Source organism: Mycolicibacterium rhodesiae, from assembly GCF_002086695.1.
GTDB classification, from domain to species: domain Bacteria; phylum Actinomycetota; class Actinomycetes; order Mycobacteriales; family Mycobacteriaceae; genus Mycobacterium; species Mycobacterium rhodesiae.
Window position 1 is genome coordinate 57,672 of record NZ_MVIH01000015.1, and the last position, 57,671, is coordinate 115,342.

General features: G+C 62.0%; 42 protein-coding genes and 1 pseudogene (2 of these 43 cut by a window edge). 17 read left to right on the forward strand and 26 right to left on the reverse strand.

Annotation, left to right across the window (positions count from 1 at the left end):
• Positions 1 to 489 carry the start of a glycosyltransferase family 2 protein gene (locus BST42_RS23545; RefSeq protein ID WP_207569565.1) on the reverse strand. Its footprint begins 507 nt before the window's first position, so 489 of the gene's 996 nt are visible here — the first part of the coding sequence; its start codon is at positions 487 to 489; the stop codon falls past the left edge of the window.
• A 379-nt stretch (positions 490 to 868) separates the two neighbouring features.
• On the reverse strand, positions 869 to 997 hold the full coding sequence (locus BST42_RS30355; protein WP_264048704.1) for a hypothetical protein: 129 nt from the start codon (positions 995 to 997) through the stop codon (positions 869 to 871).
• Between the two features lie 182 nt (positions 998 to 1,179).
• On the opposite strand from BST42_RS30355, the gene BST42_RS23550 reads away from it, so the two are divergent.
• Positions 1,180 to 2,628 (forward strand): glycosyltransferase family 87 protein, encoded by a 1,449-nt coding sequence (locus BST42_RS23550; RefSeq protein ID WP_083121743.1) that lies wholly within the window; start codon positions 1,180 to 1,182, stop codon positions 2,626 to 2,628.
• 208 nt (positions 2,629 to 2,836) lie between these two features.
• On the opposite strand, the pseudogene BST42_RS23555 reads toward BST42_RS23550, so the two are convergent.
• Positions 2,837 to 3,080: pseudogene (locus BST42_RS23555) on the reverse strand (IS1634 family transposase); the annotation flags it as partial.
• A gap of 468 nt (positions 3,081 to 3,548) precedes the next feature.
• Here BST42_RS23555 and BST42_RS23560 point away from each other — a divergent pair.
• On the forward strand, positions 3,549 to 5,435 hold the full coding sequence (locus tag BST42_RS23560; RefSeq protein ID WP_083121744.1) for a hypothetical protein: 1,887 nt from the start codon (positions 3,549 to 3,551) through the stop codon (positions 5,433 to 5,435).
• Positions 5,436 to 5,584: 149 nt separating this feature from the next.
• Here BST42_RS23560 and BST42_RS23565 read toward each other — a convergent pair whose 3' ends face one another.
• The 3 genes from BST42_RS23565 to rfbH are packed head-to-tail and all read right to left on the reverse strand — an operon-like array spanning position 5,585 to position 8,432.
• On the reverse strand, positions 5,585 to 6,061 hold the full coding sequence (locus BST42_RS23565; protein WP_083121745.1) for a GtrA family protein: 477 nt from the start codon (positions 6,059 to 6,061) through the stop codon (positions 5,585 to 5,587).
• Positions 6,058 to 7,074, reverse strand: coding sequence for a CDP-glucose 4,6-dehydratase (rfbG, locus tag BST42_RS23570; protein ID WP_083121746.1), 1,017 nt, complete (start codon positions 7,072 to 7,074; stop codon positions 6,058 to 6,060). The genes BST42_RS23565 and rfbG overlap by 4 nt, the downstream gene beginning before the upstream one ends.
• A 2-nt stretch (positions 7,075 to 7,076) precedes the next feature.
• Positions 7,077 to 8,432, reverse strand: coding sequence for a lipopolysaccharide biosynthesis protein RfbH (gene rfbH, locus BST42_RS23575; protein ID WP_083121784.1), 1,356 nt, complete (start codon positions 8,430 to 8,432; stop codon positions 7,077 to 7,079).
• A gap of 152 nt (positions 8,433 to 8,584) precedes the next feature.
• On the opposite strand from rfbH, the gene rfbF reads away from it, so the two are divergent.
• The 7 genes from rfbF (at position 8,585) to BST42_RS23610 (ending at position 16,561) form a co-directional block, all read left to right on the forward strand.
• Complete coding sequence (gene rfbF, locus BST42_RS23580; RefSeq protein ID WP_083121747.1) at positions 8,585 to 9,361, forward strand: glucose-1-phosphate cytidylyltransferase; 777 nt, start codon at positions 8,585 to 8,587, stop codon at positions 9,359 to 9,361.
• Positions 9,358 to 10,296, forward strand: a complete 939-nt coding sequence (locus BST42_RS23585; RefSeq protein ID WP_237159570.1) for a glycosyltransferase family 2 protein — start codon at positions 9,358 to 9,360, stop codon at positions 10,294 to 10,296. The genes rfbF and BST42_RS23585 overlap by 4 nt, the downstream gene beginning before the upstream one ends.
• A complete protein-coding gene (locus BST42_RS23590; RefSeq protein ID WP_083121749.1) occupies positions 10,293 to 11,810 on the forward strand; it encodes an N-acetylneuraminate synthase family protein in 1,518 nt (505 codons plus the stop codon). The genes BST42_RS23585 and BST42_RS23590 overlap by 4 nt, the downstream gene beginning before the upstream one ends.
• Complete coding sequence (locus BST42_RS23595) at positions 11,810 to 13,714, forward strand: thiamine pyrophosphate-binding protein (protein ID WP_083121750.1); 1,905 nt, start codon at positions 11,810 to 11,812, stop codon at positions 13,712 to 13,714. The genes BST42_RS23590 and BST42_RS23595 overlap by 1 nt, the downstream gene beginning before the upstream one ends.
• Complete coding sequence (locus BST42_RS23600) at positions 13,698 to 14,525, forward strand: HAD family hydrolase (RefSeq protein WP_083121751.1); 828 nt, start codon at positions 13,698 to 13,700, stop codon at positions 14,523 to 14,525. The genes BST42_RS23595 and BST42_RS23600 overlap by 17 nt, the downstream gene beginning before the upstream one ends.
• A 262-nt stretch (positions 14,526 to 14,787) precedes the next feature.
• A complete protein-coding gene (locus BST42_RS23605) occupies positions 14,788 to 15,441 on the forward strand; it encodes a methyltransferase domain-containing protein (protein WP_165760911.1) in 654 nt (217 codons plus the stop codon).
• Between the two features lie 169 nt (positions 15,442 to 15,610).
• Positions 15,611 to 16,561 carry an FkbM family methyltransferase gene (locus BST42_RS23610; protein WP_083121753.1) on the forward strand — a complete coding sequence of 317 codons (951 nt, stop codon included), beginning with the start codon at positions 15,611 to 15,613 and terminating at the stop codon, positions 16,559 to 16,561.
• Positions 16,562 to 16,595: 34 nt separating this feature from the next.
• Here BST42_RS23610 and BST42_RS23615 read toward each other — a convergent pair whose 3' ends face one another.
• The 7 genes from BST42_RS23615 to BST42_RS23640 form a co-directional block, all read right to left on the reverse strand.
• The gene (locus tag BST42_RS23615) at positions 16,596 to 17,555 is read right to left on the reverse strand and encodes an NAD-dependent epimerase/dehydratase family protein (RefSeq protein WP_165760912.1); all 960 of its coding nucleotides are present in this window, start codon (positions 17,553 to 17,555) and stop codon (positions 16,596 to 16,598) included.
• 719 nt (positions 17,556 to 18,274) lie between these two features.
• A complete protein-coding gene (locus BST42_RS23620; RefSeq protein WP_165760913.1) occupies positions 18,275 to 19,603 on the reverse strand; it encodes a glycosyltransferase 87 family protein in 1,329 nt (442 codons plus the stop codon).
• 89 nt (positions 19,604 to 19,692) lie between these two features.
• A complete protein-coding gene (locus tag BST42_RS23625; protein ID WP_083121755.1) occupies positions 19,693 to 20,253 on the reverse strand; it encodes a histidine phosphatase family protein in 561 nt (186 codons plus the stop codon).
• Positions 20,184 to 20,816 carry a hypothetical protein gene (locus BST42_RS29425; protein WP_133057510.1) on the reverse strand — a complete coding sequence of 211 codons (633 nt, stop codon included), beginning with the start codon at positions 20,814 to 20,816 and terminating at the stop codon, positions 20,184 to 20,186. The genes BST42_RS23625 and BST42_RS29425 overlap by 70 nt, the downstream gene beginning before the upstream one ends.
• A gap of 61 nt (positions 20,817 to 20,877) precedes the next feature.
• Complete coding sequence (locus tag BST42_RS23630; protein WP_237159571.1) at positions 20,878 to 21,732, reverse strand: ABC transporter permease; 855 nt, start codon at positions 21,730 to 21,732, stop codon at positions 20,878 to 20,880.
• A complete protein-coding gene (locus BST42_RS23635; protein ID WP_083121757.1) occupies positions 21,666 to 22,403 on the reverse strand; it encodes an ABC transporter permease in 738 nt (245 codons plus the stop codon). The genes BST42_RS23630 and BST42_RS23635 overlap by 67 nt, the downstream gene beginning before the upstream one ends.
• Complete coding sequence (locus BST42_RS23640; RefSeq protein ID WP_083121758.1) at positions 22,400 to 23,329, reverse strand: efflux ABC transporter ATPase subunit, DrrA-related; 930 nt, start codon at positions 23,327 to 23,329, stop codon at positions 22,400 to 22,402. The genes BST42_RS23635 and BST42_RS23640 overlap by 4 nt, the downstream gene beginning before the upstream one ends.
• Before the next feature lie 162 nt (positions 23,330 to 23,491).
• Here BST42_RS23640 and BST42_RS23645 point away from each other — a divergent pair, with 162 nt between their 5' ends.
• Both BST42_RS23645 and BST42_RS23650 read left to right on the forward strand, forming a co-directional pair.
• Positions 23,492 to 25,129, forward strand: a complete 1,638-nt coding sequence (locus tag BST42_RS23645; RefSeq protein ID WP_083121759.1) for a GMC oxidoreductase — start codon at positions 23,492 to 23,494, stop codon at positions 25,127 to 25,129.
• Between the two features lie 67 nt (positions 25,130 to 25,196).
• Positions 25,197 to 26,225, forward strand: a complete 1,029-nt coding sequence (locus BST42_RS23650; RefSeq protein ID WP_237159572.1) for a class I SAM-dependent methyltransferase — start codon at positions 25,197 to 25,199, stop codon at positions 26,223 to 26,225.
• Here the strand turns inward: BST42_RS23650 and BST42_RS23655 are convergent.
• The 3 genes from BST42_RS23655 to BST42_RS23665 form a co-directional block, all read right to left on the reverse strand.
• Positions 26,197 to 27,351 carry an acyltransferase family protein gene (locus BST42_RS23655; RefSeq protein WP_083121760.1) on the reverse strand — a complete coding sequence of 385 codons (1,155 nt, stop codon included), beginning with the start codon at positions 27,349 to 27,351 and terminating at the stop codon, positions 26,197 to 26,199. The genes BST42_RS23650 and BST42_RS23655 overlap by 29 nt on opposite strands.
• A gap of 22 nt (positions 27,352 to 27,373) precedes the next feature.
• A complete protein-coding gene (locus BST42_RS23660) occupies positions 27,374 to 28,372 on the reverse strand; it encodes a Gfo/Idh/MocA family protein (protein ID WP_083121761.1) in 999 nt (332 codons plus the stop codon).
• Between the two features lie 1,037 nt (positions 28,373 to 29,409).
• Entirely contained in the window at positions 29,410 to 30,408 is a 999-nt protein-coding gene (locus tag BST42_RS23665; RefSeq protein ID WP_083121762.1) for a Gfo/Idh/MocA family protein, read from the reverse strand.
• A 38-nt stretch (positions 30,409 to 30,446) separates the two neighbouring features.
• On the opposite strand from BST42_RS23665, the gene BST42_RS23670 reads away from it, so the two are divergent.
• Complete coding sequence (locus BST42_RS23670) at positions 30,447 to 31,613, forward strand: glycosyltransferase family 4 protein (RefSeq protein WP_083121763.1); 1,167 nt, start codon at positions 30,447 to 30,449, stop codon at positions 31,611 to 31,613.
• A gap of 61 nt (positions 31,614 to 31,674) precedes the next feature.
• Positions 31,675 to 33,321, forward strand: a complete 1,647-nt coding sequence (locus tag BST42_RS23675) for a GMC oxidoreductase (RefSeq protein WP_083121764.1) — start codon at positions 31,675 to 31,677, stop codon at positions 33,319 to 33,321.
• 20 nt (positions 33,322 to 33,341) lie between these two features.
• On the opposite strand, the gene BST42_RS23680 is transcribed toward BST42_RS23675, so the two are convergent.
• The 5 genes from BST42_RS23680 to BST42_RS23700 form a co-directional block, all read right to left on the reverse strand.
• Entirely contained in the window at positions 33,342 to 34,610 is a 1,269-nt protein-coding gene (locus BST42_RS23680; RefSeq protein WP_083121765.1) for a glycosyltransferase, read from the reverse strand.
• Positions 34,607 to 35,611 carry a Gfo/Idh/MocA family protein gene (locus BST42_RS23685; RefSeq protein ID WP_083121766.1) on the reverse strand — a complete coding sequence of 335 codons (1,005 nt, stop codon included), beginning with the start codon at positions 35,609 to 35,611 and terminating at the stop codon, positions 34,607 to 34,609. Before BST42_RS23685 ends, BST42_RS23680 begins: the two co-directional genes overlap by 4 nt.
• Before the next feature lie 36 nt (positions 35,612 to 35,647).
• Complete coding sequence (locus tag BST42_RS23690; RefSeq protein ID WP_083121767.1) at positions 35,648 to 36,460, reverse strand: TylF/MycF/NovP-related O-methyltransferase; 813 nt, start codon at positions 36,458 to 36,460, stop codon at positions 35,648 to 35,650.
• A gap of 111 nt (positions 36,461 to 36,571) precedes the next feature.
• The gene (locus tag BST42_RS23695) at positions 36,572 to 37,840 is read right to left on the reverse strand and encodes a glycosyltransferase (RefSeq protein ID WP_083121768.1); all 1,269 of its coding nucleotides are present in this window, start codon (positions 37,838 to 37,840) and stop codon (positions 36,572 to 36,574) included.
• 4 nt (positions 37,841 to 37,844) lie between these two features.
• Positions 37,845 to 38,792 carry a sulfotransferase family protein gene (locus BST42_RS23700; RefSeq protein ID WP_083121769.1) on the reverse strand — a complete coding sequence of 316 codons (948 nt, stop codon included), beginning with the start codon at positions 38,790 to 38,792 and terminating at the stop codon, positions 37,845 to 37,847.
• Positions 38,793 to 38,958: 166 nt separating this feature from the next.
• On the opposite strand from BST42_RS23700, the gene BST42_RS23705 reads away from it, so the two are divergent.
• The 4 genes from BST42_RS23705 (at position 38,959) to BST42_RS23720 (ending at position 47,205) form a co-directional block, all read left to right on the forward strand.
• Entirely contained in the window at positions 38,959 to 40,356 is a 1,398-nt protein-coding gene (locus tag BST42_RS23705; protein ID WP_083121770.1) for a condensation domain-containing protein, read from the forward strand.
• Between the two features lie 571 nt (positions 40,357 to 40,927).
• The gene (locus BST42_RS23710) at positions 40,928 to 41,347 is read left to right on the forward strand and encodes an MmpS family transport accessory protein (protein ID WP_083121787.1); all 420 of its coding nucleotides are present in this window, start codon (positions 40,928 to 40,930) and stop codon (positions 41,345 to 41,347) included.
• Complete coding sequence (locus tag BST42_RS23715; protein ID WP_083121771.1) at positions 41,344 to 44,268, forward strand: MMPL/RND family transporter; 2,925 nt, start codon at positions 41,344 to 41,346, stop codon at positions 44,266 to 44,268. The genes BST42_RS23710 and BST42_RS23715 overlap by 4 nt, the downstream gene beginning before the upstream one ends.
• A complete protein-coding gene (locus BST42_RS23720) occupies positions 44,269 to 47,205 on the forward strand; it encodes an MMPL/RND family transporter (protein ID WP_083121772.1) in 2,937 nt (978 codons plus the stop codon).
• Positions 47,206 to 47,209: 4 nt separating this feature from the next.
• Here the strand turns inward: BST42_RS23720 and BST42_RS23725 are convergent, their stop codons facing one another.
• The 5 genes from BST42_RS23725 to BST42_RS23745 form a co-directional block, all read right to left on the reverse strand.
• The gene (locus BST42_RS23725) at positions 47,210 to 48,652 is read right to left on the reverse strand and encodes a sugar nucleotide-binding protein (protein ID WP_083121773.1); all 1,443 of its coding nucleotides are present in this window, start codon (positions 48,650 to 48,652) and stop codon (positions 47,210 to 47,212) included.
• Positions 48,653 to 48,668: 16 nt separating this feature from the next.
• Positions 48,669 to 49,667 carry a dTDP-glucose 4,6-dehydratase gene (gene rfbB / locus BST42_RS23730; RefSeq protein ID WP_083121774.1) on the reverse strand — a complete coding sequence of 333 codons (999 nt, stop codon included), beginning with the start codon at positions 49,665 to 49,667 and terminating at the stop codon, positions 48,669 to 48,671.
• Positions 49,667 to 50,536, reverse strand: a complete 870-nt coding sequence (rfbA, locus tag BST42_RS23735) for a glucose-1-phosphate thymidylyltransferase RfbA (RefSeq protein WP_083121775.1) — start codon at positions 50,534 to 50,536, stop codon at positions 49,667 to 49,669. The genes rfbB and rfbA overlap by 1 nt, the downstream gene beginning before the upstream one ends.
• Positions 50,533 to 57,009 (reverse strand): beta-ketoacyl synthase N-terminal-like domain-containing protein, encoded by a 6,477-nt coding sequence (locus BST42_RS30360; protein ID WP_083121776.1) that lies wholly within the window; start codon positions 57,007 to 57,009, stop codon positions 50,533 to 50,535. The genes rfbA and BST42_RS30360 overlap by 4 nt, the downstream gene beginning before the upstream one ends.
• Positions 57,006 to 57,671 carry part of the coding region annotated (locus BST42_RS23745) for an SDR family NAD(P)-dependent oxidoreductase (RefSeq protein ID WP_133057511.1) on the reverse strand (this coding region is incomplete at its 5' end). 2,102 nt of the annotated region lie beyond the right edge of the window, so 666 of the 2,768 annotated nt are shown. The genes BST42_RS23745 and BST42_RS30360, both read right to left, overlap by 4 nt.

A 57,671-nucleotide genomic window follows, 5' to 3' on the forward strand; every position in this document is an offset into this window, starting at 1 on the left:
CCGGAAATCGCCCGCGTCGTGCGGGATCTCGACTTCGGTGATCCGACTCAGCGTGCGGTAAAAAACTCTGGCGGTGAGCTTCTTGAACAGACCCTCGCCCTCACGTGTACGGCGCTGGCCATACACGACGTCGGCGCCGCCATCCATCAGCGCCAACATGTCCGGCAGCAGTTCGGGCGGATCCTGCAGATCGGCGTCGATGATCAGAATCCGCTCGCCGCGACACACACTCAACCCAGCGGTGAGCGCCAATTGGTGGCCATGATTCCGCATCAACTGCACAGCCACGATGCGCGGGTCGTCTGCGGCGGCCTTGGACATCACCTCCCAGGTGGTGTCCCGGGAGCCATCGTCGACCAGCACTACCTCGCTGGATCCGCCCATCGCGTCAAGAACCGCACCGACCCTGCGCAAGAACTCCGGCAGCACCGCCTCCTCGTTGAAGCACGGTGCCACGACGGAGACCGCCGGCTGGCTAGGCATGGTCATGGCTCGACAATCTAATTCACAGCGATGTCAAATACCGGGCTTTTCGCGCCCATTGGAGTCGAGTTCAGCGAGCCGTAACACGACTGCCCGAGAATGTGTCGATTCGCAGGCCTGATCGATGAGCATGCCCTCAGCACATGAGGCAGGACGGGAAGACCCGCAATGAGCAGCTTTATCCAAAGCTGCCACACCCGATAGCAAAAACCCAGTCATCGCACGACGCGGACCAGCTTCTACAAGGACGCACCGCTCAACACCACGAGTGCGGATTTCCGCGAGGCCGAGCGGCCTAGCGGGTGTATACGGGCCGCGAAGCCGCGGGATCGTTCGGAAGGTGGACTGCCCGCCGGTCCATCCACACGTTGTCGTGGGCTTTCGACTATGCCTGCGCCACCCGTTGATTTCGTCGAATATCGGCGGCGCAGCGTGTGAGCGCGCGGCCCAGGGTAATCATCTCCCGCAGCCCGAAGGGCACCCCTTTGCTCGCCGAGTCGATCAGGGCGCCCACCTGGGGCGTCCTTTTCCGCGGTCGGGTTCGCGGTAGGTGTGATCAAAGGCCTAACTGCAAGTATTGTCACCTCATTGTCCCCTCACCGAATGGAAGCTGACGACGTTGGGTGCGTTCACATCGATGGAATCCGGACTCGGCGAGACGATTTATATGGGGCAAGTTCTAATGAAAAACTGCCGATGAGAGGGGTCCTGGCAGCGGCCGCCTCTCAAACGGAGCGCACGATCTTGCTGGGCACGGTGCTGTTGGCGTCTGCTGTATCGGCGGTGGTGGGCTACGTTCTGACGCAGTATTTCGCGGTCGACGTGCTTTCATCTCTGATGGCCGCCGTACCCGAGGATTGTTACATCCGTGGGGCGGTCAACATCGGTCGGCACTGTTTCACAGACCATGTGACGGCGTCGCTGGTCGGTATGCAACCAAACCCGTTCGACTACCAATACTCCTTGCCTCAATTGGATCGTCCGGCGACGGGGAATTATCCGGCGGCTGCCTATATCCCGCATTTGTTGTTCGCGCTTCCCGGCCGCTGGCTGGGTGTGCCGGTCATCGCGCTGGTCGGCTATCTGATTGCCCTGGCGATAGCTGTCATGTCCGCCGCTATGTGGGCAGCCCGCACCGCGCGTGGTCTGGACTGGGCGGTGATCATCGTTGCGCTGGGTGCGGCTGCCATTCCGGCGTGGGCTGCGGTCGATACGGGGAATTCGGCTGGATTCTTGGTGCCGATCGGGCTGGTCTTTCTTGTGGCATTGCGGCGGCAGCGGTGGGCACTCGTTGCGATGATGGTGATCCTGGCCACGTTGATCAAGCCGCAGTTCGTTGTCCTTGGTGTGGTGTTATTGGCAGCGCGGCAATGGAAATGGAGTGGCATCGCTTTCGGTGGCGCCGCGCTCTTCAGCATCGGCGCCTTTGCGCTGTGGCCCCGAGATTTTCCGACGACAATCGCGCAATCAATCGATAGCCTCATCGGATACGGCGACCACGGCGGGGACGGTGGCTCACAGAACGCATCGTTCAGCACTCTTTTCCAATTGATCGCAAGCTCGGTCAAATTCTTCCAGACCGGCGCAGTTCCTGACGGCTACTTTGCTGGTACGCGATCGCTGATCGCGTACGGCACGCTCGTCGTCATTGTTGCCGCCGTGCTGCTGATCGGGAGGCGTATCCCCCCGGTGATGGCAGGTGTGGTCCTGTTGCCGACGGCCGCACTTTTTCCACCGTTCACCAATATTTACTATCTGGTGTTCGTCTTGCCGATAGCAGCGATCGTCGTCCGCGACCCTGACGGGCCACCGGGCAGCGGGATATTCGATCAGTTCGCAGCCGGAGGTGATCGTCGGCGTGCGCCCGGGATTTGCGTAAGTCTGGCCGTGGCATTCAGTATCGCACTTCTGCCACTCGCCTTCATTTCCCCGGTCCAGATTCCCATCTATGCGCAGTTCGGGGCCAGGGGTATAACCGGTTACACACCGATCGTTGGGACCACTCTGGTGTTCACGGGCTTCTGGTGGCTGGTCACTTGCATCGTAATCCTCGCCTCCTACGCACGAAGAGCTGGTCAACCAACTACCGGCGTTCGCGCCTTTGATGTCGACACGTCAACCGTAAACAGCCAGCGGTCCGGCTGATACTGCAGCCGTAGATCTGAAGAATTGGTTTCGCGGCGTCAGGCCGTGGGGATTTCGGGCTCGGAATTGGTGTCGTCGTCGCCATCGTGACCAGACCGGCAGCATGGTGACGATGTGGTTGGCGATCAGCAGGATCGCTTCAAACCCGCTCGGCCCATTTACACCGTCTTCAGCACACGCTCCGTCAATAATGCGCAGCTAGCATCCCTCACCTGCTGAATTTCAACGGCAACCGATTCCAGTAAACAGAGGACGCGGGCCACCGCTCGGGTGGGAAGGTCGCGGCGGTGCCGTTGATAGCGATGGTCGCTGAGCGCAGCGGGCGTAGTTGCTTGATCGCCTTGGCGATGGCCAGGCCGTTGCGTTCCTGAATGTTGTGTGCGCCGGCGGGCGGCGAAGACGATGGTCAGGTGCGCTTCGATGGAGTCGCGGGTGCGGTGAAACTTAGACCGGATGGCGTGTTCCCAGTGAATGAGTCCACCTGACTCAGAAACGGGGACTCGTCAGCGGTACGCACCTTCCGCAGGTTCGCCACCGCCCGAAACTACCCGCTTAGCACCCCAAGCGGCGCACTAAGCCAGTCAAACTGCAGGTCAACGACTCGGCAGTCCCGAAACTCGCCGACCATGACCTAAGTCAAGCCTCAGGCCGAATTTCAGCGGCAAGCGATACCAGTAAAACAGAGCATGCGGGCCATGTGGCCTATACATTGGCCACGCCAGGAAAAGCGCACATACATACATAGAGGTTGAGGCCACAAGTATGCCAACTTCATCACCGGAATTCGAGTAGGACGTGTGCATCGTCGGTGGTTGTGGCCAAGTCTGTCTTACCCTGCGCTCATTTCGCCGGCCCGAACCACCGTCGTGGTCCGGTGTGCCCGTCGATGGGCACGGCCACGCGGCGTTGGGAGCGGGGCGATGATCACACAGGAACGCGGCTTCCGACTCGTTCTGGGTGTCCTCGCGTTCGCAGCGATGACAGCTGCTACATCGATGATCGGCTGGTACCATATTTTTACGGGATTCTTCCGCGACAATGACGACGAGGGCTATTTCCTGTTCTCCCTCAAGTCTTTTCTCGATAGCGGTTGGCACTACGACGGAACAACCGGCTACGGTCCTTTCTACTACGAGTTCTGGGGCTCAGTGCTCTCCATCTCCGGATTCGAAGTGGGGCACGACAACAGCCGCTTGATGACGTTGTTCGCCTGGGTGCTGACATGCGTCCTGTTCGGACTTTCCGCCTGGTGGATAACCCGTAGTGCCATGATCGGATTATTGACCCAATATTGTACATTTCTAGCGCTCTTCAGTCTTGCCCGCGAACCGATGCATCCTGCAGCCATCATTGCCCTTCTACTCTCAGTAATCGTGGTATTCGCCTGCTTTGTCCGCGAACACACCGCGCGGTTACCGCTCGCGCTACTCGGGGGCGCCGTGATGGCGCTGATACTTATCAAGATCAACATCGGCGTATTCGCGCTGGCAGCGGTTGCTCTCGTAGCCGTGGTGACTTATCCGGCGCTCAGGCGGATACGCTGGGTGAGGCCGTTAGGCGAATTCGGCGTTGTGGCACTCCCGCTGCTACTAATGAACTCAAAATTGAGCGAACCGTGGACGCGCCATTTCGCATTCCATATTTCTGCAGCCGCGCTTGCCGTTGTAATCACGCTGCGCGCCCGCGAAGTTGACCAGCGCGATTCTCGAGAATTATGGTGGTTGGGCGGAGGTTTCGCCTTCTGCGGGGCAGCCGTTTTCCTTGTGCTCGTGGCCGCCGGAACCACTCCATCCACAATACTCGATGGAACAATAATATTACCGCTGCGCTTTCCCAACCTGCTCTCATTCCCCCTCCTGCTGCCTAGCTGGACCTACATCCTTGACCTACTAGCCGTGGCGGGGGCGATCGGCTATTGGTACGCCACACGCAACCTTGAATCTCTTCAGGGCGTGTGGTGGATCTATCTGAGCGCTTCGCTGAGTTTCCTCATCGGCCTCGCAATGGTCACCTCGGTGTCAATGCCAATGAATAATCTCTCCCCATTGGTATTCGCCACTTTTGCTTGGGCAGCACTGGCCCGGCTCCCAAACCAGCCGCCCGCAAAAGAAAGGACTGCCTTCGTCAGATCACTACTGCCACCGATGGCGGTATTGCAGACATTGCAGGCCTTCCCCATACCATTTGTCCAATCTTATTGGGGAGGCCTGTTGCTGATTCCTGTCGGGATGCTCTGCATCGCGAATGGGATTCGCTGGGTCGCCTCAACCCGAAATCAACACGCCCCAAAGACCCATCTGGCGAGAGTCTGCGCAACCACTGCGGCCGTGGGTGTTGCCATCTTGATGGGTTTGCATGTCAGTCAAGTATTTAAATACGTTCGCGCCGCATTCGAAGGCTCGACCCCGCTCGGGCTCCGGGGCGCCGAAATGGTCCGCGACAGCCCCGATAAGGCAGCGAACGTAAAAGCAACTGTGGCCAAAATCGAGGCACAGTGCCAATCATTGGTGGGACATCCTGAAATGGCCAGCTTCTACCTCTGGACTGATCATAAGCTGCCAGCAGGCTATGATCCGACCAGTTGGTCGCTGCTATTCGACGGCGCGCCCCAGCAGAAGGCAGTTCAAGTAATGCGGTCACTCCCAGGCCTGTGTGTGCTCGAGAACAAACCGCAAATCGAATTTTTTTGGGGTCCAGACTCTATGAAACTCCCGAACGACACACTAAACCGTTATTTCAACAGTGAATTTTCAACCATCGCAGAATTTGGCGATTACACGATCAAGCAACAAAAGACCAGGAACTGACCAAGATTTGTCGTGAAGTGCCGCGTCAAGCGGGGTTTAAATATGCGAAAGCAACTGTCCTACAAGGAATAATTGGTTCTGTCAGCGTGCCGGTCAATTGACCGCGCTGACACAGGGATGCGGACAGGCCCGAAGATGACGGCAAGCATTTAGTTTTTTACGTCGCTTGCGCTGCGCCGGAACGAGAAGTATCGGTGGCCGAAATAGCTGAATAGCGTGAGGGGAACGAGGATGATGATCTCCGCCGGGATGCGAGGCACACCCAGTTCAACAAGTATAGGCAAGAGGACCAAGTTGATCGCTCCGGCCACCAAATAGACACTCCAGAAGCGCACGAGGTCACGCAGGATGTGGCCGTGCACCTGAAATACAAACCGCCGCTGCATCACAAAAGCGAACAGCACACTGAGCACGTGCGAGATGACAACGGTCACCACCGATCCTGACACCCTGCCGAATCGCTCGTCCACAAAATGCCCCACGGTTTCCGAGCACGCGACGAAGATCGCCAACCCGATAACCGTGTTGATGGCCCCGACGATGAGGAACGCTACACGCTGGTCACGGACCAGCCGCAGCAGCAGCCCGGGGAGCGGCGATTCCGGTGGCAGGTCGAATTCGCTCACGTCAGGCTCTCGAACGCCGCGATCTGTTCGCGGGTCAGCTCCAGCGGGTCGGCGCCGTCGTGCACGCGGCGGTACCAGTCGACGGTCCAGGCCAGCGCGTCGCGGAACTGCAAGCGATCGTGCCAGCCGAGTTCACGCCGTGCTTTGCCGGCGTCGAGCGCCAGCAGGCTCGCCTCGTGCGGGTGTTCGCCGGGCTGGTCGTCCCAGTGCGCGCCGCCGCCCCACATCTCGGCGGCCAGTGTGGCGACTTCGCCGACCTCGACAAAGCTCTCGCGGCCAGGGCCAAAATTCCACTCCCCCAAGCCTTTTCCAGCCAGCAGCGCGTCGGCCAGCATCAGATAGCCATTGACACAATCAAGGGCGTGCTGCCAGGGCCGCACGGCACTAGGAAACCGCAGCAGCGGCGCCTGGCCGCTGGCATAGGCGGCCATCAGGTCGGGCAGCAGACGGTCGCGACTAGCGTCCCCGCCACCGATCACATTGCCGCCGCGGGCAATGGCGGTCGGGCAGCCGGGGAAGCTGCGGATCCATGATTGGGTCAGCAGATCGGCCATAGCCTTCGACGAGCTGTATGGGTCGTCACCGCCTAGGGGGTCGGTCTCGACGTACCCGGCCTCCTGGCCGATGTTGCGGTAGACCTTGTCGGTGGTGATGACCACATGCGCCCGCACCGAAGGGGCCGCGGCGACCGCTTCAAGGACGTTGAGGGTGCCGTTGACGTTGGTCTCGTAGGTGTAGCGAGGATTGCGGTAGGACTCGCGGACCAGCGACTGCGCGGCAAAATGCACCACCACATCGGGGGTCAGCGCCGCGACCGCGGCAGCCGTCGCCCCCGGATTCCGGATGTCGACTCGCAGGTCGGCGTCGAGCAGCCCCGCGATCCCGCCTCGGGCGAACAGCCCGTCCGGCTCCGGCTCCAAGGCCAGACCCGACACGCGGTGCCCCCGGCTCAGCAGCAGCAGCGTCAGCCACGGCCCCTTGAATCCGGTATGCCCGGTGACCAGGTAGCGCACGGCTACCGCGATGCCTCGGCGAGGTATTCGCGGATGGATTCCGCCACGAAATCGAGCATCGGCCGTGTCAGTCCCGGGTAGGTGCCGACCCAGAAGGTGCGGTTCATCACGATCTCGGTATTTGCCAGGTCCCCGACGATCCGGAAGTCAACGTCACGATAGGCCGGCTGCTTGAGAAGATTGCCGGCGAACAGCTGGCGGAACCCGATCTTTCGTTCGTTGAGGAACTGCATGAACGCCGTGCGGTCGACCGGGTGTGCGGGGTCGATGGTGATCGGATAACCGAACCAGGACGGCTCCGATTTGGGCGTGGCTACCGGCAGGATCAGCCCGTCGATGCCGGTGAGTAGCGACGTCAAGTAAGCGAAATTGTCTTTGCGCGCCTGGACGAATCCGTCCAGCTTGGCCAGCTGTGAAAGGCCCAGCGCCGCCTGCATATCGGTAGCTTTGAGGTTGTATCCGATGTGGCTGTAGATGTACTTGTGGTCGTAGCCGAAGGGCAGTTCGCCCAGCTGCCATTCGAACCGCTTTTCGCAGGTGTTGTCCATACCGGGAGCGCAATAGCAGTCGCGGCCCCAATCGCGGAACGACTCGACCTGCTTGCGTACCAATGCCGACTTGACGAACACCGCCCCGCCTTCGCCTGTGGTGATGTGGTGGGCCGGGTAGAAGCTCACCGTGGCGGTATCGCCGAAGCTCCCTGTTCGCTGACCGTTGTAGGTGGAGCCCAAAGCGTCGCACGAATCCTCAACCAGCCACAGGCCGTGCTTGTCGCACAGTTCCTGCACGAGGTCGAGATCAAACGGATTGCCCAGGGTGTGGGCCATCATGATGGCCTTGGTTTTGGGACCCACTGCTTCACGGAGACGATCCGGCATTGCGTCGTAGGTGCCCAGTTCGATGTCGACGACGACAGGCCGCATCTGGTTCTGGATGATCGGGTTGACTGTGGTGGGAAACCCGGCGGCGACGGTCAGCACCTCGTCGCCGGGTTGCAGGGACCGTTTGCCGAAGCGCTTGTCGGCGCCGAGCTTGGCGCTGGTCAGGGCGCTCAACGCGCAGAGGTTGGCGCTGGACCCGCTATTGACGAAGACAGCGTCGCGTGCCCCTACATATCGGGCCAGGGAGCGCTCGAAGAGCGGGTGAAACCGGCCGGCGGTCAGCCAGCCGTCCAGAGAGGCGTCGACCAGCGCGGCAAAGTCTTGTGGATCCAGAACCTTGCCCGATACCGGCACCGGAGTTACCCCGGGTACGAAATCAGATATCGCGAGCTTGCGCTCCGCGTACCGGCGAACTGCGGCGAGGATATCCTCCCGGTCCTGCTCAAGTGCGTCTCCAGAACCGGCCCGTCGTGTAATCGGAGACTCCCCTTGTATGCCGATAAGTGATATGGACGAGGTCGTCAAAAACCCAACCAGGCGCGTCGCCGCGTTGCTAGTGTGTCACCCGCCCGGCGTCTCAGTGGCGAAACGGCCGTGGGACAGATCACTTCGAGGTGGGTCGATAGAGAATGAAAGCCGTGATGCTCGCCGGGGGGCTCGGCACGCGAATGCGTGAGGAGACTGAGTTCCGGCCCAAGCCGATGGTCGAGGTGGGCGGCCGGCCGGTGCTGTGGCACATCATGAAGATTCTGGGCCACTACGGGATCTCCGAGTTCGTAGTCTGCACAGGCTACAAAAGCGAATACATCAAGAACTATTTCTCGAACTATGGGGCATCGAATCTCGATTTCACCATTACGCTCGGCGACCAGTCGAGCATCCGCTATCACGGGTCACACGACGAGTTCAACTGGCAGGTCACCGTTGCCGACACCGGCTTGGACACCATGACCGGTGGGCGGATCAAACGCATACAGAAGTACGTCGGTTGTGAAACGTTCCTCTGCACATACGGCGACGGTATCGCGGATGTCGACGTGCACGCCTTGCTGAAGTTCCACCGGTCGCACGGCAAGATCGCCACCATGACGGCCACCCAACCGACAAGCCGATTCGGTGTCATCGACCTGGAGCAAGATGGTGCGGTCGCCACGTTCCGGGAGAAGCCCCGCACTGAGGATTGGGTCAATATCGGATACTTCCTTTTCGAGCCGGCCGTCTTCGACTACATCGACGGGGACGACTCGATTCTCGAAGAAAAGCCGTTGCTGCGCCTGGCCGAAGAGCACCAAATTGCCGCCTATCAACATAACGGCTTCTGGCAGCCCATGGATACTTACCGAGAAGCGCAACTGCTGAATAACCTATGGAATAACGGAAACCCGCCCTGGAAAGTGTGGCAGTGAAGAAGATTGCATGTGTCATTCCTGCATACAACGAAAGTGAATGCGTCGACGAGCTCGCCAAGCGGCTCACCGAAGTGTTCGATACCGAATCGACATATGAATTCGAGGCAATCATTGTCGAAAACGGATCCGATGACGACACAATGGAAAAGCTGCTCGCCATTAACAAAGCCGATCCGCGCTTTAAAATCTTACAGCTCGCCCGCAACTTTGGGATGGACGGAGGATTGACTGCTGGTCTCAACGTTGTCGATGCAGATGCCGTCGTCCTCATGACAGCAGATCTGCAGGACCCTCCGGAATTCATTCCTGAAATGATCCGCAAATGGGAAGAGGGCTACGAGAATATATATGGAATGATTACCGAACGCCGTGGCACCGGCCCTATTCGTGCGATGAACTCCAAGCTGTTTTATTGGCTCGCTAGCGCGCTCACAAACGATCGAATCACCAGAAACGCTAGCGACTTCCGACTAGTTGACCGGAAGGTGTATGAGACAGTTCGATCTATGGATGAGCGCAACCGATTCGTCCGTGGTTTGTTCTCCTGGGTCGGTTTCAAGTCGACGGGTCTGGCCTTGGCGCGCCCGCCTCGTTTCGCTGGAGAATCAAAAGCGTACAGTTTGGGCGTCCTAACTCTTGCATTCAAGGGCATATTCGCACATTCCTATGCACCACTTCGACTCATCACCATCACAGGTTTCGCTTTGAGTATCATTGCAGCCATAGCCACACTTATCTTTGCCATACGCATCCTCCTTTTCGCAGAGTTGCCATTTCCAGGCTACGGATCACTCATCTGCATCATGCTCATTGGCTTCGGGGTAACTACACTATTTCTAGGCGTCGCCGGAGAATACCTCGGACTTATCTACGAAGAAGTCAAACAACGGCCTAATTTCATTATTTCTACAAAGGTTGGTATAACCGAATGAAAACTGGTGTAGCATCCTCGCAGATTCCAGACTGGCTTTTCATTTTCGAAATGGCCAACAACCACATGGGCGACGTCGACCATGGTGTGCGCCTCGTAAGTGAATTCGGCTCGGTAGCCAAGGATTTCGACTTCAGATTCGCCTTCAAGATGCAGTACCGCGCGCTCGACACCTTCATCCACCCCGACTATCAGGGCCGCGACGACATCAAATACATCAAGCGGTTCGAGGAAACTCGCTTGAGCCCCAGGCAGACGCGCAAGCTCGTCGATGCGATCCGTGACAATGGATTCGTCCCCGTGTGCACACCTTTCGACGAGGAATCAGTGGACAGGGTGGTGGCCGATGGCTTCGACATCCTCAAGATCGCGAGCTGCTCTCTTACTGATTGGCCGCTGCTCGAGAAGGCGGTGAGCAGCGCGCTGCCTATGATCGTCTCGACCGCGGGATCGACCATCGAAGAGATCGACAATGTCGTTGCTTTCCTCAAACATCGCAATCGGGATTTTGTGCTCATGCATTGCGTGGCCGAATATCCGACAAGCGATGACAAGCTTCAACTCAATCAGATCGACTTCCTGCGCCAGCGCTACGACGACGTCCGCATCGGTTACTCGACCCACGAGCGTCCGACTGAGACGCTGCCGGTGGCGGTCGCCATAGGCAAGGGCTGCACGGTGTTCGAAAAACATGTCGGGCTAACCACAGACAGATACGGCATCAACGGCTATTCGGCGGGACCTGCTCAGACGCGCGCGTGGCTTGAGATGGCGCAGACGGCCCGCACTATCAGCGGCATCTCCGGCGAGCGCTCCAAGGCAACACCCGACGAGCTGGGGAGTCTTTTGTCACTGCGACGTGGCGTTTTCGCCGACCGTGACATCAAAGCCGGTGAGCGTATCGGCAGTGGCGACGTCTTCATGGCGATCCCGACGCAAGAAGGTCACGTCACCGCGAATGACTGGTCGAAATACAGTCACTACTACGCGATAGCGGACATTCGGAAGAACGACCCGATCCTCGTCTCGAACAGTCGGCGCGAGGAAGTGCGCGAGAAGGTTTTCGACATAGTTCAGCGCGTGAAGTCCCTACTTACGCAAGCAAATGTGGTGGTTCCCGGGCAAGCCGAACTAGAGGTCTCGCACCATTACGGCATTGACAACTTCGATGAATTCGGCATCACCATGATCACAGTGGTGAACCGTGAATACTGCAAGAAACTCATCGTCGTATTGCCGGGTCAACACCATCCGGAGCAGTACCACAATCAAAAGGAGGAAACATTTCACGTCCTCTACGGCGATCTCGACATCACACTTGATGGAGAGGCTCGCGAATGCGGGCCCGGGGATGTCATTACGGTCGAGCGGACCGTGCGTCATGCCTTCACCAGCAAGACCGGCGCGATCTTCGAGGAGATCTCCTCGACTCATCACAAAGATGACTCCTTCTATACCGATCCTAAGGTCGGCGAGAATAAGCAGCGCAAAACCCTTCTGACACATTGGATGTGATGGAGACAGTCAACACCGCGCCGGAGAAAGTCCGTCCCAACGTACGTCAGACGATGCAACTCGCGGACTATCTGTTCGCTCGTGTGAGAGACGAGGGGGTGGATGCGGTCTTTCTGGTGCCGGGCGGCGGGGCTATGTATCTCGTTGACGCGCTCGGCCGAAACTCCGATATCCGCTACGTGCCAACACATCACGAGCAGGCAGCCGCAATCGCAGCCGAGGCCTACTCCCGCGTCAACGGCCATCTAGGCTGTGCGCTCGTCACAACCGGCCCTGGCGCGACTAACGCGATCACCGGGGTGGCTGGCGCCTGGATCGAATCGGTACCGCTGCTTGTGATTTCTGGGCAAGTCAAGCGGGCCGATCTCACGGGCGAAAGTGGCGTGCGGCAGAAGGGCCCGCAGGAAGTTGACATCGTCTCGATGGTCAAGCCAATCACCAAGTATGCGGTGACGGTGCTCGATCCCTCGGACATCCGCTATCACTTCGAAAAGGCCGTGCACCTGGCGACCTCGGGCCGGCGTGGGCCGGTCTGGTTAGACATTCCGCTGGACGTGCAGGCCGCACAGATCGATGCCTCCGCGCTCAAGGGCCATTCGCCGGAGGCAACCGGCGCGAAAAATCTCAGTACCGACGCAGCCGCGATCATCGATCTGGTGAATGCGGCGGAACGCCCAATCATGCTTGCCGGACACGGTATTCGGCTCGCCGAAGCGTCAGAAGATTTCCGCGACCTCTACGAGGCACTAGGTATTCCGGTGGTGACCACCTGGAACGCGACCGACCTCATCCCTTCCGACCATCGACTTGCCGTCGGAAAGCCTGGCACGGTGGCGCTCCGCGCGCCCAATTTCGCAATCCAGAATAGCGACCTGGTAATCGCGATCGGCGCGCGACTCGACAACGTGGTGACGGCTTACAACCCTGCGATGTTCGGCCGCTACGCTGCCAAGGTCATCGTTGACGTCGATCCCGCCGAACTCGCCAAATTCTCCCCTGACATGGATATCGCACGCGCGGTCTGTGCGGACGCGAAGGATTTCATCCGTGCGATGCTGGCACAGAGCTCGCGAATAGTCGCTAAGAGCCGCACCTCGTGGCTCGACCGCTGCAACGATTGGAAAGCCCGCTATCCGATCAACGATGGTGCACCTTTCCCGAACTACGGGCCCATCAGTCACTATCACCTCACCAAAGTGCTCGCTGACGAAATCCCGGAGGACACGCTCATCGTCACCGGCAGCTCGGGTCTGGCGGTCGAGATCTTCCACACGGGATTCGCCAACAAGACGGGGCAACGCATTTTCCTCACCTCCGGTCTGGGTGCTATGGGTTATGGCCTACCCGCGATGATTGGGGCAGCCTTGGCCGCGGACGCTAAGTCCATTGTTGGCGTTGAGGGCGACGGCAGCCTGATGATGAATATTCAGGAGCTGCAGACCATTCGCATGCTTGATCTACCGCTGAAGCTATTCCTCTTCAACAATTGCGGCTATGCCTCGATCAGGAATACTCAGCGCAACTATTTCGAAGGTCGCTACGTCGGAACCGGGCCGGAAGGGCAGCTCGGGCTGCCCGATTTCGTCACGCTGGCGACGGCAAACGGTATTGAGTCGATGCGCATCGACGACGCAGCCTGCCTCATTTCTGGTGTGCGCGAGGCGTTATCGCGGCGCGGACCACTCATCGTTGACGTGCAAGTCCAATGCAACGAGGCGCTGTGGCCGAAGTCCGCGGCACTGCCGCAGCCCGACGGGACGATTCGCTCGATGCCGCTCGAAGATATGTCGCCGCTACTGCCGCGCCCGGAATTCCGCGCCAACATGATCGTGCCGCTGGATCCGGCCTCGGAAAACTTGCCCGAGCGGCTCGTCGAACAGTCCAAAAATGCCGCAAAGCCCTAGTCGGAATTCGCCCGGCGCGATCCTTTTCGATCTCGACGGCACCCTTGTCGATAGTGCTCCGGCGATAACGCACGGCCTCAACGAGATGGCGCGACGTCGCGGGGTCGCGCCCGTCAACCTTGCAGCGGTGCGCCGCTGGGTGAGCCTGGGCGGGGAGACCATGCTGCGCAATGCGCTTGGCGCCGCTGCCGATCCGCTCGTTGATCTGGAGGAGTTCCGCGACATTTTGCGCGGCCAGATCACTGATCCCGCTGACCTTTATCCAGGCGTGCCCAGCATGCTGGTGGCGCTCAAGCAGCGGGGCTACCGAGTCGCCATCTGCACCAACAAGCGCGAAGACATCGCGGTTCCGTACGCAGCGGGCCTCGGCATCGCCAACCATATCGACGCCATCGTCGGCGGGACACCCGACCGGCAGCTCAAACCTCACCCACTGCTCGCCCGCCTAGCGTTGGAGCGGCTGGGCGCGAACCCCGACGAGGCGATCTTCGTCGGCGACAGCGAGATTGATGCCAAAACCGCACTCACCGCGGGTTTGCGTTTTGTGTTGGTCACCTTCGGCTATCCCCAGGGCGACATCGACACCATCCCGGCGGACGGGCGGCTCGACCACTTCGAAGCACTGCCCAGTCTGGTGAGTGTGATGTTCGCGGACCAGCACCCGCAGCGGGCGAAGGGACGCGGGACAGCAACCCACGATTCAGGTCTGGGAAACGCTCTTCCTGCAACACCCTCGGAAACGGCGACCGACCATGACCGAGCCCAACCAGCCAGGTGCCGATCAAAAGGAGTGTTCGAACGGCATGTCTAAACTCTGCCCAATCTGCGGGAGTCCGGGGGCCATCCAGGCACACGGCCGAATCGCGCCATTCATTCTTCAGCTGCGAGACGACGCGAACGACGTTCCGCGTAATACCGCTCTGTGTATTTGCAATCGGTGCGATTTGGTCTATTTCTCCCATCGCTTTGATGACAAGACTCTCGCCGCTATATACTCCGATTATCACAATGACCGTTACCTAACGGTAAGACGCCGTTGGGAACCTTGGTACTCACGGAACGTTCATAACGCGATGGAGCCCGGATCAGAGGCTGTCGCCGAGCGCATCGAATTCATCCACAACATCGTCGAGCCCCATGTCCATATCGACACGTTGCGCAACATCGTCGACTATGGAGGCGATGAAGGCCAGTTCTTTCCCCCTAGTTATTCAGGTCCCAAGTACGTGATCGACGTTTCTGGGAAAGACATGATGGAGGGCGTGCAGGCCGCAGGATCACTCGGTGAGCTGCCCGACAGACCCCATTTGGTGACCATATGTGGAGTTCTCGAGCACCTCAACGACCCCGTGGCGACGGTCAAAGAGATCCGCTCGGCAATCGCCGATGACGGATTGCTCTACGCCGAGGTACCCCTGGACCGGCCCAAGGTACGCCGATGGCACGCACGAGCCAATTACCGCCGTTTCCTTGACTGGATTTCGGCTACGCGTGGCAGCTGGATCGCTGCGGATTTCCTCTCCGGAATCGCCCGTAATTTTGGCCGGACGGTGCCGCGCGTAGGAGCAATCAAGCAGAGCGAGCACATCAATTACTTCTCGACACACTCTTTAGAACAATTGCTGGTCAGTGGTGGATTCCGGGTGATCAGCACCGAGGCCGACCCCAAGATGAGTTACGGGGGTATGCGTCTGGGCCGGCTAGGTGCCCTCGCCGTGCCGGCCTGAATGACACAGGGCATGTAATGGGTGCGTCAGTCGCGGTCGGAGTTGTTGACTATCGGACACTTTCTGCTGGAACACAGCTCGTGCGCGCCAGGCCAGACCATAGGCGCTACGCACGCCGCGCACACCTCAATGGGACTGCATCAATTGCGATGATTGGGAGGATCTGCTAATGAGCATCAAAAACACCTTCAGAAATGCCATAAACCGTAATTCGCTGACGCGCAAGTGGTTTGTGGCCCTGTGTGCGCGTTTCACCATCCGTTTGTTTACCGTGCAACGGTTTCTAAGTATCACGGATCTGAAGGACAAGCTTCAGATGGCCGCGTGGCGGCATGTCTTAGCGTCGCTCCATGATACGTCGGTCAAGAAAATCGAGATTGCAGCCGGCAGGGCTACTTTTTTCTATAAAGACGACTGCGCGTTCGAGGTAGCGAACTCTGCTACCTCGCACAGCCATGCATTGTGGATCAATACAGAATATGAAAAAAGTGAAACTACTTTGCTTCACAAGGTCGTTAAACCGGGGTGGACCGCCATCGATGCTGGGGCCAATTACGGCTGGCATGCAGTCCATCTTTCGCGCTTTGTGGGGCCGGATGGTAAAGTCTTCGCATTCGAGCCAGTTCCTGATACTTTTTTGGAGCTAGACGCTAATTTAACCCTCAATTGTTGCGGTAACTTGGAAATATTCCGGTGCGCGATCGGAAACAGTTCCGATCCCATCAATATTTATGTTCCACAGATCTCTTTGGGCGCCGGAGCCGCATCGCAATTTCTTGACGCTGGTAACAAAATCGAAGCCCCGATGATCAGGCTGGACGATTTCGCAACAGAAAAGAATCTGACCCGGCTGGATTTCATCAAGGCCGATATTGAAGGTGGGGAATTGAACCTGCTTCGCGGTGCAGAAAACTTGCTGAAGACCTTTCGGCCCAGTATTTTGATCGAGATCGTAGATATTCACTGCCGACGTTTTGGCCATACGCCCCAGGATGTGTACGAATTCCTCGTAGAAAGAGATTATGTCGGCCGCTACATTACGGATAGAGGAGACCTGGTCGACCTCGATCCCCGGCGTCTCCCCAACGGGAATTTCTTGTTCGAGCCACAAGGTTGCTAAATCCCCGGACAAGGCGTCTTGCTCTCCACCCACTTCATCGGAAGCTCTTGAGCGTTCGAAGGAAGCCCTCCTGCGGGCCGGTCCGAGGCGCCCAACCCAGGCCGCGCAGGCGGGACACGTCGGGACAGCCCCGCCGGATTGGACTCGGCATGTACGGATCGGCGGCCGCTGCTGACTCCCGGCGCAACTGCAGCCCACGTTCCGGCTCCAGCTCGGCGATCAGATTCGCAAGCTCTAACACGGTCAACTCCGCCCGGTCATTGCCGACGTTGTAGGCCGTGCCGGCGGCGCCCTTGAGTAAGACCGTGAAGCAGCCCTCGACGGTGTCGGCCAGGTAGCAGAAGGCCCGGCTCACTCGGCCGTCGCTGCGCATCACCAGATCGCGGCCTGCTAGGGCGTCGCCTACGAAGTCGGAAAAGACGCGGCCGTCGCCCAGAGGCATGCCTGGTCCGTAGGTATGGAAGATCCTCACCATAGTGGCGGGGACGCCCTGCTGGGCCGCATAGCAGGCGCACAGTGTCTCCCCGGCGCGCTTGCCCTCGCCGTAGCAGGACCGCACTTGAGTCGGATCCAAGAACCCGTACGCGTCCTCGTGGGTGGGAATGACTTGGTCGTTGCCCAGGCCATACACCTCCCCGGAGCTGAAGAACAGGAACCCGTCCGACGGCCTAAGCTCCAGCAGTTCCCGGGTCGCGAATACGTTGGCGGCGAAGGTGCCAACGGGATCCCGGCCGAAGGCCCGCGGCGTGCCCGGACTGGCGGCGTGGACGATGAAATGGACCGGCTCGTCCCTAGGCACCGGAGCGCACGCGTCCTGCACCAAGAAGCGCAAGTCGTCCCGAGAACCATGGGCTCCGAACCGCTCCTCGAGCGCTTCGCCCCGCCGGGCCAGAGCCAACACCCGGACCGGAGCCAGATTCCGGGACTCGTTCATACGCAGCAGCGTCTCCACGACGTAGACGCCCAGGAATCCCGCGGCCCCCGCTACCAACACCGTCCGCCCTGCAAATCGCCCCCAGGGCAGCGGGGCTTGGAGGATCCGGTCCAGATCGGCCTCGACAATGGGGTGGCGCGCAGGGGCGGTAATAACGAGTATCCTAACGTTCCTTTGGTCTTCCCGGCGCACTCGATCCTGAAGGTGGACGGCGGCATTCCTCAGTACTGGAGCACGCAGTCCACGAGGCGGTGTGCCATCGCCGCCGCGGCACATCCGAATGCACCCCCGCTAGGGCAAGCCCGCATGCGCAGCGCCCGCGCCGTGAGCAGAGCACCCTGCTGCAGTGGACGTGTCTTGTCGACCAGCACCAACTCCACCAGTCTCTCTCGTGAAGGTGCCAGACAATAGCGAACGCTGCCCCGGCCCACGGTGGCGAGGTGACCGGCACTGGCTGAACAACTGGCCTGACATCGTGATTACCCAGCGTGGGGTCACCCTCGCGCACTCGGACCGAACCACACTCCGATGAGGACTCCCATCATCGGAAGACCTCGACCCCTATCCCGACAGCGACTCACCGACCAGCCCTACAGCTCATCGCCAGACTGAGGTCGCACGGATAGGTACCTCGAGGACCTTGAATAAGTCTTATTGTTGTATTACCAGATCCCCCAGACGGTGGCGAGTCCCGAGGTCCCGTTATGTTACCGGGCTCTCCACAATCCCCTTTATTAGGTATTAGGCCATCGAAACTCCCAATCCGACGAACATGCAGCTCACGGGGGGCTATCGAAAGTCTCAGCGCCAGCGGTTACTTGACCAGCTCTTCGTGCGTAGGAGGCGAGGATTACGATGCAAGTGACCAGCCACCAGAAGCCCATGAACACCATAGTCGTCCCCACCATCGGTGTGTAACCGGTTATACCCCTGGCGCCGAACTGAGCATAGATCGGAAATTCGGCTGGCCGAGAAATGGCAAGTGGCAGATGGGCGATGCTGAATGCCACGGCCAGGCTGACGCAAATCCCGGGCGCACGCCGCCGGTCACCTCCGGCGGCGAACTGGTCGAATATACCGCTGCCCGGTGGCCCGTCAGGGTCGCGGACAACGATCGCCGCTATCGGCAAAACGAACACCAGATAGTAAATATTGACGGCCGGTGGAAAAAGCGCGGCCGTCGGCAACAGGACCACACCTGCCATAACCGGTGGGATACGCCTCCCCACCACCAACACGGCGGCAACAATCACCACGAGGGTGCCATACGCGATCAGTGATCGCACACCACTGAAATAACGGTCGTCAGGAACTACGCCCGTGTGGAAAAATTTGACGGAGACTGCAATCAATTGGAAAAAAGTGCCGAACGATGCATTCTGTGGACCACCACCCTGGTTACCGTATCCGATGAGGCCATCAATCGATTGCACGATTGTCCTCGGAAAATCTCGTGGCCACAGCGCAAAGGCGGCGATACTGGCCGCCGCGGCACCACCGAAAGCAATGCCACTCCATTTCCATTGACGCGCTGCCAACAACACCACACCAAGGACAACGAACTGCGGCTTGACCAACGTCGCCAGAATCACCATCACCGCAACGAGCGCCCACCGCTGCCGCCGCAAAGCCACAAGAAAAACCAGCCCAATCGGCACCAAAAACCCAGCCGAATTCCCCGTATCGACCGCAGCCCAGGCCGGAATGGCAGCCGCACCCAGCGCAACGATGATCACCGCCCAGTCCAGACCACGTGCAGTGCGAGCCGCCCAAATAGCGGCGGACATGACAGCTATCGTCAAAGCAATCAGGTAGCCGACCAGCCCTACGGCCGGCACGCCCAGCCAGCGGGCGGGAAGCTCAAACACTAAATGCGGGATATAGGCAGCCGCCGGATAGTTCCCTGTGGCCGGACGATCCAATTGCGGCAAGAAATACTGGTAGTCAAACGGGTTTGGTTGCATCCCGACAAGCGACGCAGTCGCGTGGTCCGTGAAACAGTGCCGACCAATGCTGACCGCCCCACCGATGTAACAGTCCTCGGGTATTCCGGAAATAATAGATGAAGGTACATCGACCGCGAAATACTGCATCAGAACATAACCCACTACCGCCGACACAGCTGACGCCAACAGCACCGTGCTCAGCAAGATCGTGCGCTCGGAGTGAGAGGCCGCTCCCGCGACCAAGCGCCTCATCAGCACTTCTCCTCCTGGGCGCGCCGCACGTCAATCTTTTCCGCATCCAGCGTCGTCACGCTGCCGTTCGGCGGAGTCACCGTACTTGCGGTCAGACCTTTGATCACGCCGGCGTGAGTGACAACAACAACGGCAACCGACTGCATGTGAACGTGCATCGACTCAATGACCGCCCACGCCCGTTCTGCCGCATGGTCACACGTCTCAGCCCACGTGCGCATCGCAGAGTCGTACGGGCGCTCATCCAGCGCAACGATTCCCGGTCGGTGATCACCACTGGTCAGCCGAACAATCCAGTCGGCGGTGAGCCTCGCGCGAGTGGCCGGGGACGACAGAATCAGCGGCGGCGCATCACACAACCGACGGAGCTCATCACCGGCTATCTTCGCCTGTTGGATGCCCAGATCGGTCAGCGGCGGGTCCACCTCGCGCCCGTGCCGGATTCCAGCAGCGTTAAGCACCGATTGGCCGTGGCGCACAAGGTATATGCTCATACGAATTCCTTGAGCAATTTTTCGCAGATACCACTCACACTGAGATGCCGTTTCAGCTTGACGCATGTCTCACACTTGCCGCACCAGTTGACCGATCCCTTATGTTTCTCCCATATCTCGTTTCCGACAACCAATTCAGGCTGCCCTTCGATATAGTCAACACGTTTCGCCGTCGTATCCCCGATATCAGGCCAGAGCACGGGCCAGTTGAAGCTGCGGCGGAATTTCCATTCCCATTCGATTGAGTCGAATTTAGTGTCGGTATTCGCACGATCCATCTTGCGCATAAAAATTCGCGAATCGTAGATGCCCAGGTACATACTGGGCGGAGCGCTAAGCCATACCGGACCGTCGACGCTGTCGACAATCGGCCAGAAGATGTCGGGCTTCAGGATGGTGACCGAATCCTTGAGAAATACAAATCGGCTGTATGTTGCGGAAGCTCGATGCAGCGCACCCATTTCATAACCCGGATCACGTGAGTCGAGCACCAACACCTCAGCGCGCTCAGTAGCCGACAGTAGGCCGTCGGGGACGTTGCCCCCGGGGCACCACAGCACGACGGGCAGCGGCTCACCGTTTCGGCGCTCCGAGAACTTTGCACGCTTGAAGCGCCTCATGGATTTCATCGCCGTCGACCATAGACGGAGAAGGTTGACGTCACCGATAATTCGGGCAAATACCCGTGACTCAGTGCCTGGACACCGCCGCAGCGCGGTACCCGGTGATAGCCAGCGGCATCAGTATTACGGTCAGCACCGCAACCCAGGCCAGCATCGTCATCAATGGCCAGAACGCGGGTTCACCTAGGGCGAGATGGCGCATGGTGTCGACCACCGATGTCATCGGATTGACGTGCGCCACCGGCCGCAGCCATCCCGGAAACCGTTCCGGCGGCGGCACACCCGCACTGGTGAACACCGCGCCGGTAGCCGGCACCCCCAGCCAGACCAGCACTCCCGGGGTTCTGGTGCGCATCGTGATCGCGACAACTGCCATCGAAAAAACTGCACCGATCAGGACCGGTACCAGGACAAACAAGATGGCTGCCAGCACTCCGCCGTTCAGCCGGAGCCCGAGCATCGCGCCGACCGCCGTGATCAATGCCGTGCTCATCAGCGTCCGGAGTGCCTCGGCAACCAGCCGGCCGGTCAGCGCGCTGGCCCGGCCAACCGGCAGCACCCAGAATCGGCTCAGCAGGCCAGACCCGCGTTCGAGATTGAGGGAATTGGCGGCGGCAAACGTGCCGAGCATGGCCCCGGCAATGGCGCACATCGGCACAAGACCGTAGATACTGTCGGTGCCGGTGATCCGCAGTATCGACTTGCCGACCAGTAGCTTATAAGTGACCAGCAGAAATGCCGGAAGGATCAGTGCCTGCACCAGCACTATGGGTTCACGGCGCCAGTGGAGGATTTGCCGGCCAGTGAAAATCATGATTTCGGTGGCCAGCGAATTGCGCGGTCGCGCAACGAATATCATTCCGTCCGCCTCTGCATCCGTATCGCCAGTGTGCCGAATACCAGGAACAGACCAGCACACCACGCCACCGAGGCAATCAGATTACTGGCCACGACATGGCCTCCGGCGAAACCCCGCAGAGCCTCCGTCACCTGCGACACTGGCTGATCCCGCACAAAGGGATGCACCCAGTCGGGGAATGAGTCCAGCGGTGCAAGCCCGGTGGACAGCACCACCAGCAGCATCTGTGGAGCGACGAATAATTGGCTGGCCGCCGCTGTCGCGACACTGGACCCAGCGGCGTCCGCGGCCAGCGAAAGAGCCAGCGTGAACATCAAGGTCAACACGGTGAACGCCAGGACATAGCCGAGGCCGCCGGATATCCGGAACCCGAAGGCATATCCGACGGCAAGCGCAGCCAGCAAGGACAGTGCACCCCGCATGAGGCAGTACAGCATGCGCGCCATCAACGGGGACACCGTCGAAATCGGCATGGTGCCAAGCCGTTTCCCGAATTCCGTGCGCTGGTCGGTGGCCGCGCGCTCGACCGTCGTCAGCGCGCCCAGAAAGACCGCCTGGATAACGATGACCGGCAGGACGTATTGCGCATAGCTCATACCCCCGGTATCGATCACACCGCTCAGCAGAAAATTGAAGGCGATCAGATTTCCGACGGGCGCGACAATCGCAAGCGGCAAATCGCTGCGCAGCGTTGCGCGGACCGTCCGTTCAGTGAGTGCGACAACAGCGCTCAAGCGGTGGCGCCCGCCGTGAGGTGGAAAAACACTTCATCCAACGAGGGCTTACGCAGCGAGATGTCCGCGAGCTCAATGCCAAGTTGATCGGTCCGGCGAATCACCTCACTCAGGGTCGCGACGCCGTTGGGCGCCGGCACGGAGACGGTGCCTTCCTGCGGATCGGCATGCGCTTCACCCAGATCGGCGACAGCAGCCAGGATCGCGGACAATCGGTCCGGATCGACCGGAGTCACCGTGCAGTAGGTGACCCCTATAGAACGCTTGAGACTTTCCGCGGTCCCACTCGCCACCACTCGCCCATGGTTGAGCACCACGATCGAATCGCTGAGCACATCGGCTTCCTCGAGGTACTGCGTGGTGAGTAGCACCGTCACCCCTTGTGCCGACAACGACGACACCAAATTCCACACATCACGACGGCTACGCGGATCAAGCCCGGTGGTCGGCTCGTCGAGAAACAGCACCGTCGGCGTCACCACCAGCGATACCGCGATATCGATGCGCCGTAACATCCCGAGTGAATAGGTGAAAACTTTCCGGTCTGCGGCATGTCCCATGTCGAACTGGTCAATCAGTTGCCTCGCACGTAGCTGCGCCTCTTTACGCCGTAGGCCCCGCAACCGGCCGAACAGCGTGAGGTTCTCACGGCCAGTGAGCTGCCAATCCAGCGAGGCCAGCTGCCCGGTGGCACCGATGTTCTGCCGGATCAGAGCAGGCTCGGCGACGACATCATGCCCGCCTATCATCGCCCGCCCGGATGTCGGCCGCAGCAGCGTGGTCAGGATGTTCACCGCGGTCGTCTTCCCCGCCCCGTTATGCCCGAGCAAAGCACACACCGACCCCGCAGGAACGGAAAAGCTCACGTCGCACAGTGCTTGCACGTCACCGTCGAACGTTTTAGCTACGGAATCGAGCTCGATCACGCAACACATGATAGCGGCGGGACGGGTACCCGAGACCGTAAATGACGCCCACAGTGACGGGCAATCCTGCGTTCTACCCTCCGTCCAACGCGGACGTTGATACGATCCCGAATCGCCCAGGCCAGGACCAACTTTGGGCTTATCACGCTGAGGAGCTCGATTTTGGCTGACGGCGCACCTTCTGCGCGCGAGACGGAACGCATCGAGTGGGATGTGATCGTCGTAGGCACCGGCATGGGGGGTGGGATGCTGGGCTACCGGCTGGCCCGGGCCGGCCGCCGGGTGCTCTTCCTCGAGAAGGGCCGCTCGACGCTCCCCGATGTCCCGGGCACGATCCGGGCCGCGATGCCGGAGCTGGCCGAGCCGATGGCGACCCGGTCCGCGGCCACCTACCTCGACGCCCTGGCCCGCGCCGGGCGCTCGACCGATGAGGTCGAAGACATCAGCGGACGCCGCGGGAAGCGCTTCGTGCCGTTCATCGGCAGCGGAACCGGCGGCTCGTCGGCGCTGTACGGCATGGTCTGCGAACGATTCTTCGCCCGCGACTTCACGCCCCGGCAGAATTTCGCCGATCCCGGCGATTCGACCGTGCCCGAGGCCTGGCCGGTGACCTACGACCAGCTGCGACCCTGGTACGCCGAAGCGGAGAAGCTCCTGCAAGTCCGCGGCCAGTCCGACCCGCTGCGGCCAGATTCGGGCACTGACCTGCCTGCGGCGCCGCCATTTTCGGCGGACAACCGACCGCTGGTGGACCATCTGACCGGGCGCGGGCTACACCCCTATCACCTGCCGATGGCCTGCGATTACACCGCCGGGTGTGCCACCTGCCAGACCTTTCTGTGCGACAAAACGTGTAAGAACGACTCTGCCCGCAACGGCTTGGCACCGGCGGTGGCCGAGCACGGCGCGGGGCTACTGACACAGTGCCGGGTGCTTCATCTCGAGGCCGACCGCCGAGGGGTGCGGAAGGTGATCTGCGAACATCCGTCGGGGCGGCTGGCCCTGACCGCGAAAGTCGTCGTGCTGGCGGCCGGCGCGCTGGCCACCCCGGTCCTGCTGCTCAACTCCCGCTCCGGCGACTGGCCGCGGGGACTGGCCAACGGCTCAGACATGGTGGGCCGCAACCTGATGCGCCACCTGCTCGACCCGATCATGGTCTGGCCGGAGCCCGGCGCACGGATCACGGCCGCCAACAAGGAGATCGGACTCAACGATTTCTACTTCTACCAGGGCCACAAGTACGGCACCGTGCAGTCATTCGGCGCGATACCCCCGATGGAATGGGTGATCAACCGCCCCGGCCCGGGACCGAAGGCACTTCGCCTGGCGAGCCCGGCGGTACGCCGGGTCTACGAAAAGTTCTTCACCGGCGGGGTGATCCTGGCCGCGATGATGGAGGACTTGCCGTATGCGGACAACCGTGTGCTGGTGCCCGATCACCCCGGCACCGACGGGCGTCAGCGGATACGGATGCACTACCGGTTGCGCGCGGGAGAACTGCAGCGCCACAAGGATTTCCTGCGATTGTTCAAAGACATGCTGAAACCGTTTCCCACCCGCGGCCTGGGCAGCGGCAAGGACAACACGAACATGGGGCACGTCTGCGGCACCTGCCGCTTCGGTGACGATCCGGAAACCAGCGTGCTGAACACTGATAACCGCGCGCACGAGGTGGACAACCTGTACGTCGTGGACACCTCGTTCTTTCCGTCCAGTGCCGGCCTGAATCCGAGCCTGACCGTCGCGGCCAACGCCTTGCGGGTGGCCGCCCACGTGAACGAGGCGCACTTTGCTGTCTGAACGCAGCGGCCTGTCTGAACGGAGCGAATCACTGGACCGGACGAATATCCATCGGATCTGGAGAGCAGTGCTCATCGTCATTGCCCTCGGTGTGGCGACGGCCTGCTATTTCGCACCGATCCTCCTCGCCACCATCGGAGCAGTTCTGCTGGGCGTGCTGTGCGTGCGCCTTATTTACCGGGGCCGCGACCACTACATTCCCAATCTGTACGCCCGCGATATCAGGGTGTACGACGACGAATATCAGGAATTCATCACCCGCTCGCTTCCGGAGTTGCGCAGCCGCCGAATCCAGGGCCACCCCCTGCTGTGGGAAGCGTCGCAACTTCCGGCGTCGTCACCGGAAAATTCCGACGAGCTCCTCCTTGACCTGGGTGTCTGGATCGGCTGGTCAACACGGTTGACATCGCAAGCGTCGGGCCGCCCGGTGTACGGCTTCGACACCTTCGAGGGGCTCGTCGAAGACTGGCAGATCGAAGACCAATTCCTCATCAAACAGGGAACATTCTCCTTGTCTGACCCACTCGCAAAGCGGTTCATGCAGGACACCGGTGTGACGGTGCACGATGGTGTTCCCGACGCCCTCGGCCGTCAGGTCCAGTTCGTGAAGGGCAGCACCTATGACACCCTGGCGCTCTTTCTGGCCGAACGGCCAGGCACTCCGATCCGGCTTTTCCACATGGATCTGGATACCTACGAAAGCTGCCTGCACGGGCTGGAGACGTGCAAGCACCATTTCACCGAAGGATCGATCCTCGTCTTCGACGAATATCTGGTCACCAATGGTGAAATGCGAGCATTCTTCGACTTCCAGAACAAGTACGGGCTGGAATGGAAATACCGGGCTTGGGGGCTTGAAATCGGCGAAATGAATGCCGAGATGGTGACGTCGCCGGCGAAGCGGGTGATGTACTACCTGGCCGCTGTCACGATGCACCTCTTGGACGGCCGCTACCTGTGGAAGATCTTCACCAAACGTTTCTGGCGGTTCTGGCTCGGCGCGCCGATCGGCGATATCGCGTTCATGATCGGAGCTGCCGGCCTGCGTAAATCGGTGAGTCTGGAGATCACGGGCCTGGGGACGTTGGCCCGATAGCATCTGCGGCGGAATCTTTCTTAATGAGGCGGGATTTCAGGGTAATCGCCCGCTTCTCGACAAGAAACCAGCTCATGGCAGCCAATGGCACCGTGGCAAGCACCGCGGCAATCGCGAACACAACCGGATTCAAGAATGCGAGCCCACTCATCACCAGTAATTGCTGCACCGGGAATGCGTAGATATAGATGCCGTACGACAGATCCGTGTTCAGTGAGAAATATTTATTACGGACAAGAGCGCCCGACACTATAATCGCATATGCCATCGGAATAGCGGCAATCACGCGATAATTGGGTAGCGCGCTCGACGCGAGAACGACAACGGACGAGACCGCGACCAACGACCACCGTGCGGGAATCACGTCCCGGAATCGGTACAGGAACGCGCCCGCCAGAAACATCAGCCCGAACCTCGTGGCCAACCCGCTCACGATCAGCAGATTGTTGGCCGCGTCGACGTGCACGTGTGCCCCCGGCGGCGCATCAACGAGTGCCGGAACAGGTGGCAACGTCAACGTCCAGATCAGCATCATCAACAGCAGCACCGGGATGGCCCACCGGCGGCGCAATACTCCTACCGCCCCGAGCACGGCAACCATGAAGTAGCACAATGCTTCCCAAAACAGGGTCCACAGTGAGCCGTTCCATTCACCAAGCCACGGAACCCCGTTCGGGGTCCCCGCGATATCGTGCTTCAGCAGGTTCAGGCCACTGTTGCCCAGAACGTACTCGAATGGCCCGGGCGATAGCAGCATCGTGGTGGCGGCATACCCTCCCGTTTGAATTGCCACGGCGATCGGCGCGATCACAAATGCCGTAACCGCCAGGCACACCCACAACCCTGGAAACAGCCGCAATGCCCGCGCGAGGAAGTAGTCGCGGGCCCGGCGCTGTCTGAACCAGCTCCAGGTGATGAGGAACCCGGAGACCGCAAAAAAACCGTCGACCCACCCATTAGCAAGAAGCTGCGCGGCGGGGACGAACGACATGTGGCGCCCGGTCAGCGGCCAAGAATGCCAGAAGACGACCCCGGTTGCCAGGATCAGCCGCCATACGTTCAATGCATTGTTGCGCGGGTCGAATACATCTTCGAGCGCCGGATTCCGCCACGATTTACCCTCCATGCGGTTCCGTCGGCCGAGCCGATCAGCTCGGCTCACGAATGGGCAGCCCCGCGGCGCGATACACCGCGTCGATAACACCCATGTTCTCCACCGCATCCAGTGACGACGTCCGCACCGGTGCACCGCGTAGCACCGAATCGGCGAATGCCTGCAACTGGTAGGAATAGGTCGTGCGGCTCGAAAAACGTTCGGTCCGTTTGCCATTGGCCGACCGGACCCAGAGCCGCGGGAAGACGTTGGGTGCCGCCGGACTGAGCCAGCGCAGTACGCCGTCGTCACCGACGATCTTGGCGCTCGCCCAGAAACCCCTCCCCGACCACAGCGCACACCGCAGCCGGCCGGTGTGACCGGCCGCGTACTGCAGCTCGGCCGTCATGGCACGATCCACCTTGGGTTTCTGCAATTTCGCCTGTGCCGACACAACATCCGGGGTCGAGCCGCCGAACGTGCGGGCCATGTTGGTCACGTAACTTCCGGCGTCCATCATCGCTCCGCCGGCCATCGCGTAGTTGTAGCAGTTGGCCTTGAAGGTCGGCAGCAGCACACACAAGTTGACCTCCACCCGCCGCAGGGTGCCGATCTCTCCGGAGGCGATGATCTCTTCGACCCGCTGGGTCAGCGGATGGTGGCGGAACTGGATCGCGTGCATCACCACGCGGTCCGTCTGCGCGTCGAGGTCTGCGATTTCCCGGGCCTCGCCGGCATTGGCTGTGAACGGCTTCTCGACCAGTACGTGTTTGCCCGCGGCGAGCGCCACCTTGGTCCATTTACCGTGCAGGCTGGTCGGCACCAGAATATAGACGGCATCCAGGTCGGGATCTTCGATCAGCGCCTCGTAGCTGCCGTATGCCGTGAGGATGCCGTACTTGGCGGCGAACTCGTCGGCACCAGGCTGATCTCGGGATGCAACCGCAGCTACCACGACATCACGATTGTCCCTGGCCGGGTTGAGCATCGTCGTCGGCGCGAAACCGGACGCACCCAGGATGCCGATGCGTACCCGGCCCGCGCTGTCTGGCATTAATTCTCTCTCCCGTTAGGTAACCGGACGTGATGCTAGAACAGGTTCCAGCTACCGTGGCCGGAATTGCCAGTTATGGGTCACGCGAGCAGCCAATACAGTTAGGACTCGGCAAAGTCGTATCTCACCCTGTCGGAAGTAGTTCGATCGCGCGGTGATGGTCACGGGCGTGGTGGCGCAGGGCGGCGGCGATGTTGGTATGTCCGGTCGGGCGGAGCAGGCCGATGAGGTGTCACTCAGGCTGGCCATGACCTGTGGACCGCTGCCCGTCCGGCTTTGCGAGTGATCCTCTGCGTAGGCGACGTCGCGGCCCCAGGGCAGCCAGTTCTCGATATGCCAGTGTCCGTGCAGCCATCCGGCGATCCGGCCGTGATAGGCGTCGGGCAGCACCTGGAGTGTGCCGGGGAATCCGATCCCAGCAGCGAACTCGGCGACCCTGCGTACAAGCGTGACACTGAGGCCGTGACCGCGTTCGGTGCTGCGATCCGGGACCGGAATCTGTTTCCATAGAAGTCTTTTCAACTACTTGCGCAGCGAGGCCGATTGTCTCTAACCGTGCGGACGTACTGCCCGCCGCGTTCGGTGATCGCCGCCCCGGTGCCATGCTGGCCCACGCCAGAACTCACCCTGCCCGGCGCGTGACACACCAATCACCGCAGGTCAACGCTACGACTTTGCCAGGGTCCCGCCAATACAGGCGACGGCACGAACCCTTACTTCATGACTTCATGTAGAAGCCGCGAGCCCACGCCCTTGATGCTCCACATCGACGGCAAGTCGGTCCAGGAGCACTGCCGACAATGGATCCGACTGATTGCGGGCGCCCGGTGTCGTTGCCCGGTTATGCAGACGTACCGTGCTACTCGACGCGTAGAAAGTGACTCACCGTCGGCCAACAAGAACGACCCAGGTTCGGCTGCCTCCCGAGAGCTGGTTGCGGAGCCGCCATTGTATGAAGCCACTCGTTGAGAATGTCATTGGCGCAATCGAATTCGTCGAAGCCGGGCCTACGGATCAGCATCAGCGGGAGGCCAGGTTCAACTCGGTTCCCGCAGGGGCAGGCCCGCGGTGCGGTAGATCGCGTCGATGACGGTCATGGTCTCGATCGCGTCCACCGACGTCGTCTTCACCGGCTCACCCCGCAGAACCGCGCCGGCGAACGCATCCAGCTGGTACGCGTAGGTGGCGCGGCGCGGGAATTTCTCCACCCGTTTACGACCACCGGACCGCACCACGAAACGCTGAAACATCTGCGGCAGGACGGGATTGAGCACGTACAGCTCACCGCGGTCACCCGTCACCCGCAGACTGATCCGCAGCAGATCGGAAGACCACATCGAACAGCGGAGCCGGCCGATGTGCCCGGCGGGGAACCGCAGCTCCGCCGTCATCGCCCGATCTATCCGGGGATCACGCAATTTCGCTTGTGCAGAAACAACTTCCGGTGTGCCGCCGCCAAAGGTACGCAGCATGTGAACCGCATAACAGCCGACGTCCATGGTGGCACCACCGGCAAGTGCGTAGTGATAGCGGATATCGGAGAATTTTGGCAATGGAAAACAGAAAGCGACATCCACCCGCTGCAGCGTGCCCAGCTCCCCCGACGCGACGATCTCCTCTGCGCGCAGCGCTAACGGGTGGTAGCGATAGTGAAAGGCCTCCATCACCACCCGATCGGACGTCGCCGCCAGTCTGGCGATCTCCCGGGCCTCGGCCGCATTAGCAGTGAAGGGCTTTTCACACAGCACGTGCCTGCCCGCCTCGATCGCGGCCCGGGTCCACTTGCCGTGCAAGCCATTCGGCAACGGGTTGTACACCGCATCCACGTCCGGATCGGCCAGCAGTGCCTCGTAGCTGTCGTATACCTGGGCGATACCGTGTCCGGCCGCAAAAGCTTGCGCACGCGACATATCTCGCGCCGCCACGGCGGCCACCACCACCTCGGGATTGTCCTTCGCGGGGGCGATCAGCGCCGCCGGCGCGATCTGCGCGGCTCCCAGCACTCCGATCCGCACAGTACTCCCGTTGCCAGACATGCTGGCGATGCTAACACCCAGGACAGTAGAATCTGGCCGTGCTTGCAGCCCGTGACGCCGCCAAGCTTCGAATCGTGGTGGTGTCCAACGTCAGCAGATTCGGCGGCGGTGGTGTCATCGATTTTCGGGACATTCTCCTCGCACTGCGGACCAAGCAACCGGGTGCCGATATCGTCGCCGTCATCCCTCAGAAAGGTGAAGTCGCAGATCGTTGCGCCAGTGAAGGTTTCGGAACCAAGATCATGTGGACACCGTGGTGGGCTTTCGGCCGATGGTCCCGCTGGCCCATAGACCCGCACGCGCTGATCGGCTGGCTGCCCTATATCGCGATACTGCTACCGGGCATCCTGCAAGCGTTGGTGTTTTTCCTACGCAATCGCCCCACAATGGTCCTGACCAACACCATGACGATTCCGTCGCACGCGATAGCGGCCAAAATCTTGCGAATCCCGCACCATTGGGTAGTACGAGAATTCGGGCGGGACGATCATCAGCTCTGGTTCCTATTCGGATACCGCAACACCGTCCGCCTGATGGATTGGCTGTCCGAATCAGTGATCTGCAATTCGCACGCCGTCGAGCAAGCCATGCTCGCGCTGGTCCCGACCATGCGGACCCACGTGGCTTACCCGGTCGTCGATTCGCCGCTCGCAACACTGCCGGAGCGCCGCCGCGGCGAGCGAATGAGGGCCGTCCTGATGGGGTATTTCTCTGAAGCCAAAGGACAGAATCTCGCCATCGAAGCCATCGCCATCAGTCGGCGTGCGGGCAAAGACATCGAACTGACGCTGGTGGGCGCGGGTAATCCCCAGCCACTGCGCAACCTGGCCCAGCGTCTCGGCGTCGACGATCTGGTGACCATTGACGGCCCGACTCGCGATGTACCACGCTATTGGGCACATGCCCATGTCGGTCTGATGTGCAGCCAGTCCGAAGCCTTCGGCCGCGTCACCGTCGAGGCCATGCGGGCTGGGCTGCCGGTGTGTGGAACGGATTCCGGGGGCACGCCCGAAATCATCGAGCCGGGTGTCACCGGACTCTTGAGCCCCGCCGGCGACGCCAAGGCGCTCGCCGCCAACCTGATGGCGCTCGAAGGAGACGAATGCCTGCGTCGCCGCCTGGCCAACGGAACACAGGTATCCGCCCAGCGCTTCCGGCGCGATCGTCATGATGACGAACTCGCCACCATTCTCGGCCTGCGTTGATAGCATCCCGAATCGCCCGAACCAGAACATTGTTGGGCCGCCATGATGAGGAGCCCGAATAGTGCCTGATTGCGAATTGACCGGGCGCGGAGCCGAACATATCGACTGGGATGTGATCGTCGTCGGCGCAGGCATGGGCGGCGGGATGCTGGGTCAGCGACTGGCCCGCGCGGGCCGCCGGCTGCTGTTCGTGGAAAAGGGCCGTTCGACGCTGCCCGGCACAGCCGACACAATCCGCTCCGCGATGCCCGAAATCGCCGAGCCACACCTGTCCCGGTCGAAGACTACCTACTACGACGCCCTCGCTCGGTCCGGCCGCAGCACTGACGAGATCACCGATATCAGCGGGCGCCGCCCGAGGACCTTCGTGCCATTCATCGGCGCCGGGCCCGGTGGCTCATCGGCGCTGTACGGCATGGTGTGCGAACGGTTTTTCGCCGACGATTTCACGCCCCGGCAATTCTTCACCAACCCCGGCGAATCAACAGTGCCGGAATCCTGGCCGATCACCTACGAACAACTGGCACCGTGGTACACACAGGCGGAAAAGCTCCTCGGCGTCCGTGGTCAACCCGACCCGTTACGGCCGAAGTCCGGCGCGAATCTGCCTGCTGCACCACCTTTTTCGCCCGACAACCAGCCGCTGGTCAACTATCTATCCGGCCGCGGACTACACCCCTACCACCTGCCGATGGCCTGCGACTACGCCGACGACTGCCTGACGTGTCAGGCATACCTGTGTCCCAAAGGATGCAAGAACGACGGCGGCCGCGCCGGTGTGCTTCCCGCCGTCACCGAATACGGGGCTTCGCTACTAGACGAATGCCGGGTCGTGCGCCTGGACGCCGGCCAGACTCGGGTGCAGCACATCATCTGCCAGCGCGGCAACGACATGCTGGCGCTGCGGGCCAAGGTCGTGGTGCTGGCCGCCGGAGCACTGGCCACCCCGGTATTGCTGCTCAATTCCCGCTCCGGTGATTGGCCGCGCGGACTGGCCAACGGCTCAGACATGGTGGGCCGCAACCTGATGCGCCATGTAATGGACTGGATCGAGATCTGGCCACAGCGCGGCAGCCGGATCACTGCCGAGAACAAAGAGATCGGGCTCAACGATTTCTACACCATCGACGGTCAGAAGTACGGCACGGTGCAATCAGCCAGTTCGATGGCATCACTGGCGCCCGTCGACATGATGATGAACCAACCTGGTCTGATGGCGAAGGCTCTGCGATGGGCCAGCCCCGTCGCCCGCCCGGTTTACGACCGCGTGATCAGCGGCGGACTCGTTCTCGCCGCGATCATGGAGGACCTGCCCTACCGCGACAACCGCGTCCTGCCCAGCGATCGGCCCAGCACCGACGGCCGCCAACGGTTGCGGATTCAGTACCGACTGCACCCCGGCGAACTTGCCCGCCGTGAGGTGTTTCTGAGCGCCCTCAACGACGTACTGCGGCCGTTCCGCACACTCACCTTGCGCACCGGGGAGAACAACGGGACCCTGGGGCACGCCTGTGGCACAGTACGTTTCGGTGCCGATCCCGCCACCAGCGTGTTGGACGCGCACAACCGCGCCCATGAGCTGGAAAATCTCTACGTGGCCGACGCGTCATTCTTTCCGTCGAGTTCGGGTATCAATCCGAGCCTGACCGTGGCCGCTAATGCGTTGCGAGTCGCCGAACATATCAACGAGGCACATTTCGCCTCCTGACCATCACAAATCCGCCCTGATCAGCTATGCGACCGCGCAAAGTCCTCCACAAGATCAGCGGCAGCCATGGAACTCCCCTGCGGTTTACTCATGCGAGTGGCCACCGCTCGGGCCCCGACGGAATACTCGGGCCGCAGAATACGGCCCAATTTCTCGGCCAAAGACTTCTCCGTGGTAGTCGATAGTCGTTGGGCCGCGCCCACTTTCAGCCTCTTCACCGCCGCCCCGAAGAAGGGCTGGTCAGGAAGTGTCCAGAGCACCAATGTGGGTAACCCAGCACGTAAACCCGCAGCCAGGGTCCCAGAGCCGCCGTGGTGGACAACCGCACGGCACGCCGGAAAAATTGTCGCGTAATTCATCGCGCCTACGACCTTGACATGATCGAAGTGCGGGATCTTGCTTGTGTCAGTACCACCAGCGGCTACCAACGCCCGTTGACCCAGCCGCGCACACACATTGCCGATCATGGTGAACGTGTCCGCCGCGGAGCCGACCGGGATGCTGCCAAACCCAAAGAAAATGGGCGGTGCTCCTTCGGCAATCCACGCCAGCACCTCCTCGTCAGCCTCAGTAGGCAACTCCAGCGCCAGTGTCCCGACAAACGGGCGCAACCCGTCAAATCGGGCCCACTCGGCCGCCAATCCCGGGAAGTAAATCTGCTCGTAGGCCTGGATCTCCAGTGATCGATAGTCGGCAATCCGTTGTGGCCACGGTGCTTGCGCCTTCGGTAGACCGAGCTCCTGGCGCTGGGCGTCTTCGATCTCCCGCACCACGCCGCTCCACGACAGCTTCTCATACGCCGTCATTGCGGCACGCCCCACCCGATCGGGCATAAACCGCAGTAGCTGGCCGTTGGCGCGCACGGGGTAGAACTGCAAGGTGGCGAATGGGATGTTATGGCATTCAGCAACATTGGCTGCGAATTGCTCAAAACCCAGGCCGCCGAGAATGAGATCGGCCCCCTCTGCCAACTCCGCCAGCTTCCGGTTTTCCTCCGCCGGCCAGCATCTGCTGAGAAACTCGCCGATCTGGCGCCCCACCCGGTCGAGTTCCTTCGCTCGCCACGGGCTTCGGAACAGGCAAGTCCAGTAATCACGCTGCAGATCCGCCATGGCACGGGAATCAGCTCCGTAGGGGATGGCAGGGAGACCCAGCCCCGACACAAAATCCACCAGATTGGGTGGAACAGCCACCTGAACCTCATGCCCTCGACGCTGTAACTCACGTCCGACCACCACCGTTGGCTCGATATCGCCGCGACCGCCGTGGCTTGGAAGCACAAATCTCATCGCGGCCCCAAAACTGGCTCGCGCGGCGGAAGGCCGGCCGCACGGTAGATCGCGTCGATGACGGTCATGTTCTTAACTGCTTCTGCCGCAGATGTTTTCACCGGCTCGCCTCGTAGCACCGCAGCCGCGAACGCCTCCAGCTGGTAGTCATACGTGCGGCGCGCCTTGAAGAAGCGCTCGGTTCGCTTGCCGTCGGCCGATCGGACGGTGAACTGCTGGTAGGGGGTCACCGGGTGCAATCGCAGCTCACCGCGATCACCGATCACCCTGGCCGTGTAGTGCGGTGGGCTGGCCGACCACAGCGAGCAATGCAGCCTGCCAGTATGCCCTTCGGGAAACCGCAACTCGGCCGTCATCGCACGGTCCACCCAGGGACCGCGCAATTTCGCCTGTGCCGAAACAACATCCGGAGTCGAACCGCCGAAATTGCGGAGCATGTCGACCGCATAGCTGCCCAGATCCATCAGTGATCCGCCGCCGAGGGCGTAGTTGTAGGCGTTCGCCGAGAAGTTCCGCAACCAGAAACAGTCGGCCGCCTCTACCCGCTGCAGCGTGCCCAATTCCCCGGACGCGATGATCTGCTCAACCCGCGCCGCGAACGGGTGGTAGCGGTAGTGAAACGCCTCCATCACCACCCGGTCCGATGCCGTTGCCAGATCAGCGATCTCGCGGGCCTCGACGGCATTCGCCATGAACGGTTTCTCGCACAGGACGTGCTTTCCCGCTGCGAGCGCAGCCCGAGTCCACCTGCCGTGCAAGGCGTTCGGCAACGGGTTGTACACCGCGTCCACATCGGGATCAGCGATCAGCGCATCGTAGCTGTCGTATACCCGGGCGATGCCATGCTTGGCTGCGAAAGCTCTGCCCCGCGACACGTCTCGTGCCGCCACCCCAGCGACGACGACCTCGGTATTCTTCTTGGCGGGCTTGATTAGCACCCCAGGTGCGACGCGGGCGGTGCCCAGAATGCCGATCCGTACCCGACCTTCGCCGTCAGGCATAGGCGCTGCGCGGCGGCGAAGACGGCCATGTCTTCACTACTTGCGCCACAATACGCCCGTCCCATCGATGTCGGTGATCTCCGCTGTGATGCCGTGCTTTTCGCGATAATCGGTCACAGCCTTCTCGCACGCCTTGACAGCCAGGTAATCGTCGACGATGCAGAAGCCGCCGGGCGACAGCCGCGGATACAGCGCGTCCAGTGCCTGGATCGTGGACTCGTAGAGGTCGCCGTCGAGGCGCAACACCGAGATGGCCTCGATCGGGGCGTCGTGCAACGTGTCCTTGAACCAGCCGGGCAGGAAACGGACCTGGTCGTCCAGCAGTCCGTAGCGCTCGAAGTTCTTGCGGACATCGGCTTCCGAGACACCCAGGATTCCAGAGACGATCTCGGCGTGAATCCCCTTGTCCTCCTTGTAATTTTCGGTGTCCGAACGCGGCACACCCTGGAAGGAGTCACACAGCCAGACATTGCGGGTCCGATCACCGTAGGCCGCCAGCACCGCCCGCATCAGGATGCACGCGCCACCGCGCCACACGCCGGTTTCGACGAGGTCGCCCGGAACATCGTCGGCGAGAACCGTCTCCACACACTCCTGCAGACTGGTCAGCCGCTTCATGCCGATCATCGTCTCGGCCTCGGCCGGCCAGTCCAGGCCCGCTTCGCGATAGTTCTGGTTGCTCAGGCCACCGCCGCGGAGTTTGGGGCCGAAGGTGTTGGCAGCCTTGAGCAGGAGACGGCGCCGCAAGGGCCAGTCCGAGGGCATCCGTTCGTGCATCCCGAACCGGGTCAGATTGCGCCGAAGCAGGTCGAGGTACAGCGATCGCACGTCGTAGTCGGTGATGGTCACAATGTCCTTCGCAATTTCTGGGGCCCTATCTCGCATGCCAGCAATTCGGCGCTGAGTCTAAACTTTCAGAGTCGTCAGTTTTTGACGTTTTCCGCAGATCAGATCGACGATTCAGCGAACCCGCCTGCGGCGGGCGAAATCTTCCAGCAGGTCGGCGGCGGTCGTCACACTGTCGGCAGGTCTGATCATCCTGCCCCCGAGTTCGCGGGCGCGGGCGCGGTATTCCGGGGCGAGAATGGTGCGCAGATCCTTGACCAGCGTCTTCTCGGTGGCGGCAGCGAATTTGCGGGTGGCGCCCACCTTCAGCCTCTTGACGGCGGTACCCCAGATCATCTGGACATCGGCCATATAGAGGATCAGGGTCGGGACGCCGGCGCGCAGGCCCGCGGCCGTGGTGCCCGCGCCGCCGTGGTGCACAACCGCCCGGCAGGACGGGAAGATCGTCGCGTAATTGACCGCGCCCACCACCTTGACGTGGTCGAACGGCGGGACGTCGCTGAAGTCGGTCCAGCCGGCACACAGCAATGCCCGCTCCCCGACCTGCGCGCAGGCGCCCGCAATCATCTCGATCATGTCGGCGGGCGACTCCACCGGAATGCTGCCGAATCCGAAGCAGATCGGCGGGGTCCCCGCCGCGATCCACGACATCACGTCAGAGTCGGCTTCGGTGGGCAACTCCAGAGTCAGCGTGCCGACGAAGGGTCGCTGGCCACCCCAGCCTGCCCATTCATCGGCCAACCCGGGGAAGAGCGCGTCGTCATAGGCCTGGATCTCCAGCAGTTCGCGGTCGGCGATCCGGCCGGGCACCGGGCCGGCCGCCCGCGCCAGGCCCAGCTCGCGCCGCGCTGCACCGACCTCTTTCTTCACGCCGCGCCAGATCAGCCACTCGCCCACCTTCATCACCGAGCGGACCACCGGCTCAGGCAGATTCGGCAGGAGCTTGCCGTTGACCCGCATCGGATACCACAGCACCGTGGCCAGCGGCACGTCGCAGTATTCCGCGACGTCGAAGACGAGCTCCTCGTAGCTGACCCCGGTGACCAGTAGATCAGCCCCACCCGCGACCGGTACCAATGCCCTGCTCATGGCGCCCCAGGCCCGAAGACCGGGCCCTCGCGATTCCTGCAGGAACCTCCGAACGTCCCGGACGCGCCAGAAGTTGCGGAAGAAGTAGCCCCAGAAGTCGCGGGTGTTCTCCAGCCATGCCCGCGTATCGGGGCCGTACTCGACCGCCATGAGGCCGACCGCCTCGGCCGAACCGATAAGGTCGGGCGGGACGGCCATCTGCACATCGTGGCCGCGGTTCAGCAGCTCACGCCCGACCGCGATGCCGGGCTCCACGTCGCCGCGGGTTCCGTAGAAAGCCAGCACGAATTTCATCGGTTTACGCCCACGTCCCCTTGCGCCGGTGAAACAGGGCCAGGGTCTCCAGGCCCAGCTTCACCACGAACGGCGGCAACAGCCGGTCGAGCTTGCGGTACCGACCGGAGTCGGTGAACGCCTGCCGGAACCCGAATTCGCTGGCCGCATATGCGCCGAAAACTCGATCAAGCGCGGCCTCGTCCAAGCCCTCGTCGCGCGCGGCCGCGGCCAGGGTGTCGTACACGGTCCGCACCCAGTCGGTGCCAAACGGCTCGGTCAACTCGCCCCGGGTCTGATGGTGCCGAAGGTCCGGGGTGAGGAACTCATCGACGGCACCCTCGTCCTCGGCGTCGAGATCGATCGCGAGTGCGGTGGAGATCCGCTTCCGTTCCCGACGCCAGTCTTCGAGCAGGTTCGCGTAATCGACGAACACCCGCGGCACGCCGCGGGTGTCCCGCTCGGCCAGCAGGCTGTACTTCAGCCACCAGGCGCAGGTGAGCTCCGGCGAGGATTCGACGTAATTCTGCTGGTTGGCCCGCTTTTCCAGTGATCCGATGATCTCGTCGGGGTGGCGCACCGCGATCACGGCCGCAACGTCGAAGCCGGCCTGGCGCGCCGCCTCGAACCAGATTCCGGACACCGTCGTCGTCTTCGGTTCCTTGATGACCACGACCGGAGCGGGCGGCAGACCGGCGAGGTAGTCGCGAAGCTTGGCGACCCAGACACCGTTGCGATCTACGTCGAAGGTGCCGTCCTGATGGGCGTCCAGTGCCATGTCGTAACCGGATTTGCCGTGGGCGTGCAGGATCGCCTGGTTCAGATGGATGACGGCGCGGGCCTCGAAGAACCCGCGCGGATTCTCGGAGGTGGCGCCCAACAGACCCGGGGGCAGCGAGCCTCCGCACAGCGAGAGAACCCGCGCCAGCGCCGACGTCCCGGAGCGGCCGTTGCCCAACACGAACAGGGCCACCGGGCGGCTCCGAGGGCCCTCTTGAGGATTGTCAGCACTGGGCCGGCTTGTGATCACAGCCGCAGAATAGGGTTACCGCGAGCGCTTCGCCACGGTATTGGCGTCCCCGTCAACGAAGCGGCAAACGTCGGCCAACGAAAAGGGCCGTTCGGCTACTCTGACGCTCGTGTCAATCCAGGACCGGCCTGCACGCGCATCCAACGACGGTGCCCGGCTGGACAATCGGCTCGATTTGATGGACCAAGCCTTCTATGCCGGGCACCGCGCCGTCGGCCAGAAGGAAGTGATGCAGGTCGGATGGCTCTATAACAACGCCGTCGATCTCGAGCAGTTGGAGAAATTTCGCGTCGAGCTCGGCAAAGGGATGATGGGCCGGCTCATCGAGCGCTCGCCCTTGCCGTTCGGCCGGTGGCGCTGGGTGGCCGACCCGGCGCCGGCGAAACTCGATGTCGCCACCGACATTCGTCCGCGCGCCGAACTCGGCGACTGGTTCGACGAGTGCACTCAACTGCCGATCGATCCCGAATCGGGCCCCGGGTGGCGGATCAGCGTCGTACCGCTGAGCGACGGCTCGACCGCGATCAGCCTGGTGCTGTCGCACTACGTCATCGACGGCATCGGCGCGGCCGTCGCGGTGACCGAGGCGCTCTGGGGGGTTTCGCGCGATCTCGGCTACCCGCCGCCGCGAGTGCGCTCAGGTCTGCATGCCCTGCTTCAGGACGCCCGCGAAACCGTGCGCGACATGCCTGCCACCGCACAGGCTTTGCGCGCGGCGGTGAAAGAGGCCCGGCGCCGCCAGCAGGATGTGGTCCACTCGCAGGCCCAAGCGTCGCTGACGACGGCGACGCCGAGCAGCGGCGCGAGCGAGTTGGTGATCGTGCCCAATATCTGGATCCGACTCCGGCTGGACGAGTGGACCGCTCGCGCCGAGGCCCTGGGTGGAACGACCAGCGCACTGGCTGCCGCGTTCACCGCGAGGCTCGACCGGCACATGGGACGTCTGCATGGCGACGCCGATGACGTGAGACTGCTGCTCACCGTCAATACCCGCACGATGGACGACGCGCGGGCGGTCGCCGTCTCGTTCGTCCGCGTCGGCATCGACCCGACCGGGGTGACAACCGATCTGAGTGGAGCGCGAGCCGCCATCAAAGACGCGCTCAAGGACGCGAAAGACACCCCCGACGAATCGGCCGAGCTCGTCGCACTGACTCCCTTCACGCCCAAACGTGCATGGAGGCACCTAATGGACTACGCGGTCAGCGACCCGGAGCAGCCGGCTGTGTGCTCGAGTCTGGGCGATACGGGTCCGGCGGCGAGCCGTCCCGACGCATCGCTGTCCGACGGGATGTTCGCTCGGGGCGCCGGCCAGAACGTCACCCGGGGCTGGCTGGAACGTGCGGGCAGCCAACTGCACGTCTTTGTCGGCACGTCGGCCGAGATGAATCAGGTCGGCGTATGCGTACGGGCGTACCAGCCGGGCTCGGTGACGACCCGACCCGCATTGCGGGCACTGGCCGAGCGAGCACTGATCGAGTTCGGCCTGACGGGCGAGATCGACTAGCGAGAACGTGTTGCATTTTGCGATATCTCGGCGCTTCATCGACGCCGGTTTGAGAGTTAGCCTGTCCGCGTCCTACTGCTTGCGGGCCCGTCAATCCAGCCACCTGGGAATCAACATAAGACTTAGCCATTACGGCAGTTCCACGCTTGCCCGTACGCGTATGCTCCGCTGTTGCAGTGCAAAGAGACCATACGGAGGCCCTCAGCATGGTTGACTCTCGTCGAGATCGATCGCGGTCATGACGGCAACGCAGATTTGCCGGAACTGTATGCATGGGGATCGTGACGCCCGCCCTGGGGCGGTTACCAAGATGCCGAGCTTCGATGTGTAGCTGCACTCGCCATCTCATGATTGGTTCTAGGAGTTGACGGACTTGGACGACAGGAAAGGTCAGCGCGCGGTGATCGAAGAAAGTTTGCCTGAGGTCGAGCAAACTCAAGCCGATAACACCGATAACCCATCCGCGCCTCGGCCCGACGCCGATCAAAAGGCCGCTCACGAACCTATGTCAGCTCAAGCCCGACATACGTCTCGCAAGGATCGCTCGCGTCGCCTTTCCGCGTTCACGGCCCTGAAGCGGCTCTGGATTCCTCTGGTCGTACTCCTCGTGCTGACTACCGGAGGCTTCACCGTGTCACGTCTACACGGCATCTTCGGTTCGGAGAAATCCCTCTCGTACGGCGACACCACAAAGGACAAGGGAACGCCTGCTGATGCCAAACACATGAAGTACGAAGTCTTCGGGCCGCCGGGGACGCCAGCTCTGGTGAGCTATTTCGGCGAGGACGGCAACCCAAAACATGAGAACGTCATCCTGCCCTGGTCCCTAGAATTCCCCATCTCTGCGGAGGGCGATATCGGCAGTGTTGCGGCACAGGGCGAGAGTTCAACCATTGGCTGCCGTATCACGATGGGCGGAGTCGTCAAATCAGAAGAATCCGCGACCCACGAAGTGAGCACCTTCGTCTCTTGCCTGCTGAAAGCCTCATGAGAAATCAACCAGTGAATACCCGCCCACCGACGATCGCCCATAACATTCGCCGATTCTCTGTACTCGTCATCCTGGGATGGCTGGCCATCATCGTCGGCCTGACCATCGGCGTCCCCACGCTGGAACAGGTCGAAGCAGAAAACGCCACCTCGCAGAACTCCATTGATGCGCCGTCGTTCACAGCATCCCAGCGCATCTCCGAGGCGTTCCAGGCAGATACTTCCGACGGTGACAACCCGGACAAGAAGCCCGGACCCCGTATCGGTGGCGCTCCGGCCATGGTTGTCCTGGAAGGCCAGCAACCGCTCGATGACGCGGCCCGCCAGTACTACGACAGCCTGATCCGCCAATTCCGCGCCGATACCCTTCACGTACAACACATCCAAGACTTCTGGGGTGACCCACTCACCAGCGCTGCCGCACAGAGTGCCGATGGCAAAGCTGTCTATGTTCAGCTGTCGCTTACCGGCACATCAGGCGCTGCGCCAACCAACGAGTCAGTCCAGGCCGTACGGGATATCGTCGCCAAGACACCAGCCCCACCCGGACTCTCCACGTACGTGACCGGCCCCACGGCATTGGCCGCGGATTTCAACAAGAGTGGCAACAGCACCGTCACCACCATCACGCTGGTGAGCCTCGCGGTGATCTTCGTAACGCTCCTGCTGATATATCGCTCACCGGTTACGGTGATCCTATTGCTGCTGATCGTCGGCATACAGCTGCAGGCCGCCCGGGGATTCGTCGCGCTGCTCGGCCACTACGGGATCATCGGGCTCAACACACTGGCAGTGAATCTGCTGGTCGCACTGGTGATCGCGGCGGGTACCGACTATGGCATCTTCTTCATCGGCCGTTATCACGAGGCGCGCCTAGCCGGCGAAGATCAGGAGACGGCGTACTACACGACCTACCGCAGTGTCGCGAAGGTCGTGCTGGCCACCGGACTGACGGTGTCCGGCGCAACCCTCTGCCTCCATTTGACCCGATTGCCCGCCTTCCAGGCACTTGGCATTCCGTGCGCGATAGGCATCGCGGTCGCGGTCGCGGTTGCCCTGACTCTGGTTCCGGCAGTGATCGCGGTGGGCAGCCGGTTCGGGATCTTCGAACCCAAGCGGAATTCCAACGCCCGCGGCTGGCGCCGGATAGGGACGGCGGTTGTTCGCTGGCCCGCACCCATTCTCGTCGCATCGCTAGCGGTCACTCTTGTCGGACTGCTGACGCTGCCGGGATTCAGCCCTGACTACAACGACCAGCATTTCCTGCCGCGGAAACTACCCGCAACTCAAGGAATCGCTGCGGCAGAACGGCACTTCCCGCCGTCGGCAATGATGTCGCCAGAAATCCTGATGATCCAGACCGATCACGACTTGCGCAATTCTGCTGATTTTCTTGTCCTGAACAAATTGGCCAAAGCAGTTCTGGCCGTTCCGGGTATCGAGAAAGTTCAGGCCGCAACGCGGCCGGCCGGAAATCCCGTCGCGCACTCGACAATCCCGTATATGCTCAGCATTCAGCAATCCGGGCAGCAACAATTCATGATCTTCCAGCAAAATCGTGCGGATGACATGCTGAAACAGGCAGATCAATTATCGAAAACCATCGCCATCACAGAACGTATTTATGACCTGACGAAGCAGACGACCGAGCTCACTCACAAGACCGTCCTCAATGCACACGAAGCACAGGACCTTACCCATCAGATACGGGATCAGATCGCCGTATTGGACGATTTCATACGACCAATACGTAACTATCTCTATTGGGAGCCTCATTGCTTCGACATTCCCGTGTGCTGGGCGGTGCGAAACGTTTTGGATGCCCTTGACAGCGCCGACCTAATTTCTGATAATCTGCAAAAATTGATCGTCAATCTCGATCAGATGGACCTACTCCTGCCACAAATCCTCACGCAGTTCCCGGAGACACTGGCGATACTGAAATCGTCGCGAGACATGCTGCTCACCTCGCACAGCACCATGGCAGGCACCCTCAACCTGATGAGCGACCAAGGTAGCGATCCGAGTGCCATGGGAAGGGCATTCGACACCGCCCAAAACGATGATTCGTTCTACCTTGGCCCGGAAACTTTCAAGAATCCCGACTTCCAGCGGATTATGAAGATCTTCTTGTCCTCGGACGGAAAAGCCACCCGGATGCTCATCTCCCAGAAGGGTGACCCGACATCACCCGAAGGAATCGCCCGCGTCGACGCCATTAAGACCGCGGCCGAGGAAGCGCTCAAGGGAACACCGCTGGAAGGGTCGCAGATCTTTCTTGCCGGCACCGCAGCGCAGGTGAAAGATGTGGTTATCGGCACCAAATACGACATGATGATCGCGATCGTCGCTGCCCTCTGCCTCATTTTCATCGTCATGGTCATCATGACCAGAAGTTTGATAGCCGCCATCGTCATCGTGGGCACGATTCTGCTTTCTCTGGGCGCATCCTTCGGATTGTCCGTACTCGTCTGGCAGTACCTATTGCATATCGAATTGCACTGGTCGGTGTTGGTGATGACGGTAATCATCCTGCTAGCCGTGGGATCTGACTACAATTTGCTGCTGGTTGCCCGAATCCGGGAAGAACTCGCTGCGGGCGTCAATACCGGCATCATCCGGGCTATGGCAGGCACCGGCAAAGTCGTGACGACCGCCGGACTGGTATTCGCGTTCACCATGGCGTCAATGATCGTCAGTGACGTCATCAGCATCGGCCAGGTAGGCATGTCCATCGCGGTCGGTTTGCTGTTCGACACGCTGCTGGTGCGTGCGTTCATGACGCCGTCGATCGCCGCGCTACTGGGCCGCTGGTTCTGGTGGCCGCAGGTGGTGCGCCCCCGCCCGGCCAGCACCATGCTGCGGCCCACCGGACCACGCCCCTTGGTCCGCGCCCTGCTGCTGACCCCAGAGAAGAAGTAAGTGACAGACACCCAGTTGACGGCCGAATCGCCCGGCGGCCTTAGTCGGCCATTCGTAGCGCGAGCGATCCGAACACTGTCACCCTTGATCGTTCTGACCTGGGTGGCGTTGGCACTAGTGCTGACATTCGGGGTCCCCCTGCTGGAGATCGTCGGCCGGCAGCACGCCGTACCGATGGCCCCGCAGGACGCGCCCTCGGTGCTTGCCATGCAGCGAATGGGCAGCGCTTTCCAGGAGTCCGATTCGGACGGCTTTGCCATGCTAGTCATCGAAGGCCAGCAGCAACTCGGAGACGATGCGCACGCCTATTACGATCAGTTGATTCGCGCCCTGCGGAACGACCCAAAACATGTTCAGCACGTGCAGGACCTGTGGGCAGACCGGCTCACCGCGGACGCCGCGCAGAGCCAGGACGGCAAGGCCGTCTATGTACAACTGAATCTGGCTGGCAACACCGGCACGACGCTGAGCCAAGACGCGGTGGCTGCGGTCCGCACCATCATGGACAAGACTCCACCGCCTCCCGGTCTCAAGGTCTATCTCACCGGCCCGGCAGCGCTGGTATCCGATATGGCCCAGGCAGGCGATCACTCCATGGTGAAACTGACGATCGTCAGTGCCGTCATGATATTTGTGGTCCTGCTTTTCGTGTACCGCTCGCTCGTCACCGTTGCAGGACTGCTGTTCACAGTCGGCATCGAACTCCTCGTCGCCCGTGGCGTCGTCGCCTTCCTCGCCGATCAGAATCTCATCGGTCTCTCGGTATTTGCGACCAGCTTGCTGGTTGCCCTTGCTATGGCAGCGGGGACCGATTACGGCATTTTCTTCTTCGGCCGTTATCAGGAGCTGCGTCAAACCGGCGAGGACACCGAAACTGCCTATTACAGCACTTATCGCAGCGTCGCGCCCGTCGTCCTGGGCTCCGGCCTGACCATCGCCGGAGCAATGCTCTGTCTGAGTTTCACCAGAGTGCCGATATTCGCCTCCATGGGCGTGCCATCGGCCGTTGCGATGCTAGTGGCGGTCATCGTCGCACTCACCCTGGTGCCCGCGATTCTCGCTCTCGGCAGCCGAATGCGCCTATTCGAGCCGGCGCGACGTATAAAAACCGGCCGCTGGCGTCGGATCGGCACCGCGGTTGTGCGTTGGCCTGCACCGATTCTCTTGTCGACCCTGTGCGTGGCACTGGTCGGTCTGATCGCACTGCCCGGCTACCAGACCAGCTACAAAGACCGACTTTATGTACCGCAGGGCCTACCGGCGAACCTGGGGTACGCGGGAGCCGATCGCCATTTCCCCGAAGCGCGAATGATGCCGGATATCGTCATGATCCAATCGGATCACGATATGCGGAATCCAGCGGATTTTCTTGTCCTCCATAAGCTCGCGAAGGCAATTTTCAAAGTGCCCGGTATCTCCCGGGTACAGGGAGTTACGCGGCCCAAAGGAACTCCCATCGAGCACACGTCGATACCGTTCATAATCGATGTGCGGAACGCGGCCATGAAGTCCCAACTGGTCTATATGAAAGCCCGCAATGACGATATGGTCAATCAGATCACATTGATCAATCGGCAGATCGCCATGCAGAAACAAGTTTACGAATTGATGAAACAGCTGAATGACCTAACCCATAACGCGTTCCTCCTCACCCAAAATACCTACGCAATAGTGCAAAATCTCAGGGATACCATCGCGGCTTTCGACGATTTCTTCAGGCCGGTTCGCAATTATCTCAATTGGGAGCCGCACTGCTACGACATCCCAATATGCCAGACCTTGCGATCCGCACTCGATGCGACCGATTCCGTGGATGGCGTTACCGACAAAATGAAGGAATTGCTGGTATATCTGGCAGATCTTGACAAGCTCGTGCCGCAACTGCTCGCGCAGACACCAAAACTGATCGCCCTGTCTGAAGCGAGCCGCGACATGATGCTCAGGATGCACGCCACGATGACCGGGACACTAAAGCTAATGGACGATTCAGATGTCAATGAAATGGCCATGGGCCAGGCATTTGATGAGGCCCATGATGACGACAGTTTCTTCCTGCCGCAGGAGGTTTTCCAGGACCCCGAATTCCAGAAAGCCATGAATTCTTATCTGTCACCCGACGGAAAAGCGGCGCGGTTCATCATTTCCCATAAGGACGATCCCGCCTCCCCCGCGGGCATCGCGAGTTCCGCCAAAGTCCGATCGGCAGCCGAAGAGGCCCTCAAAGCAACTCCGCTGCAGGGCGCCACGATCTCTATTTCCGGCACTGCCGCGACCTATAAAGATTTCAGCGAGGGCTCAAAATACGACCTGTGGATCGCGGCCGTAGGTTCGCTCTGTCTGATTTTCATCATCATGCTCCTCATCACCCGGAGTTTGATCGCCTCGCTAGTGATTGTGGGCACGGTCGCACTGTCCCTAGGCACGTCGTTCGGGCTTTCGGTACTGCTCTGGCAGTACATTCTCGGGATCAACCTGCATTGGATGGTGCTGCCGATGTCGGTGATCGTTCTGTTGGCAGTTGGTTCCGATTACAACTTGCTACTGGTATCCCGCATAAAGGAAGAGTTAGGCGCGGGCGTAAAGACCGGGATTATCCGTGCCATGGGCGGCAGCGGCAAGGTCGTGACGAACGCAGGCCTGGTGTTCGCGTTCACCATGGCCGCACTGGTTACCAGCGACTTGCTCATGATCGGTCAGGTCGGTATCACGATCGCCTTGGGCCTGCTGTTCGACACGCTGGTCGTGCGATCGTTGATGACTCCCTCGATCGCCGCACTGCTCGGTCGCTGGTTCTGGTGGCCACTGATCATTCGCCCGCGCCCGGCCAGCTACATGCTCCGGTCCGAGGGCACGCGCGCGTCGGTAAGGGCCACTTTCCTGCGCGAGGATTCTCCCGAGGACGCGGTCACGGCCGAAATCCCAAGGACGACGATCTAATTCGTCAGTGGTCGGCTGTCTGTCTCGTACTCCGGGTTTCCAGCCGAACATAGTCCGCCAGGCTCTCGCCGGCGTCAGCAGGCACGAACCCGGTGGACTCGATCTTTGCCAGATCCAGAACCCCGTAAAGCGGCCGTGGCGCAACAGGATTGGTCGCGTTGCTGAAGTACTCCGCCGTCGACACCCCGGTCACCCGCCCGGGGTCGTAGCCTGCCAACTCGAACACGCGCCGCGCCACATCGGCCCATGAGGTGGCCGGTCCGGATCCAGTGACGTTGTAGGTTCCATACGGTGCTCGGGTCTCGGTCACATGCCGGATGGCCCGTGCCAGCTCCGAAGTGAACGTCAACCGGCCGATCTGGTCGTCGACCACCGACGGGTCGATACCGCGCTCGGCGAGAGAAAGCATGGTGCGCACGAAGTTTCGGCCATCACCGATCACCCACGACGTGCGCAGGATGTAGTGCCGGCTCAGCGTCCCGATGATCTGGTCGCCGGCAGCCTTCGTCTGTCCGTAGACAGCCAGCGGCGTCATCGGATCGTCTTCCCGATAGGGCCGAGTCGCGGTGCCGTCGAAGACGTAGTCCGTCGACACGTGCACAACCGTGAGGCGGTGTGCCCTGGCGACCCGCGTCAGGTTCGCGATGCCGGCGACGTTGGCGGCCCACGCCGCCGCACGCCCTTCCGCAGTCTCGGCGACGTCCACCGCGGTGTAGGCGGCGGCGTTGATGATCGTGTCATAATCGCCCCAGGAGCGCGCTGATCCGAGGTCATCAGAGGTCAGGTCGAAATCGGGCAGATCGACGTACTCGACATGCGACAGGTCGTCGTAGGCGGCCCGCAGCGCCCGGCCCAACTGCCCGTTACAACCGATCACCAGGATCTTGCGCGGCTTGACGGGAACCACCTGCGACAGCGGTCCCTGCGCTCGGTCCTTCGCGGACAACTCGGCCTGGTCCAGCGGGATCGGCCAGTCGATCGCGACGGTCTCGTCAGCGGGGTTCAGCGAGGTGTAGACACCATCCGGCGAGTAGTGGTCATTGACCAGGTAGGTGTAGGCGGTGTTCGGCTCCAGGGTTTGGAACCCGTTGCCGACACCCTGTGGCACGAAGACCGCGCGCGACGGGTCGACCTCCGCGGTCACCACCGTCCCGAAGGTCGGCCCGTCGCGCAGATCGACCCACGCGCAGAAGATCCGTCCGGTCGCCACCGAGATGTACTTGTCCCACGGTTCGGCGTGAATGCCACGGGTGGTGCCGGCCGAGGAGTTGAACGAGACGTTGTTCTGCACCGGCCCGAAGTCGGGCATCCCGGCGGCTACCATCTTCTCGCGCTGCCAGTTCTCCTTGAACCAGCCGCGATTGTCGCCGTGCACAGGCAGGTCCCAGATGACCAGCCCGGGAATCGCCGTTTTGGTTGCGCGAAGCGTCTTTCCGAGCTCCGTCATTACTCGCATACCCCTGTCATTGCCCGAGCCGAGCGTAGAAAGCCTCGGTGGCGTCTTTGGCGGGCGCCCACCAGTCCTGGTTGGCGCGATACCACTCAATGGTTGAACTCAAGCCATGTTCGAAATCGGAATATGTTGGCTGCCAACCGAGCTCTTCGCGCAGCTTGGTCGCGTCGATCGCGTAGCGCAGGTCATGACCGGACCGGTCGGGGACGTGGTCATAATCATCAGCGTCGTGACCCATGATGGTGAGAATCAGTTCGACCACGGTTTTGTTGTCCTTCTCACCGTTGGCACCGATCAGGTACGTTTCCCCGATCCGACCATTCTCCAAGATCTGCAACACAGCGGACGAATGATCGTCGGCATGGATCCAGTCGCGGACGTTCAGGCCGTCGCCGTAGAGCTTGGGACGAGTCCCACGCAGCACGTTGGTGATCTGGCGGGGAATGAACTTCTCGACGTGCTGATATGGCCCGTAATTGTTCGAACAATTCGAAATCGTCGCCTGCACACCGTATGAACGTATCCAGGCTCGCACCAGCATGTCGCTACCGGCCTTGGTCGACGAGTACGGCGACGACGGGTTGTACGGACTGGCCTCGGTGAACTTCCCGGGGTCATCCAACGGCAGGTCGCCATACACCTCGTCGGTGGAGATGTGGTGGTAGCGCACGCCGTACTTGCGGACCGCCTCGAGCAACGTGAAGGTACCGATCACGTTGGTGTGCAAGAACGGCTGTGGGTCGTTCAGTGAATTGTCGTTGTGGGTTTCTGCGGCATAGTGCACGACGGCATCGGCAGCCGCCACCAGTTTCTCCACAACACCGGCGTCGGCGACATCACCGTGAACAAAATCCACTCGACTGTCAGGCAAACCGGACAGCGAAGCAAGATTGCCGGCGTAGGTCAGCTTGTCCAGCACAGTGACGTGGTGGTCGGTGTGCTGGACGGCGTAATGCACGAAGTTGGAACCGATGAACCCGGCACCCCCAGTGACGAGCAGCCGAGCCACTACAAACCTCTTTCGAGCAGATCGAGCAGATATCGGCCATAACCTGACTTCACCAGACGATCGGCACGGTCTCGCAGTTCGTCATCGGTCAGAAAGCCCTGCCGCCAGGCGATTTCCTCGGGCACACCGATCTTGAGCCCGGTCCGCCGTTCCATGGTCCGGACGAAATCGGCCGCGTCGGTCATCTGATCGAATGTCCCGGTGTCCAGCCACGCCGTCCCCCGCGGCAGCACCTGCACCCGCAACTGGCCTTGCTCCAGATAGGCGCGGTTGACGTCGGTGATCTCGTATTCACCCCGATCGCTCGGGGCAAGTTCTCGGGCGATCGCGACGACATCGTTGTCGTAAAAGTAGAGTCCGGGGACCGCGAAATTGCTTCTGGGCTGCTTCGGCTTCTCCTCCAGCGACACCACTACACCGCTGGGGTCGAACTCCACCACGCCGTAGGCCGATGGTTCGGCGACCCAGTAGGCGAAGATCACACCGCCGTCGACGTCGGTGAAGCTCTTGAGCTGAGTGCCCAGTCCCGGACCATAGAGCAGATTGTCACCCAGAATCAGGGCCACCTTGTCGTTGCCGATGAAATCTGAGCCGATGGTGAACGCCTGAGCCAGACCGTCTGGTGACGGCTGCTGGGCGAACGTGATGGAGACGCCGAACCGGGATCCGTCCCCGAGCAGGCGTTCGAAGCTTTCGGCGTCGTGCGGGGTGGTGATAACCAAGATGTCGCGGATCCCGGCCAGCATGAGCGTGGACAGCGGGTAGTACGCCATCGGCTTGTCGTAGACCGGGATCAGCTGCTTGGACACCCCAAGGGTGATTGGGTGCAAGCGGGTTCCGGAGCCACCCGCCAGGATGATGCCCTTCATGACACCCGTCGGATGACGCGAACACCCATCCCACGAGTCTCGTAAATACACAGGTCATCGACCCAGAATCGCCCGTCGAACACCGCCAACACCCCCCGGTCATCCCGCTCCGTGGTCAGAATATCGATCTCGGAGCGGGTTCGCTTGTTCGTTGGCGTTACCTGACCGCGGAATTTCCAGCTGAACGTCTGATCCAAAGCGACCGGCTCGAACTGATAGTCCTCGCCCGCCCCCGCAAGCCCGGCCAGCCGGACGGCCGCGCGGCCCGCCTGCTGCATGGCTTCCAGACCCAGCGAACCCGGCTGCACCGGATCTTGGAAGAAGTGGGCTTTGAAGAACCACGCCTCCGGGGTGACGTCGTACTCGGCGACCAGCCGGCCCAGACCTGCCTCTCCCCCGCCCGGCCAGAATTTCACCCGGTCGAGCACCTGGAGCCGGCCCTGATCCAGCCAGGGTGCGCCGTCGAGCTCGGCGGCCCGATACGACAGTTCGACCGGAGCCGGTTCGGATAGCGCCTCCAGCGCACCTGATGGCACGCGCAGCCCGACTTGATTGCGCAACGCCTCGGGACTGAAGAACCCGAATGCCGTCTTCATCGTCATGACGACTTCGTCGTTCTGGGTGCAGACGACGTCGAAGAACACGATTGTCGAGCCGGCGCCGTCGGCGAACCGCTCCAGCGTGGAGGTCACCCGCAATTTCCCGACCCGGGCCGGGCGGTGTTGGACGACGTCGCCGCCGTCGAGATTGCGGAACACGACATCGTCGGGGCGGTTGGCGGCGAAGCCGTTGTACGACGACAGCCAGCCGCACGGCTGCAGCAGGATCTCGATGAGCACCGGCATCGGCACCGCGTCGACGTGCGCGTCGGCGAAGTACCACTCACCCTCTGGCACATCGTATTCCGCGACGACGGTGCCGCCCTTGGTCGGCACCCCCGGCGGGCTGGACACGCTGAGCACCCGGGACATGAAGTGGTACGGCTCATCCGGCAGACGCGGTGCGCGCCTCGTGCCGTCGAACGGCGCGTACAGCGCACCGAACGCATCCGACGGCATCCCGCGACCGCAGGCCAGAAGCGCGCCCTGGTCGCCGCGAACATCGTTGGTACCGGCCAGGATCTGCACCGGTCCGGGCGCGCCCGGCGGCATCGGCCAGTCCGGAACCAGACGCATCCCGAAGCGCCGGGCGTGGAACACCTTAAAACCGTCACTGCGGCAGAGCAATGCCGCGAAGACCGTCGGCGTGGGGCCGTCGATGATCTCCTCGATGAACACCTCGTAGTCGAGCATGTGGTCGGCGTCCGGCGTCACCTGTCCACGGCAGACGAACCGCGCCATGTCATCCGGGACGGGTTCGAACCGCCACCCGTCGCGTTCGATGGTGAACCCGTAGGCAGCCATCGCGAAGGACAGGGCTTGGGTGGCCGCGTCAGCCATCAGCGTGCCGGGCATGCACGGATCGTTCTTGAAATGCCCGTCGTAGAACCACATGTCCTTGGGCACGGCTGCGGTGGCGCGCAGGTACCCGCGTCCCCACGGCCCGCCGGTGGGATCGAATTCGGCGATCTCGTCGATCAGCCGCAGCTTGCCCTTCGGCAGCGACGGTGTGCGGGTATGGGCGGCGGCGCGCTCGAAGCCGGGCCCGAAGCACCGGTAGGCGTGACCCTCGGTGAAGGCCTCGACGTCGTCGGAGGTGAACGAACGCTTCTGCGTGACGACGGGCGGTTCGTCACGCACCGCGCCGTCGCGCGGCGCATCGTCGGCGGCATCCCACAACACCCCGTCCGACTCGGCGAGCTCGGCGTCGGAGAAGAAGCCGGCTTGCCCGTTGCGGACCGAGATCATCAGCCGGTCGCCGATGTAGCAGTCGTAGTGGAAGAAGAACAGCCGCGTGTCACCGGTTTTCGCGTGGCCGTCGATGTGGATCTCGTAGTGCAGCGTGTCGCCGCCCTTGGGCAGCTCGCCCATGAACGTCAGATCGCAGCCGAGCAGGCGGTAGACCCGTTCGCTGCGGTTGGTGAAATCCGCACCCAGCCAGGAGGCGAGCAGCAAGTCCGCCTGCCCGCTCTCGATCACCACACCCGGCGACATGCGACCGTTGTGGATGTACCAGGCGTCCGGGTCGACGTCGGTCTCGGTGACGATCGTGCCAGTGCCCATCGTTCCGGGCTCGCCCTCGATGCTCATCACCCGGTCGGCGAGAAGTAGCGGCGGCTCCGGCATCCGGACCAGCCGCTCGTATTGGTCGTACTCGGCGAACTTCGGTCCCATGACTTCTGAGACCTTGCCGCCGGCAAGGATTTCCAGCTGAGCACGGGTCCACAGCGGCTCTGGGGCCGCCGCCGGACGCTTGCTCGGCGCAGGCGTCGGCACGGCCGGTGCGGGCGGTGCGGCCGGTGTCACGGTGACCGGTGGCGCCGGTGGCGCAGGCGGTGCACTCGCCGCGGGAGCGGGAGCTGGAGCAGGGGCAGGTGCCGGTGCGGGTGTGAAGACCGCAGGTGCACTCGTCGCCACGGTGGAAATCGATCCACGCCGTCCCGACACCAGCGCGAGAAGATCGCCGCGCGACTTCAGGAACGACGAGTGTGCTTCTGCCTGCCGCTCCAGGAATGCGGTATGCGCGTCGCTGACCGAGGCGACCAGGTTCAACGCCGTCGTCGTCTGATCGCTGAGCGAGACAGCGGCAGGCGCGGCCGGCGTAGTCGGATGGGCCACAACAGTGCTTCTCTCCGTGACGGCGTGCACGGCGAGGTCCTGGGCTACCACCAGCGGCGCAAGTTGCGCAGGTGCGGGCGGCATGACTTGAACACTTCGCACATCAGACATAGGTGTACTTCCGTTTCTGGACGCCACCGGCGTCGAGACAGTCATGGGTGGTGCGGGAGGCGAAACAGTCTGGGGCGCCACGGGAACGGAGACGATGTCCGGCCAGTGAGCGGCCAGCGTCAACTTGCGGATGCCCTCCGACGACGCCGAGTCCCGCTGTTCGCGCAGTTGCCGAATACGCGTTTCGAACGCCTCGATGTCGACCGGCAGTCCATGCACCCACAGCTTGGACACGCTTTCGGCCAGCGCACGCAACCCTCGCCGTTCCTGCGGGTCCAGCGCGACAGCCAGATGCGGTCGGTCGCCGAGGATCTTGCCCACCGCCCCGGTCAGGATGCTGCGCGGGCCGTGCTCGACGAAGATCCGGACGCCGTCCTCCCAGGCTTGCAGGATCGTTGCGGGGAAGTCGATCGGTTCGAGAGCCTGGCGGGTGATCGCCTCGGCGGCCGCCTCACGGGTGGGCACATAGGCCCGGTTGACCGCGTTGGTGTAGAAGCGGACGTCAGGGACCTCGTGCGTCTCCCGGGTGTGGATGTTGCGCCACGTGTCGGCGAAGGGCGCCATCGCCTCGCAGTGGATGACCATGTCCAAACCCAGCGGGATCGCGGTCGCGCCAGGTAGGGCGTCGATGACCCGGCGGCACGCCGCGGGATCGCCACCGATCACGCAATCGTCCGGTGCCTGCACGATCGTCATGTAGGCGTGCGGCTCGGCGGCCAGCGCCGCGTCGACCAACGTCCGCGGTGCGGTGATACGCCAGCACTCCCATGGAGCAGGTTGGTCACCCAGCCCCCAATCCGCCGCCGCCACCCGGCATTCGCCGGTCAGCTCGTCGCCGTACATGCCTGACGCCTCGATCTCGTCGAGCATCGGCTCGAGGTCGCTCCAGACCCCGAAGGCCATCAATGAGTTGGTCTCGCCCGACGAAAGACCAATCGCCGCATCGGGTTTGAGACCCAGCACAGTGCGCGAGAACTCCGCTTGCGACTGGCAGACCAGAGCGCAGCCGGTCAGCTGAGTGCGCGGGTCCAGAGTGGTGATCCCGGCGCCGTGCAGAGCGCGAGCCAGATCACCCACACCCGAGAAACGTTGAGTGAGTGCGTCACCGATCTCCGGCCACGCGAACAACAGATCCCGCCCCGCCCCCGGGTACGCCGCGGCCGCACCGGTGAACGTGAACGCCAGTTCGCCGGCCATCGGTTCCTCGGCGTAGGCGATGCCGGGGATCACCGGCGCCTCGCCACGTTCGAGGCGCTGGAGCGCCTGCTGGCGCAGCTTGTCCACCGTGGACTCGCTGTCGCCCACCAACGAACACCGCACCGGCCCGGCTCCGCCCGGCTCGCCACGCTGCATCCGCCCCAGCAGGTCGGCCCGGCTGTTGCCGGCATAGCGTTGTGAAACCGGCACGACGCCAACAGCCAACGGCTTGGGCGCACCGTCCGCGGCGGACACGGTGATGCCGTCGGCGTGCCCGCCCAGCGCCTCCACCCACACCGCCGCCGAGGTTCCGCCAGGTGCCGGTTGAGCTCCGGCCTGGTCTACCCGCACCCGGGCCCGGACTGCTTCGGCGCGGGCCGCGATCTCTACCCCAGCACTGGCCGCATGGGTGCGGCCGATCCGGCCGACCGCGAAGTTCGAGTCCGTCTCGATCGGTTCGTCGTCGGTGTCGATGACGGCGATGATCTCGTCGCCGGCCGCTTCGGCGTCTGCTCGTCGTTTGAGCACGAAGGCCACCGCGGCGTCGCCGTGTCCCACGCTGGTGTCGGCGTCGAGGGCATCGGCCGCCCGCGAATGCGCAGGCTCACAACACATGTCGACCGCACCGGCGACGACGGTGTCGAGCTCCCGATACCGCAGCGCGCGAATGCCGATCTGCAGGGCCGTGATCGCGGACAGTTCCTCGGTGGACACGGTGAATCCGAATCCGCGGAAGTCGCGCTGCGCGTGGATGCGATTGGCGGGAATGTTCGGCATGGTTCCCACCACGCCGTCGGCGGTCAGTTTGGGGGCCGCTTGCGCGTTGGCCTCCAGCCACCGTCCGTTGTCGGCGTTGAGCACCCGCAACCGTTGCCGCGCGATGGTGGCGTCGCAGCCCATGCCGACGAACACTCCGGTGCGGTCCGGATCGGTGACGACGCCGTTGAGCGCCTGTCCGGCCGCTGCCAGCATGACGGTCTGCTGACTGAGGCTGCCTGCGAGTTCGTTGGGCGGGAAACCGAGTCCGGCAAGGTCAAGTGCGACGCTGTCGAGCGGTGTGGGCTGCGCCTCCGGACCGAACACCCGGCGGCGGAATGCCTCGGCGTCGCCTGCGTCGCCGGTGACCACACCGATTCCGCAGATCACGATCTCGTCGGTGGGCGGCTGTTGGCGGGTCGCCGAAGGCTTTGGCCCGCGGTAGTTCTCGACGATCAGGTGGGCGTTGTTGCCGCCGAACCCGAAGTTGCTGACCGCCGCACGTTTGACCGGGCCGTCCCATGCCGTGGGGGCGGTCACCAAGGTGAACGGCGTATCGCCGAGCTTGTCGGTCGGCTTCTCACACACCGTCGGCGGAATGGTCGACGCCTGCATGGCGGAGAGCACATTCACCAGACTTGCTGCGCCGGACACCGTGATGGTGTGGCCCAGGTTGCCTTTCAGCGCACCCAGTTTCAGCGGAACGTCCCCATAAGCGGCCGCAATGCTCTGCAGCTCGGTGGCGTCGCCCAGCGGCGTGCCGGTGGCGTGACAGTCCACATAGTCGATGTCGGCTGGCGTCAGCCCGGCCTGCTCCAGCGCGGACATCATCGCTCGGGTCTGACCGCCCACTGCCGGTGCCAGGAAACCGCTTTGGCGTCCGTCGTTCGAGAGCCCGACACCCAAAATCACCCCGAGGATGGTGTCCCCGGCACGCTCGGCGTCGGAGAGCCGCTTCAGCGCCACCAAGGCGGCACCTTGAGACGGCACGAGGCCGTCGGCTTCCGCGTGGAACGGGCGAGACTGCCCTGTCGGGCTGAGCGCCTGCAGCGAGGTGAAGCCCAAATGCAGGAACAAATCGTCCGATCCGTTGACACCGCCGGCGAGCATCACGTCGGCGTCGCCGTCGTGCAATGCGTCGCATGCGAGTTTGATGGCGTACAGCGACGATGCGCAGGCCGCGTCGAGCGCGAAGACCGGACCGTTCATCTCCATCGCGCCGGCGACCAGGTGCACGGGTAGCCCCGACGAGAACCGGTTGCGCGGGTCGTCGTTGCCCTCCCCCGTCCAGAACGCTTCGACGAACGCGGTGCCCATGGTGCTGGGGTACGACAGATTGCCGACGATAAGGCCGGTGCGGGGAGCCGCGAGCGGACCGCCCAGGGCCTGCTGAGCGCATTGCGCGAGCCACGCAACGATCGGATCGAGCTGGTCCAAATCCGGTATCCGCGCGGCGAATTGGCTCAGGTCGAAGGAGGTGTCGACATAGCCTCCGGTCGCCGACGACACCCGCAGACCAGGTTTGTCGCTGGCAAGCAGCTTTCCCGGGTCCACTCCCCGCCACCGATCGCGCGGGGTGGGGGTCAGCAGACAGCGTCCGTTCAGCGATGCGTCGAACAACTCCTCGGGTGTCGTTGCGCCGGGCAGCACACAACTGCGTCCGACGATCGCGACGGGTTCGAAAACGCTCACGCCGGAGTATCCGCGGCGGCACCCGCGGCGTAGAACTCGACACCTTCGAGCGTTGCGATGAGCGCACCGTCGGAGGTTTCGTACGCGATATCGAAGTCGACCCGCTTGTCGTTGACCGGGTGCGCGGCCAACCGGCAGCGTCCGATACTGCCGTCGCCGAACGCCCGGTGCAGAACAACACGCGCGATCCGGATCGGCAGCACCAGCGGACGTCCCTGAGACGCTGCCCAGACGATGCCCAGCTGCAGTCCACCGTCGACGCCCGCGGCGTCGATGGCCCAGCCGTTCTGCGGCCAGCCGAGGTCGTCCAGGCTCTTGAGGTCAGCGCTTCCGCCGGCAGCGCCGAACGTGTCGAGACGCTCGATCACCGCGAACTGCGGCCCGTGGAACAGGGGCCCGGCGTACGACTCGTCGACACTGAGCGGCCACGACGACCCGGACACCGGCGGAACCGACTTTTGCGGGTCCGCCACCGCAGCGGTGTCGACGGTCGCGCGGTAACGGGCCCGGCCCTCCGCATCGCGGATGGACACCGTGTACTCCGAACCGGTCGGCTCGAAATCGATACTCAGCGTCTGCTTTTCGCCTTCGGCGAAGGTGACACCGGAGAGCACCTGGAAGTCGCGGACCACCGGGCAGGTGTCGGCGACCACGCCCCGCGC

What these genes read in the sequence shown, in the direction of transcription:
- BST42_RS23605 (WP_165760911.1), top strand. Translation starts at nt 14,788, where the DNA reads ATGGAGCCCGGATCAGAGGCTGTCGCCGAGCGCATCGAATTCATCCAC.
- BST42_RS23680 (WP_083121765.1), bottom strand. Translation starts at nt 34,610, where the DNA reads ATGAGATTTGTGCTTCCAAGCCACGGCGGTCGCGGCGATATCGAGCCA.
- BST42_RS23695 (WP_083121768.1), bottom strand. Translation starts at nt 37,840, where the DNA reads ATGAAATTCGTGCTGGCTTTCTACGGAACCCGCGGCGACGTGGAGCCC.
- BST42_RS23655 (WP_083121760.1), bottom strand. Translation starts at nt 27,351, where the DNA reads ATGGAGGGTAAATCGTGGCGGAATCCGGCGCTCGAAGATGTATTCGAC.
- BST42_RS23590 (WP_083121749.1), top strand. Translation starts at nt 10,293, where the DNA reads ATGAAAACTGGTGTAGCATCCTCGCAGATTCCAGACTGGCTTTTCATT.
- BST42_RS23665 (WP_083121762.1), bottom strand. Translation starts at nt 30,408, where the DNA reads ATGTCTGGCAACGGGAGTACTGTGCGGATCGGAGTGCTGGGAGCCGCG.
- rfbA (WP_083121775.1), bottom strand. Translation starts at nt 50,536, where the DNA reads ATGAAGGGCATCATCCTGGCGGGTGGCTCCGGAACCCGCTTGCACCCA.
- BST42_RS23595 (WP_083121750.1), top strand. Translation starts at nt 11,810, where the DNA reads ATGGAGACAGTCAACACCGCGCCGGAGAAAGTCCGTCCCAACGTACGT.
- BST42_RS23550 (WP_083121743.1), top strand. Translation starts at nt 1,180, where the DNA reads ATGAGAGGGGTCCTGGCAGCGGCCGCCTCTCAAACGGAGCGCACGATC.
- BST42_RS23610 (WP_083121753.1), top strand. Translation starts at nt 15,611, where the DNA reads ATGAGCATCAAAAACACCTTCAGAAATGCCATAAACCGTAATTCGCTG.
- rfbF (WP_083121747.1), top strand. Translation starts at nt 8,585, where the DNA reads ATGAAAGCCGTGATGCTCGCCGGGGGGCTCGGCACGCGAATGCGTGAG.
- BST42_RS23725 (WP_083121773.1), bottom strand. Translation starts at nt 48,652, where the DNA reads ATGACGGAGCTCGGAAAGACGCTTCGCGCAACCAAAACGGCGATTCCC.
- BST42_RS23625 (WP_083121755.1), bottom strand. Translation starts at nt 20,253, where the DNA reads ATGCGTCAAGCTGAAACGGCATCTCAGTGTGAGTGGTATCTGCGAAAA.
- BST42_RS23560 (WP_083121744.1), top strand. Translation starts at nt 3,549, where the DNA reads ATGATCACACAGGAACGCGGCTTCCGACTCGTTCTGGGTGTCCTCGCG.
- BST42_RS23600 (WP_083121751.1), top strand. Translation starts at nt 13,698, where the DNA reads ATGCCGCAAAGCCCTAGTCGGAATTCGCCCGGCGCGATCCTTTTCGAT.
- BST42_RS23660 (WP_083121761.1), bottom strand. Translation starts at nt 28,372, where the DNA reads ATGCCAGACAGCGCGGGCCGGGTACGCATCGGCATCCTGGGTGCGTCC.
- BST42_RS29425 (WP_133057510.1), bottom strand. Translation starts at nt 20,816, where the DNA reads ATGAAATCCATGAGGCGCTTCAAGCGTGCAAAGTTCTCGGAGCGCCGA.
- BST42_RS23715 (WP_083121771.1), top strand. Translation starts at nt 41,344, where the DNA reads ATGAGAAATCAACCAGTGAATACCCGCCCACCGACGATCGCCCATAAC.
- BST42_RS23685 (WP_083121766.1), bottom strand. Translation starts at nt 35,611, where the DNA reads ATGCCTGACGGCGAAGGTCGGGTACGGATCGGCATTCTGGGCACCGCC.